Here is a 57,442-nt window from a genome sequence, read left to right on the forward strand (position 1 = left end):
TGCGCGGTGCGCCAGGCGGAGATCGAGTTGCTGATGTAGGACAGCCGGCCGGCGACCAGCCCCTGGTTGTTGGAGCTGGGGGTCCACGAGAAGACCTCGTCGGTCATGGCCTGGCGGTACAGCCGGGTCATGAACTCCACCGCCGCCACGGCCTCGGGCGTGTCGAGCGTGACCCGCCCCTCATCGTCCTGAATGGATGATCCGAACGACCACAGCAGGGAGCGGCCGACCATGTTCGAGTCGAGTTCCTGCGACATGCCGAGCCCGAGCTGGACGCCGGTGGTACGACGGATCTCGGTCCCGCCGCGCAGCAGTTCGTCCCAGCTCGACGGGCCGCCGGGCAGGCCGATCTTCGACCACATCGAGCGCCGGTAGTTCCCGGGATCCGGCACCCAGCCCGGCGCGTAGGCGAAGTACCGGTTCGTCACAGGGTTGAAGCTCGACCGCCGGCACAGTTCCAGCTGCGGACCCCACCGCCGGTTGGCCTCCCAGACGAGGTCGGTGAGGTCCAGCACCGCCGGTTCGAACTGCGGCAGCGGCGCCACGTACTGGATGAGGTCGTGCCCCCGACCGGCGTAGATTTCGGCCGCCACCCGGGTCGTGATCTGGCCCAGGTCGATGTGGTCGACGGTGACGTCGATGCCGACCTGACCGGCCCACCGGCGGACGAAGCCGTCGAACCAGCGGTCGTACGTCGGCACGAAGTGGCTCCAGGCGAGGATCCGCAGTGCCCCGGTCAGCTTGGCCGTCGGCGGCGTGAACTGCTCCGCCGGCCCGCCCGCGAGCACGCCGGCGCCGAAGGCGTCGTCGTCCTCATGGGCGCAGCCGGCGGCCAGCGCCAGGCCGGCGACCGCCGCGCCGCCGACGAACCGGCGGCGGCTCAGCCGGGCGGACAACAGGTTGGATGAGTGCACACCCTTCTGTTGCCGCAGTGGCCGAAACGTTTACCAGCCGGGCCACCGAGGTTTCGTCCACCGCTGTGCGCCGGCCTGGGCTGTCGCCTCCAACGCTGATGGCCGCAATCCGGCATGTATGCCTGGCGAACGTGGTTGGATGATCATGACCCGGCTCTCGCGGCGAGGTGGTGGCCTGCCATGGCGGTGGAATGGTCGGCACAAGCTGCCGGCTTGGTGGAGGCGTCCCCCGACGCGATCATCGGGGTCGACTCCACCGGCGCGATCGTGCTCGTGAACGCGCAGGCCGAGCGGCTGTTCGGATATGACCGGCGGGACCTGGTCGGCGCTTCGGTGGAGATGCTGGTGCCAGAGGCGGCGCGCGGCGTGCACCCGGCGCACCGGCGGGACTATCTCGCCGATCCGCATCCGCGGGCGATGGGCGCCGGCATGGAGCTGGCCGGCCGCCGCCGGGACGGTGCCACGTTCCCGGCCGAGATCTCCCTGTCCAGCCTGCAGGTCGAGGGCGAGTCGCTGGTCGTCGCGGCGGTGCGGGACGTGACGGCGTGGAAGCGGGCGTCGGAGGCCCAGGCGCAGCTGGCCGCGATCGTGCAGTCATCCCATGACGCGATCGTCGGCAAGACCCTCGCCGGGGTGATCACGACGTGGAATCCCGGTGCGGAACGCCTCTACGGCTACCCCGCTCGGGAGATGCTCGGGCGGCGGGTCGACGTGCTCTACACCCCGGACCGGGCCGCGGAGGAGGACAGACTGCTGGCCCGGATCGCCAGCGGTGAGCAGGTCGAGCAGCATCTGACCGAACGCGTCCGCAGCGACCGGCAGGTCATCACCGTGTCGCTGGCGATGTCGCCGATCCGCGACACCACGGGCACGATCGTCGGCGTCGCGTCGGTGTCCCGTGACGCCTCGGAGCGGCAACGGGCGGAGCTGAAGTTCCGCGGGCTGCTGGAGGCCGCGCCGGACGCGATCCTCGGCGTCGACGGCTCGGGCACGATCGTCCTGGCGAATGCGCAGGCAGAGCGGCTGTTCGGATATGTTCGCAGCGAACTGCTCGGCAAGCCGGTCGAGATACTCGTGCCGGAGGCCGCGCGCGGCATCCATCCGCACCACCGCGACGGCTACTTCGCCGACCCGAAGGCCCGGCCCATGGGCGCAGGCATGCAGCTGGCCGGTCGGCGCAAGGACGGCGAGGAGTTCCCCGCCGAGATCAGCCTGTCGGCCCTGGAGACCGAAGACGGCCTGCTCGTCTCGGCCGCCGTGCGGGACGTCAGCGAGCGCCTGGAGGCGCAGGCCGAGCGGGAAAAGCTCAAGGCGCAGGCGGAACGGGAGCGGCTGGAGCGGCAGCTGCACCAGGCGCAACGGCTGGAATCCCTGGGCCAGCTCGCCGGCGGCGTCGCGCACGACTTCAACAACCTGCTCGGCGTGATCCTCAACTATCTTGCCTTCGTCGAGGAGGTGCTGGAGACCGAGGAACCGGACCGGGCCGCCCGTGACAGCGCTCGCGCGGACGTGACCCAGATTCGCCGGGCGGCCGAGCGCGCCACCGGGCTGACCCATCAGCTGCTGGCCTTCGCCCGGCGCGAGGTCGCCCGGCCGCGGGTGATCGACCTCAACCACATCGTCGAGGACGTCCGGCAACTCCTGCAGCGCACCCTCGGCGAACACATCACCCTGATGACCAGCCTGAGCCGGACGATAGGACCGATCCTCGCCGACCCCGGGCAAATCGAGCAGATCCTGCTCAATCTTGCCGTCAACGCCCGCGACGCGATGCCCACCGGCGGCGTCCTGAGCATCGAGACCGACGACGTCACGCTGCCGTCCGGCCACGGCAGCGGCTGGGATGTCCCTGCCGGTGCCTACACACTCGTTCGCGTCACCGACTCGGGTACCGGCATGACCCAGGCCATCGTCGATCGCGCCTTCGAACCGTTCTTCACCACCAAGCCGAAGGGGCAGGGCACGGGCCTCGGCCTCGCCACTGTCTACGGCATCGTCGTGCAGGCAGGCGGCACCATCGCGATCAACTCGGACCCCGGGCACGGCACCACCATCTCGGTCATGCTGCCGGTCACCGATCAGCGACCGGAACCCGCACCGGCCTGCGACCCGATGGCCGCCAACCGCGGTACCGGGCAGACCGTGCTGCTCGTCGAGGACGAGGACGCGCTACGCGAGGTCACGCGCCGCATCCTCACCCGCAACGGCTACGAGGTCATCACCGCCGCCAACGGCGCCGAGGCGCTGGCGCTGGTCGCCACAACCACGCGGCTCGACCTGCTCCTCACCGACGTGATCATGCCGGAGATGGTCGGCAAAGAGCTCGCCGAGCGGGTCCGTGCGCTGCGCCCCGACATTCGAGTGCTGTTCATGTCGGGGTACGCCCAGCCGGTGCTGGCCTCACAGGGCACGCTGGACCCGTCGGTCACACTGGTCGCGAAGCCGTTCACCGAAGCCGAGCTGCTCGCCGAGGTCCTCGCGTCGCTGGCGGCCGAATCGACCGGGAGCGGCGCCGATCTGGATACCCGGGTAGGACCCTAGGTCCGGCGAGTGGTCCTAATCCGCTGTCCGGGCATTGGATTCGGGCACGGTCTCGGGTTCGCCGATCGGCTCGGCAGGCTGAGCGCGGCGGCGCGATGCCTCGACGGCGGCGACCGCGGCCGCCACCGTCGATACCAGGCGCGGGTCGAGGACGTCGGGCAGCAGGCGGTGCGGCCCGAGCGCGTCCTCGCCGACCCAGCCGGCGAGGACATCGGCCGCGGCGAGGAGCATCGTCGTGGTGATCCGTGGCGCGCGGGCGTTGAGCAGGCCACGGACGATGCCGGGAAAGGCCAGCAATCCGGTGAGGTGGTTCGGGTGGTCGGGGTGGCAGGTCGCCGTCACCGCCGTGGGTCCCACCGCGGGCGGCGGCCCGGCCAGTGCGAACACCACCGGCGGCGACTTCATCGTGCCGACCACTCGCTGGTCCAGCCGCACGGCGGTGTTCAGGCCGACGACGGCGTCTGCGCCGGCAATGGCCTGTTCCGGGCCGCCGTGGAGTCGTCGCGGGTTGGTCAGGCCCGCCAGCCATGCGGTGTGCTCCGGCAACCTGTCGAGATCCGGGCCGACGATCGTCTGCCCGGTGCAGACTGTCACGTCGCGGGCACCCGCGTGCAGCAGCAGCCGGGTCACCGCACTGCCGGTCACGCCTGCGCCCAGGACGACAATGCGGGCGGTGTGCAGGTCCTTGCCGGCGACGCGTAGGGCGTTACGCAGCGCGGCCAGCACGACGACCGGGATCGCGTGCTGTTCGTCGTGGAAGACCGGGACGTCGAGCGCGATGCGCAGGCGGCGTTCGAGGTCCCGGCACGCGGGAGAGGCGAAGCCCGTGAGATTGACGGCCCCGAAGGTCGGCGCGACCGCGCGTATCGTGGCGACCAGGCTGTCGGTGCCGTGGACGTGGCCGGTGTTCACGCAGAGTGGCATCGCGTCGATGTCGGCGATCTGGGCGTACAGGGCGGCCTTGGCTTCCAGTAACGGCAGTACCGCGGCCGGACCGACGTTGCCCATGCCGAGCACCGCGCTGCCGTCGCTGATCACCGCGACGCGGTTGGGGCGGCCGGTCACCTCGGCCGCGGTGTCCGGATGCGCGGCGATCGCGGCCGCGAGACGGCCCGCCCCGCGCGTGTAGAGGAATGCGAGGTCCTCGGCCGGGCGGGCCGGGTCGCGCGGCTGCACCCGGACGGGCCCGCCCGCCGACATCGCCCAGAGCCGGTCAACGCAGCTGACGATCCGTCGATGCCGGCTTGCCGCCTGGCGGAGCCGGCGCAGTGCCGGTTCATCGTCGACCTGCACCAGCAGCTGCTGGCTGCCTGACGCGAGTCCGGCCGACACAGCGGCCACGCCCCAGCCGGGTTCGAGGAAGTCCAGCGACGACATGGCCTCGTCCTGGGTGTCGGCGCGCACGGTGAGCACCACGGCGAACGCCGGGTCGCCGCGCAGGCGCCGGTGATCCCCATCTGAGGCCTTCATCAATTGCAGAGTTTATCAACTCTGCGAGTCCAACGGGGCCGGCGTGCGGCGCGCCCTGCCCGGTTTCGACCTGGGTGTCGCGGTGTCAGCCGCGATCGGATGTCGCGCCGGTGAGCCGCTGCAGGTGTACTCGGGCGTGGGCGATGGCGGCGGGGGTGTCAGGAAAGCGGGGTAGCTCGTCGGCGACGCCGAGGGCGGTGAGCACCTGGTCGTGGTGCCGGGCGATGCCGGACAGCAGCACGGTGATGCCGCGCCGGCGGAGCCGGGCGATGGCGTCGCCCAGCACGTGCGCGCCGGTCGCGTCGACGGTCGTGACTCGCGACATGCGCAGAATGACCACGCGGACGTCGGCGACGTCGGAGAGCTCGATCAGGAAGTGATGGGCGGCGGCGAAGAAGAGCGGACCGTCGAGCCGGTACGCGACGATGTGCTCGGTCAGCAGCCGATGCTCTTCGTCGCTGTGGTCGGTGGTGTCGAGGGGGACCTGTTCCAGCCGCGCGGTGCGGGCCACGGCACGCAACGCCAGCACGACGGCGGCGCCGAGTCCGACCACGACCGCGGCGACGAGGTCGACGGCGACGGTGACCGCGAAGGTGAGGGCGAGCACGAGCGCGTCGCCGCGGGTCGAGCGGGCGAGCGCCAGCAGCGCGCTGGCCTCGACCATCCGGACCGTGGTGGCGAGGAGTACCCCGGCGAGTGCGGCCAGCGGAATACCGGCGACGAGCGGCGCGGCGACGAGGATGATCCCGGCCAGGACCGCGGCGTGGGTCAGGGCGGCCAGCCGCGAGCCGGCGCCGGCCCGGACGTTGACGGCGGTGCGCGCGATCGCGGCGGTGGCGGGAATGCCACCGAAGATCGGGGTGACGAGATTGGCCAGGCCCTGACCGAACAGTTCCCGGTCGGGATCGTGATGCTGGTCGACGCTCATGGCGTCGGCGACCGTGGCGCAGAGCAGGCTTTCCAGCGCGGCGAGGGCGGCCACGGCCAGCGCGGAGGGCATCAACCGGACAAAAGCGTGCGGGTCGAGGAAGTCCAGCGACGGCGCGGGCAGGCCGGCGGGCAGTGCGCCGATGCGGGCCACGTCGAAGTGCAGGACCGCGGCGAGGACCGTCGCCACGGCGACCGCGATGAGCGACCACGGCAGCTGCGGGCGCCAGCGACCGCCGACCAGCATCGCGGCGGCGACACCGAGCGCCGTCAGTACCGGCGTGGGCGCGGGATCGGCGATGAAGCGCATCACGGCGTCGGCGGCGACGGCCCACACCTTCGTGCCGTGCGCGTCGGCGACCCCCAGCGCGGCGGGCACCTGCTGGAGCGCGATCACCACGGCGATCCCGGCGGTGAACCCCTCGATCACCGGGGTCGGCAGGTACCGCACGTACCGCCCGAGCCGCGCCAGCGCAAGGACGAGCAGGATCACGCCGGCCATCGCCCCGACCATCAGCACGCCGGCCGGCCCGAAGCTCGCGACGACCGGCACCAGCACGACCGTCATCGCGCCGGTAGGCCCGGACACCTGCAGGTTCGAGCCGCCGAAGACCGCGGCCACCGCCCCGGCGACGACGGCGGTCACGAGACCCGCCCCCGCGCCGAGCCCGGAGGAGACACCGAAGGCGAGGGCGAGCGGCAGCGCCACCACGGCGACGGTGAGTCCCGCGAGCAGGTCCCGCCGCGGGTTGCGGCGCACCGCCGTCCAGTCCGACCGCTGGGGCAACAGGCCGGCAATCCGGAAGGCGGCCCGCCGGACAGCCATTGCGCGGACTGTCATACCGCCACCTCCGTCGCAACGCCCGCACCGCCAATCGAAGACTTTATCAGTTGCAAAAGTCTTCAAGTCGGCCCCCATGCTATGACAGGAGACGAGCAGACAGGCGGGCACCGTGGCGTGGGTGGCCCGGCTGCGCAGGAGTTATCTGCCTACATCGGCTGATAACCTTGCTGCGATGACCCGGGGCGGAGGCGGCATGTCAGTACCGCTGTATCAGGCGAAAGCGGAACTGTTCCGCACACTGGGCCACCCCGTGCGCATCCGTGTGCTGGAACTGCTGCAGGACGGGCCGCGCCCGGTTCGCGACCTCCTGGACGACATCGAGGTCGAGGCATCGAACCTCTCGCAGCAGCTGGCGGTGCTGCGGCGAGCCGGGATCGTCACGTCGTACCGGGACGGCTCCCTGGTGATGTACGCGCTGAGCACCCCCGACCTGGCGGAACTCCTCGCCGTCGGGCGAAGGATCCTCGGCTCCGTGCTCAGCGACCGTGATGGCCTGCTGGTCGAGCTCCGCGCGCACACCCAATCGGAGCCGTCAGGCTAACCGTCAGGGGGCCATCCGCTCCTTCCGGGCCAGGTAGCCACGCCATCCGCCGAATTCGGTGATCTCCCGCTGACCTTCGACGAGGAACGGCTCCCCCAGGACACCCAGGACCTCGCTGCCGTCGGCGAGCGCCACCTTGCCGACGGTCAACCCGGCAGGCTCCTTGCTGAGGATGTCGGCCAATGCGGCGGCCGGGACCTCCCACACCTCCAGCGCGACGGCGCCGCCCTCCCCCGGAGTCCGGATCATGGCGGGGTGGACGTCATTGATGGTCCACACCCGGTACTCCGGGGCGGTTTCGGTCTCCTTGACGAACACCGCGCCGTTGCCGACGAGGTTCTGGTTGAGCTCCAGGCCTCGCATAAGCGTGCCGTTGACTGCGAGCAGGTACCGCATCGAGAGTCTCCTTGCGAAAGTGCGGGTCGGTCAGAGAGCCGGGCGGTCGTCCGCCTCGATCCAGGTGCCGGTCTCCCGGCGTAGTGCCCGCCCGAGGTTGGCGGCGTCGGTGATGACGCCGGCCCCGGCCGGGTTCGCGGTGACGAAGCCGACGAGGGCTTCCACCTTGGGCCGCATGCTGCCCTCGCCGAACTGACCCGACTCGGCGTAGGCGACCGCTTGCGAGACGGTCAGGCGATCCAGCCATTGCTGCTGCGGGGTGCCGAAGCCGATGGCGACCTTCTCCACGCCGGTCGGGATGATCAGGGCATCCGCTCGCAGCTGCCGCGCGAGCAGCTCCGAGGCGAGGTCCTTGTCGATCACGGCGGCGATGCCGGCCAGCTCGCCCTGCCCGTTGGTGGTGACCGGGATCCCGCCGCCGCCGCACGCCACCACGAGCACGCCGGTGTCCAGCAGCGATCTGATGGTGTCGAGTTCGACGATCGCCCGCGGACGCGGCGACGCGACGATCCGGCGCCAGCCTCGGCCCGCGTCCTCCGCGACCGTCCAGCCGAGTTCGGCCGCCGCCCGGCGCGCGGAACCCTCGTCCATGAACGCGCCGACCGGCTTCGTCGGGTTCACGAACGCCGGATCGGCGGCATCCACGAGGGTCTGGGTGACCACCGTGGCGACGGGGCGGGCGAGCCCACGCCTGCGCAGTTCGTTGGTCAGGGCCTTGTTGAACATGTAGCCGATGGCGCCCTGGGTGTCGGCGACCGCGTAGTCCATGGGGACCGGCGCGACCTCGGCCATGGCCAGCTCCGACCGGCGCAGGATGAATCCCACCTGCGGGCCGTTGCCGTGGGTGACCAGCACCCGCCAGCCGTCCTCGATCATGTCGACCACGTGCGGGGCCATGGCCTCCACGTTGTGGAACTGGTCGGGAATCGCGCTGTGGTCGTTGTCCGTGATCAGTGCGTTGCCGCCGAAGGCGACCACGGCAAGCCGGCCGTTGCCGGACGCGTTGGCGCTCATGCGGCGACAGCCTCAATGACGTCGGAGGCGAGTGCCTCGACGGCTTGGTTGAAGCACAACGCCGGCGCCGTGGTGAGGCCCGCGCCGATCTGGCCGACCCCGGCCGCACGGTGCGCGATACCGGTGTTGATCACCGGAAGGATGCCGGTGTCGGCGACCTTTCGCACGTCGATCCCGCCGGCGGTGGCGCCGAAGTTGAGCGCCGGCAGCGTGAAGGCGGGGTTGCGCCCGATCGTGATCGCCTGCATGCGCCTGCTGTTCTCGGTCGCGTCCGCCGCGGTACCACCGACGAACTGGACGATGGCCGGCGCGGCGGCCATCGCGAACCCGCCGATGCCCGCGGTCTCGGTGATCGCGCTGTCGCCGAGGTCGGCGGCGGCGTCGTCGATCCCGTAGCCGGGGAAGAAGAGGCCCTCGACCCGGTTGGCGGGCGCCTGGAACCACCGGTCGCCCGTGCCGGACACCTGGATACCGAAGTTCACGCCGTTGCGGGCCATCGCCACGCACATGCTCGAGTTGGGGATGTCGCGCGCCGAGTCGAGCATCGCCTTGCAGGCGGCCATCGACAGGTTGAGGAAGAAGTGGTCGTTGCCGGCGATGAAGTCGACACTTCGGCGTAGCGCGGCACCGTCGAGGTCGGCGGCGAGCAGCGCCGGGACGAGCCGCTTCAGCAGCAGGCCGGTGGCCGCCACGTTGCGGTTGTGGCACTCGTCGCCCATGTGCAGCGCCTGGGCGATGAGCGGCTTCAGGTCGAGGTCGCCCAACTGGGCCAGGCCCGCGCTCAGCGAGGAGAAGAACTCGGTACCCAGCCACCGCAGCCGATCGAGCACCGCGGGGCCGTTGGCGCCGAACCGCAGCACCTTGCCGAGGCCTTCGTTGAAGTTGCTGTACGCGGTGTTCTCCCCCGCCGAGTTGCGCACCACGAACACGGGCATGGACGGGCTGATGATCCCGGCCATCGGCCCGACCGCACCGTGCTGGTGGCACGGCTCCAGGGCCACCGAGCCGTCGCGGGCCAGTGCCTCGGCCGATTCCAGGTCGTCCGCCCAGCCCTCGTACAGGATTGCCCCGGCGATGGCGCCCTTGACCGGCCCGCACATGTCGTGCCATTCGATCGGTGGCCCGGCGTGCAGGATCCGTCGCTCGGTCAGCCCCGGGATGACCGTGCGCGCCAGCGCCACACCGGTGAGCACCGGCTGCGCCGAGATGTACCGCCGGTGTGCCTCCGCGTTGGCCGCCTCCACGGCAGGGTGACCGGTGAGCCTGGCGAGGTCCAGGCCGGTTTCGATGTCGGCCAGCGCCGGCGGCTGCCAGCGCAGGTCGGTGTACGCCCCGCCCACCCGGCCGATGTTCGCCGCGAATGAGGCCAGGCCGACGTTGACGACGTTGAGGTCGGTGCTGAACAGATCTTTCATGGTGAATGGTTCCTTGCTCTTCAGCGGTCGCTGGCCAGGACGAGGTCGGCGGCCCAGGCGGCCGCCTCGGCGTTGCTCTCGGCGACGAGCACGCCGACTCCGCGGAGGGCCGCCACGACCCCGTCGCGTCCCTGCTGGTCACGGTCGGTGCCGCAGACCGACGCCACCACCGCGAGCGAACGGCCCTCCCCCTCGGCGTCGGCTTTCGCCTTGGTGAGGGTCTCCACCAGCCCCGACACGGGATCGTCCGCCGCGCCGTAGCCCAGGACGACGTCCAGAAGGAGCACCGCCGTCTCCGGGTCGGCCGCGTCCTGCCGCAGCCGTTCGTTGCGCTCGGTGGGGTCGATCATCGGGTGCGGCCGGCCCTGGGTGAACTCGTCGTCGCCCATGTCCACGATGGTGTGCTCGCGCGAGCTGCGGACATCCTGCAGCGGCAGGTTTCCCTTGGCCGGCGTGTTGCTGTAGGCGGCGATGCCTCTCGACCGGCAGATCAGCTGCGCCTCGAAGCAGAACGTGCCGCCGGCGAACACGCCGCGGACGTACCGCTGGCCGGGCGCGAAGGTACGCGCCGTCTCGGCGAGGACGCGGGCGTCGCCGGCCTTGACCGTGATGGGCGACGGCTCGACCGGCCTGCCGTTGACGAGGTCGACCGCAATGTCGGCCGCCCCGGCCAGCGTATGGGCGCCGTGGACGCCGTCCCCGGAGATGCTCGCGGGGTCCGCGCCCAGGAAGATGACCACGACCGGCTTGGCAATGCTCCGGGCCTGCGCGAGCACGGCGGCGGCCACCTCGCCCGACGGCGGTTTGGACACGAGGACGATGACCTCGGTGGCGTCGTCCTCGGCCAGCGCCCGCAGCCCGGTGAGCACCGAGATGCCGCCGATCTCGGCCGACAGGTCGTGGCCGCCGGTGCCGAGCGCCTGGCTGATGCCGCTGCCGAGCTGGTGGATGCGGCTCGTGATCTCCTGCATCCCCGTGCCGGACGCCCCGACGACGCCGATCGGCCCGCGCCGCACGACGTTGGCGAAGCCCAGCGGGACGCCGTTGATGATGGCGGTTCCGCAGTCCGGCCCCATCACCATCAGGCCGAGGGCGCGGGCACGCTGCTTGACCTCCAGCTCGTGCGCGACGGGCACGTTGTCGCTGAAGATCATCACGTGCAGTCCGAGGTTGAGGGCCTTCAACGCCTCTGCCGCGGCGTAGTCACCGGGAACCGAAATGAGCGCGAGGTTCGCGGCCGGATCCGCCGCGACGGCTGTCGAGATGCTCGTGGGCCGGTGCGGCTCGGTGTCCCGGCTGCCGCCCTGGGCCGGATTGTCCGCCAGCAGGCTGTCGGCAAGCTCCAGCGCCGTCTCGCATGCCTCCTCGGCGCCCCGGACCGCGACGATCAGGTCGTTGGGCCCCGCACCGAAGTCGGTGCCGAGCCCCGCGGCCGCGAGGTTGTCGAGGTTCGTCGGCGTTCCCATCACGATCGATGCGGCGTCGACGCCCGCCACCTCGGTGACCTTGGCTGACACCGCGAGCAGCGAGACGGAATCCTTGTACAGATTCTTGAACACGCGATGGCGGTGGGTGGTCATGGTGCGTTTCCTTTCACGCTGTCAAGCAGGCGTCGGCGAGCAGGTCGGCGAGTGCGGCAACCAGCCCATATGCGGCGTCCGCGCCGGATGAGGCGCCGACGGAGAGCGCCGTATCGAGTGCCGCGTCGAGATCTCGCGCGGGGTCGGGCAGCGCGGCGGCGAGGCCGAGCAGCGGGGCGGAGAAGTGCCCGTAGGCGGCCAGCCGCAGCAGGTGCGCGCTCACGTCGCCGGTGCGCTCGAGCGTGCCGAGCACGCGGGCCGGCAATCCCCCGGCCGCGCCCGGCCCGAAAGCGGCCGCGACGAGCCGCTCCCCCAGCAGCGCACCGACGAGCACGTCGTCGCCGCTGGGGGTGAGCCCCGGGCCGAGCCCCACGAGCCGGCGGACCCAGCCGGCCGAGTACCGGTCCGGGTCGCTGAACGGCGCGAGCACCGTGACGACCTCGGCGCAGCGGCGCTCGGCGGCGTCCCGCACGACGGCGAGCCGGGCCGGCAACCCATGCCGCCCTTCCCGCAGCGCCCGGCCGAGCTCGGCCGGCTTCGCCGCCCGCCACCGCGCACCGTCGCGCAACGGGACCGTCGCATCGCCCAGATGCAGCGTCCCGTCCTCGATGCGGAAGGGACTTCCAGGGCGCGCGTCGGGCAGGTCCCGCAGCCGCACGGTGCACGGCTGATCGGCGAGGTCGGCCGTCGCCAGGGTGACCAGAAACGGGGCCGCGTCGTGGGTCAGGGCTGCCGGCGCGCCCCTGGTCACCGCGAGGTTCACCGTGCTGCGGTACACGCTGTGCACGGTGCCCGCGCAGGTCGACGGCACCAGCTCGCCGTGACTGACGGCCATCTACGGAGCGACCTCGGATGGGCTCGGTGCGGCGAGCTGTTCCTCCGGCCGCTCGCCGGTGGCCGACGATCGCTGCCGGGAGGCGGCCATGGTGGCCCAGTAGACGAGGCCGCCGACGAAGAAGCCCACGAACCAGCCGTAGTCGGTGAGGGCGTGCATCGGCGGGATCGCGTACCCGCCCCAGGCGAAGAACAGCCCGACAACGGTGGCGAACAGGGCGTGCATGTTCCATCCGCCCTGGTACCGATAGACACCCTGATGCGAGAAGAGATCGCGGACGCGGAGCTGCCCGCGCCGGACGATCCAGTAGTCGACGATCATCACGCCCGCGATCACGCCCATGCCGGCGCCGTAGCCGCCGAGCCACCCGAAGATGAAGCCGCTGGGGTCCGACACCAGCCTCCACGGCTGGCACAGGATGCCGAGGATGCCGACGATCAGGCCACCGGTGCGCCGGCTGATCCGGCTCGGCCACACGTTCGCGAAGTCGTAGGACGGGGAGACGACGTTGGCCGACATGTTCACGGTCAGCGTGGCCACCGCGGCGCCCAGCAGCGCCACCAGTTCCGCCGCGGGAACCCCGATGTGCCCGGCGAGCTGTACCGGGTCCCAGATCGCCTCGCCGAAGACGACCTTCGACCCCGACGCGAGGATCACACCGAGCACGGCGAACACGGTCATGCCGGTCGGCAATGCGATGGCCTGCCCGATGAGCTGGGCTCGCTGGTTGCGGGCGAAGCGGGTGAAGTCGGGGACGTTGAGCGACAGCGTGGCCCACAGCGCCATGACGCCGACCAGCGAGGGGATGAACACCGGCATGAATGTGCCGAAGCTGTTGAGCCGGCCCGGGTCCGACAGCATCGACCCGATCCCGTGTGCCCGGACGATGATCCAGATCGCGAGGCCGACCCCGAAGGCGAGCACGATGGGCGCGGCCCAGGTCTGCAGGCGTCGCAGCGCGTCCATGCCCTTGTAGATGATGAACATGTGCAGCGCCCAGAACAACAGGAAGCTCAGCCACATGCCGAGCGGCTGGCCGCCGATCCTGCCACCGAAGGTCGTCCAGCCGGGGAACACCGCGGCGATGCCCAGGTTGACCGCCACACCCCCGATCCAGGTCTGAATGCCGAACCAGCCGGTGGCGACCAAGCCCCGGAGGATGGCGGGAAGATTCGCCCCGTAGGTGCCGTAGGACGCCCGGGCGAAGACCGGGAACGGAATTCCGTACTTCGCACCGACGTGCGAGTTGAGCAGGATCGGGACGAGGATCAGGACGTTGCCGAGCGCCACCGTGAAGATGGCCTGCCACCAGTTCATCCCGAGGATGATGAGCCCGCTGGCGACCAGGTAGGTCGGGATCTGGCTGCTCATGCCGACCCACAGGGTCAGGTAGTTGAGCATGCTCCAGGTGCGGCCGTCCTGCGTGACGGGTGCCAGATCCTCGTTGTAGAGGCTGTTGTCCCCGGCCTCGATCGCAGCATCGAGGGAGGTCGCGTGCGTCGTCATCGGTCCGTGCCCGTCGCGATCCGCGCGATCACGGCCACCGGCCCGCCGCCCGCGGGGCCCTGGTGCTCGGCGCCGCCGGAGACGTAGACCATGGGATCGCCGACCACCGAGGCGATCACGCCGTTGACAACGGCGCGAGCGTGCCGGGTGCTGTTGATGTCGGAGTCGTCGAGCATGATGTGCCGCCGGCCGCGGACCTGACCGGTCGGGTCGGCCTCCGCCTTGCTCAGCACGTTCACGATCCGCTCCCGCGCCTGCTCAGGCACTTCGCCGTCGTGCAGTTCGACACCTACCTGGCGCAGTGCGTCGCGGACCGCGCCGGCGTCGATGGCGTCGCGCATGACGGCATGCCCGATGACCAGCTCGCTTGCCGAGCTTGCGGAGTTCCCCATCACGATGACCTCGTTGTTCAGCAGCTCGATCCCCGCCGACGTGGAGGCCACCGAGGAGTACAGGCTCCAGTCGTGCAGGATGGCCGCGTCAGTGATCTTGTCCGCGGCGAGCTCGCCGAGGCCGACCGCGACGCCGAGCGCGGAGGCGCCCCGGGCGTAGCCCATGGACTTGTAGGTGTCCTCCGTCGCGACGGTGTGGCCGCGCCGGTGCGCGTCGGCCACCCGCTCCGCGGTGAGCAGCGGGGTCTTCACCTGGACAAAGTGAACGTCATGAGGGTCGTCGATGCCCGCCTGCTCCATCGCCCGCCGGACCGCCGCCGCGGTTTCGGTCACCATCGCCGTACGACCCAGCTCTTCCGGCTGGAAATCACGGGTGAACGCGACCCCGATCGCGAGCCGCTTGTCCTGGCCCGCGGGGGTCGCGTCGACCTCGCGCATGGCGAACACGGTCACGTGCGGGCTCATGACGCCCTCGGTGCCGCCGGACATCACGAAGGCGACCCGCTCACGCACCTCCTGGGCGGTGATGCCCAGCCTCGCCGCGAGTGCCGCCGAGTACGCGAACGTGGCGTAGCCGCGCGTGAAGTCGTTGACGCAGCCGTTGCCCTCGGTCTTGCCCAGCACGGCCCGGATGTCCTCGGCCCGCAGTTCGCCCGTATCGAGCAGGGCCATGAGGCCGGATACATCTGCCGGGTCCGACACGGGGATCCGGTGAACGCTGACCTGTTGCATGCCAGAAACCTAGATGACCTGGAGGGCTGCGTCATTGGCTTGCGTTGCCGAAATGAGACCCCTTGAATTGTCATGCCTTGCCAGGATGTACCCATGGCTGGTTCGTCGACGAACATCGGGATCACGGTCGAGGAGGCGCTGACGCTCCCCGCGCTGGCGCACGCGCGGCTGGTCGCCGGGGCGTCGGGCAGCCGCCGGCGGATCCGGTCGGTGAACATGATGGAGGTCCCGGACATCGCGGCCTGGCTGCGGGAAGACGAACTGCTGGTCACCACGGCGTACCCGCTGCGCAACGATGCCCGGGCGCTGCCCGAGCTGATCCGCCTGCTGGCAGAACGGGGGCTGGCGGGACTGGCCCTCAAGCCCGGGCGCTACATCGCCCAGTCCGCGGCGGAGACCCACGCACTCGCCGACGAGCTGGCATTTCCGCTCATCGAGCTGGACGTCGGCGCGTCGTTCAACGACATCCTCGGTGACGTCCTCGGCACGATCCTCAACCGCCAGGCCGTCCAGCTGGAGCGCTCGCAGGCCATCCACGAACGGCTCACGTCGGTCGTCCTGGCCGGCGGCGGGCTGCCCGATCTGATCGAAGCGCTGGCACAGCTCACCCAGGGCCACGCGGCGATCGTCGACGCCCACGGCACGGTGCTGGCCGCCTCCAGCGACACCGCCTACGGGCTCGACCCGCCGGGCACCACGCAGACCGTCCGCGCCATCCGCGCCGGCAGCGCCAACTACGGCAGCGTCATCGTGTGGTCGCATGACGAGCGGATCGCCCCGGACACCCTCGTCGCCATGGATCACGCGGCCACCATCGCGGCGCTCGCCATGGCACAGGCCGAAGGCCTGGCGAGCCGCGAACACCGCTCTCGCGTCCTGCTGCTCGAGGAGCTCGTGTCCTGGCACACCCTCGACCGTGACGACGCGCTCGCGCGGGGCGCCGCCTTCGGCTGGGACCTCACCCGCCCCCGCGCCGCCGTGCTGGTAGAGCTCAGGCGCCCGGACGGCCAGGAGCTTCTCGTGGCGGGTCAGCCGCTGGAGGAGCAACTCGTCCACGCGACGACCCGCGCGCTCGGCCAGGGCACCATCGCCTGGGCGCTGCGTTCCGGCATCGTGGTCCTGCTGGAAACCGGAACCATCCAGCCCGACGTGCATGCCGGGCAGATACTCCAGGCGGCCGTCCGGGGCGTCCACTCCAGCCTCCACGTGGCGATCGGCATCGGCCGCGAATACGGCGACCTCGTCGATTTCCATCACAGCTACCGGGAGGCGGTCGAAACGCTGACACTCGGCCAGCAGCTCCACGGTGCGCACTTCGTCGCCGCATACGACCAGATGGCCGTGTACCGGCTGTTGAGCGAGGTCTCCAGCGACGGGCTGGAGCGCCACGTCCAGGACACGCTGGGGCCGGTGATCGAGTTCGACCGGCGGCACAACGGAGCGCTCGTCGAGACGCTCGAGTGCTATCTGCGCAACAACCGCAACCGCGCGGCGACCGCGCGAGCGTTGTTCGTCCACTACAACACCCTTCGGTACCGCCTCGGCCAGATCGACCGCCTGCTTGGCTGCCTCAACGACGAGCGGGACGCCTGGCTCACCGTCGAACTGGCGATGCGGGCGAGATGGCTGTTGATGGCTCAGGGACGTGGCCGGCCGCGCCGTTTCGAGCGCTCGAGCTTGCACGAATCTTGAGCTTCGACGGACTTCGATAGCTGCCCGGGAAACCGTACGATTCCGAACCAAAGGCCCGGCCGAGCGGAGCAGCGGCGTCCGGCCGACTACTGATTCGGGAGGCAGCGTGGGAGTTCATCGGTGGCTGCGGGCAATCGGGGTTACGACGCTAGCGCTCGCCGTGGCGGCCGGCGCGGGCATCGTGTCGCCACCCGCGGCGCACGCGGCCGAGGCGCCCTACACACACGCGATCTTCAACGATCCCACCGGTGACGACGCGGCGAAGAACCGGATCTACACCCGCCTGCTCGAGCTCATCGAGGGCGCCCCGGAAGGTTCGACCATCCGCATGGCGATGTACTACGCCGATGCCGTCACGATTCCCAACGCGCTGGTCACCGCGAAGCAGCGGGGCGTCAATGTCCAGGTCATCATGGACGAGGCGATCAAGACGCACACGACCGCGTACGACCTGCTGCGCACCGGGCTCGGCGTGGACACGAGCCAGGGTTCGTTCTTCATGACCTGCCCGGCCGACCGCGGGTGCATCGCGAACCAGGGCACCTGGTCGATCATGCACGCCAAGTTCTTCCTGTTCTCCTCGACACTGGGCGCGAAGAACGTGGTGGTGCAGACGTCGACGAACCTCGGCGGCACCGGCTGGCGCGACGGCGGGAAGGGCTGGAACGACGCGCTGGAGGTGACCGGCAACGACGCGCTGTTCGCCTCGTACACGGGGTACTTCGCGGACCTGAAGGCGCACAAGGCCAACAACAACTACTACGACACGAGGGTGCCGCTGCAGGCCGGCGCCGCGAAGGTCTTCTACTACCCGCGAGCCGGCGACAGCATCAGCGGCGACCCGGCCGAGAACACGGTGATGACGATCCTCAACAACACCGACTGCTTCGGCAACACCACGGTCGGCACGTCGGAGAACCATCGCACGATCATCCGGGTCACGACGATGGCAATCAATCTGCAGTATCTCGCCGAGAAGCTCGTCGCGCTGGACGCGGCCGGCTGCTACGTGCTGGTCAACGTGCGGGTGGATGCTACGGACAGCGCGGAGGTGTCGGCGGTCAACGCGCTGCTGAAGAAGACCAGCAGTGTCTACAATGGAGTGGTCGTCCGCTACTACTGCGAGTCGGACCCGATCTGGATCCACTCGAAGAACTTCTCCATCGAGGGGAAGTACTACGACAAGCCCGACCGGAAGATCGTCTGGACGGGCAGCCTCAACTGGAAAGGCGGCAGTCTGCGCGGCAGCGACGAAGTGATGCTGCAGCTGGAGAACAGCACGGTGTTCGACGCATACAAGGCACAGTACAAGTCGGTCGCGGCGGCGGCGACACACCAGCCGGCCAACGGCGACAGCGTGGCCTGCTGAGCGGCGCCAACGCGTAGTTGGCTCGAGGCGGCCCCTCGGCGAGTCCTGGGCCGACTACGAGTCTGCGTGGCGTTCGGTGCGCCAGCGTTCGACCAGTGCTGGAAGCTCGCGGAACATGAAGCCGTAGAAGTCGCGCATCTCAGCCAGCCGCCGGCCGGCGGGGCTTTCGCCGCCGGCGGCCTTGATGCCCTCGTCTGCGGCTTCGAACATGGCCTGCACCAGACCGTTCTGCGAGGACATCAGGGTGGCCCAGGCCCCCTCGCGGAGCCGGTAGTGTTCGCGACGGCTGCCCGGAGCGGGGACGCGTTCGATCAGCCCGACCGTGGACAGCATTCTGACCGCACCGGACACCGAGCCGGAGCTGATCCCCAGCTGGTCGACCAGTTCGGGCGCCGTGACGCTGTCGTTGCCGGTGAACAGGAACGCCGCCATCACCCGCGCGGTCGCCTTCTGCAGGCCGCCTCGCTCCAGGGTCAGGGCCATCCGCTCGGCTGCGTCGGTGGTGTCGGCCAACGTTCGTCCTCCGTCTCGAAATCTTGTCGCCATCCTAACATCTTCGAGTCTTCAGAAAACTCTGAACGTTTTATATAGTCAGGGCATGACGACGGCGATTGAGCTGTGCGACCTCACCAAGACCTACAACACCCGCAGAGGGCCCCGGCGTGGCCTGGCCGGGCTGACGTTGACCGTGCAGCGGGGTGAGGTGTTCGGATACCTGGGGCCCAACGGGGCCGGCAAGTCCACCACCATCCGGCTGCTGCTCGACCTCATCCGGCCGACCGCCGGCACCGCCCGGGTGCTGGGCATGGATCCCCGCAGCGACGCGGTGGCGCTGCATCGCCGGATCGGCTACCTGGCCGGCGACTTCGTCGTCGACGGCCGGCAGCAGGCGGGTGCGTGCCTGGACTTCCTGGGGAACCTGCGCGGCGGCGTCCCGGCCGCGCGGATCGCCGAGCTGGCCGACCGTCTCGAGCTCGACCTGCGCGCCCCGATCAAGAGCCTGTCCAAGGGCAACCGGCAGAAGGTCGGCCTCATCCAGGCGTTCATGCACCAACCCGAGCTGCTCATCCTCGACGAGCCGAGTTCCGGGCTCGACCCCCTGGTCCAGCAGACGTTCCTGGCGATGGTCACCGAGGCCAGCCAACGCGGGCAGACGGTGTTCATGTCCAGCCACATCATGAGCGAGGTCGAAGCCGTCGCCGACCGCGTCGCGATCATCCGGGAGGGACGCCTCGCCGCCCTCGACACCGTCGCCGACCTGCGCGCCCGCTCACTCCTGCACGTACGTCTCACCTTCGCCGCACCCGTGGCGGCCCGCGAGTTCGCCGAGCTGCCCGGCGTCACCGACCTGCGCACCGACGGCATCACACTCAGCTGCGCCGTCGACGGCAGCCCCGACGCGCTCATCAAGACCGCGGCCCGACACACCGTCACCGGGCTGCACGCCGACGGCCAAGACCTCGAATCGCTGTTCCAGGCCTACTACACCGGCGAGCGCGCCGCCTGACGGCAGGCCCCCCGTTCGCTTCCCCGCCCACGACTTTGGATGGCAGCGCATGACCACCACCACTTCGACCACCACGGTTCCCGGCAGCGCGGCGCTCGCCCGTGCCTGCAACCGCTCACTGTTCACCAAGACCCTGTACGACAACCGGCGCGTCTTCACCGTCTGGGCCGTCGCCACGGGGCTCCTGGCCATGATGTACGCCGGCTTCTACCCGCAGATCAACGCCGACACCATGGCCGCGGTACCGGAGGCGATGCGGGGCTTCGGTCTGAACGACACGACCACCGCCGCCGGATACCTCCAGGGCGCCGTCTTCGGGCTCCTCGTCCCGCTCCTCGTCACCTTCTACGGCGCCGCCACCGGCGCCCGCATGATCTCCGCCGACGAAGACAGCGGCTACCTCGACCTGCTCCTGGCGCACCCGATCAGCCGCACCCGCCTGCTGCTCCACCGGTACGCCGCCCTTGCCACCGGCGCGGCCGTCATCGCCGCGGCCGTGCTCGGCGCACTGCTCGCCATACGCACCAGCGCCGGACTCGACACCATCACCATCGCCGGCTTCACCGCCCAGGCGCTCAACCTGGCCCTGCTGAGCCTGCTCTTCGGCGCCCTCGCCACCGCCATCGGCGCCGTCACGGGCGCCGGCCGCGCCATTGTCTTCGGTACCACCGCGGGCCTCGGCGTCGCCACCTACGCGCTGCACGGCTTCGCACCTCAGATCGGCGCCGACTGGCTGCGCTATCTCACACCGTTCCACTACTACATCGGGGGCCAACCACTCACCCACGGCTTCCAGCCCGCCGACATCGCCATCCTCACGGTGACCACGACCGTCCTGATCGCCGCCGGAGCCTGGCGGCTGAACCACCGCGACCTCGGCCGCTGACGGGCGGCCACCCCGCTAGAGTCCAGGGATGCGGGGGCAGAGATTGCGACCTGGCGACCGCGTCCGCGTGGTGTCGCCGGCCAGTTTTCCGAGCGCGGAGTGGGCCGGACAGGTCATCGGGACGCTTGCCGGATGGGGGCTGCGGCCGGAGCTCGGTGCGCACGCCCTCGACCGGCACGGGTTCATGGCCGGCACCGACGCCGACCGGCTCGCCGACCTCAACGACGCGCTGCGCGACCCGGGGGTGCGAGCGGTCGTCGCCTCCTTGGGCGGCGCGGGCGCGTACCGGATCGTGGACGGCCTGGACATGACCGCCGTGCGTGACGACCCGAAGCCCGTCGTGGGTTTCAGCGACATCACCAATCTGCACCTCGCGCTGTGGACGGCGACCGGGCTGGCCGGTGTGCACGGCTGCGTGGGCACCGGTGGGCGTACCGACGACTCCTGCCGGCAGTTGCTCTTCGAGACTGAGCCAATCACTCTGCATGCCGAGCCGTCGCCCGTGACCGTCCCGGGGCGTGCGACGGGGATCCTTGTGGGCGGATGCGCCGGCGCGGTGGCCAACTTCCTCGGCGCGGGCCTGCCCCGGCTCGACGGCGTCATCCTGTGCCTGGAGGGGCCGCAGAACCCGCACTTCGACCGCATGCTGTGGGGCATGCTGCGCGCAGGCGTGCTCGACGGGATCGCCGGCTTCGCGATCGGTGACCTCACCGGCCTGGATCCCAGCGTCGCTGAGCCCGGCCCCGAGCAGGCGGTCACCGTCATCCGCGAACGTCTGGGCGGCCTGGGCGTGCCAATCCTCGCCGGTCTGCCGTTCGGGCACACCGAGGACCAGGTGTGCCTGCCGTTGGGTGTTCCCGCGACGCTCGACACGTACGCGGGCACCCTGACCGCGGCATCGGCGGTGTGCTGATGGACACCGCACAGCTCAACGCGGCGCTGCGTGACCCGGCTGTCCGAGTGATCGCGCTGGACGGCGACCATCGCCTGCTCGACGGCCTCGATCTCGACGCCGTGCGGGCCGATCCGAAGCCGATCGTGGGCACGGGTGGCACCACGTTCGTCCATCTCGAGCTGTGGCGCGAATGCGGCCTGGTCGGTTACCACGGCGAGGGCGAGATCCGGCCCGGCCCGCTGCGCCTCACCGGGCAGACCCAGGTGCCCGGCTGCGCAGAGGGCGTGCTGCTCGGCGGGAGCCTCGGCCCGCTGCGCGCGATGCTCGGCGCGGGCCTGCCATCGCTCGACGGCGCCATCCTGCTGCTCACCGGCGAGCGAACCCAGGGCTTGGGACAGGTCGACCGGCAGCTCACCCACCTGATCCGCGCCGGCGTTCTGGACCGCGTCCGCGGCGTGGCGGTCGGCCGCTTCGCCGGGTTCGACGGCCTCGTCGACCGTGAGTGGAGCCTGCGTGACGTACTCGCCGACCGCCTCGACGCCCTCGGCGTACCGGTACTCGGCGCGGTGCCGGCCGGCCCTGGTGAGCAACCGGTACCCGTGGGCGTTCCCGCGGTCCTCGACGCGACCGGAGGCGTGCTGATGTTCGGCGAGATCTGATCGGCGACGGGTATCGGGAGGCGGGCGGGCAGTCGCGCTACGGCGTCGGGGCCGCCGCACGCGACGCGGCGGCCGCGGACCACACGGCCACGGCGATCGTGAGCACCGCGGCGAGGATCAGGGCGGCGGCCTCGGCCGGACGCAGCAGCCCGAGCTGTGTGCCCAGCGTTGCCGCGGCGACGGGGACGCCGAGCTGCGCCGCGGCCAGGCCGCCGTACGCGAACGGCTGGCCGGTCGGCCGCATCGCCACGTGGACCAGGACCGCACCCAGGCCGAGCGCCACGGCGAGTACCGCCGACCGGAGATCCTCGGCGAGCGCCCGCACGTCGAGGGTCGCGCCCAGCCAGACGAAGAACAGCGGGCCCAGGAACCCTTCGGTCAGCGCGAACAGCTGCCGCGCCAGCCGCCGCGGTTCGCCGACCGCGGCGACCGCCAGCCCGAAGCAGAAGCCGGCGAGCAGGATCGAGACGTGTGCCGCCTGCGCGAGCGCCGCGAGCGCGAACAGGATGACGAGGTTGACACGCATCTCGATGGCGAACTTGCGCCGCTCGGACACCCGGTGGACCCGTTTGCGCAGGCCCGACACCTCGAGCCAGCGCAGCAACACATACAGCACCACCGTTGCCGCGAGGACCAGGCCGGCGCCGAGTGCCGCCCGGCCGGCGTGCCGGGGGTCGATCGCGAGCGGCAGTGCCACGATGCACACGGCGTCGGCGATCGCGACCTGCGGCAGCAGCTGCAGCACCGCGTCGCCCGCCAGGCCGAGGCCATCGACGATCGGCAGGATCAGCGCGGCCGACGACGACGCCATCAACACCGCGTAGAGCGCCGCATGCCCGGTGTGGAAGAAGATGTTCCCGAGGAGTACCGCGGGAATGCACGCGAGCGCCGCGACGCCCACCACGCGCGCGAGGCCGATCCGCAGGGCGCCGCGCAGACGCGGGTCGCGCACCGGCACGTGCGTCCCGGCCACGAACATCACCAACGCGAAGCCGATGTTCGCCAGGAAGGCGAACGTGCTGTCCCGGGCCTCGATGATGCCGGCGCCGGTCTGCCCGACCGCCGCCCCGGCGACGAGCTCCCCGAGTACGACCGGCAGGTGCCAGCGCCGCGGCGACGCCAGCAGCGGCCCCAGCAGCGCGACCGCGCACACCACCGCCAGACTGCCGAAACTCATCCGATCACTATCGCGCATCGCCAACCGCCCGGCGACGACACCGCGCATACCCGGCCAGAACTCGTTGGTGCTCTTCTCACCTGCGTGAGCTGGGCGCGGGTGATCGTTTCGGCGACGACCTCACCGTGCGGCGCCTCAGGTCGGTGGGCAAGCCGCCGGCGTGGTCCAGTCCTGCAAGCTCCGGCGGGGCCGGGTGCTGCGACGGCTGGTGCCGGGTCCTAGGCTGCGGCCATGGCCGAGATCAAGAGCCCGACGTCCCGCGCCGCCTTTGAGCTGCTGCTGGCCGGAAATCGGCGTTTCGTCGCCGGCACCCCCGAGCACCCCAACCAGGACGCTACCCGCCGCGCCGAGATCGCACCGTCCCAGGAGCCCTTCGCCGTGCTGTTCGGGTGCTCCGACTCACGGCTGGCCGCCGAGATCATCTTCGACCGCGGCCTGGGCGACCTGTTCGTGGTGCGCACCGCCGGCCACGTCGTGGGCGCGGAGGTGCTGGGCAGCATTGAGTACGGCGCGGACGTGCTGGGCTGCCCTCTGGTCGTGGTCCTCGGTCACGACTCGTGCGGCGCGGTCGGCGCGGCGTGCGCCGCGCTGGAGGACGGCATGGCACCGGCCGGATACGTCCGTGACGTCGTCGAGCGGGTGACCCCCAGCGTCCTGGCGGCACGGGCCGCCGGTCGGTTCGAGCCGGAGGAGATCCTCGCTGAGCACGTACGGCAGACCGTCGACCTGCTGCTGGACCGCTCCCGGGTCCTGGCCGAGAAGGTCGCCGCCGGCCAGGCCGCCGTGGTGGGCCTGTGCTACCGCCTGGCCGACGGCAGTGCCCATCTCGTCGCGGCGCGCGGCCTCGACGCGCAGGTGCCCGCCAGGTCCTGACAGCGCGGCGTGGTCACGCAGTGGGCCGCGGCCCTGCGGCGCGGCGGAGCCGGTTGGCGATCGCGAGTCCGATTCCCTCCTCCGCCGGCAAGGAGGCGAAGATGAGGTCACACCCCTGCTCGTCGAGTTCGCGCAGGAACCCGTACAGCCCGCGCGCGTAGGCGTCCATCGAATCGGGGACCGTCACCACGACATGCGCCCTCACCGGGGTGTCGGGGAAGCACGGAGGAAGCAGGACGCCCACCCGATGCCCCAGCTCCTGCGCGAGCTCCGCTTCGACGACGACCTTCTCCGGCTCGACGAGAACGACCCGGGCACGGGGCGCGTAGTGCGACGGATGCTGGCCCGGCACGCGGACATGGCTCGTCGAGGGAACCACGAGCGGGCACCCCAGCACCGCTTCGAGGTCCTCTCGTGTCACCCCGCCGGGCCGCAGGATGCACGGGATCTCGCCCGTCACGTCGACGATTGTCGACTCGACGCCGACCTGACATGGGCCGCCGTCCAGCACGAAGTCGACGGCATCACCGAGCTCCGCACGGACATGGTCTGCCGTTGTGGGGCTGACCTGGCCGAAGCGGTTGGCGGACGGGGCCGTGACGCCCCCGCCGAAGGCCGACAGCAGCGCGAGGGCGACGGGGTGGTCGGGCACGCGCACGGCTACCGTCTCCAGGCCACCCGTCGCTTCGAGGGGCACCCGGTGACCGCGGCGCAGAACCAGCGTGAGCGGTCCCGGCCAGAAGCGTTCAGCCAGCAGGCGCGCTGTCGCGGGCACGTCCTCGACCCAGTCGCCCAAGTGCTCTGCGCCGCCGAGGTGGACGATCAGCGGGTGGGAGGGCGGACGGCCCTTGACCTCGAAGATGCGCGAGACAGCGGCCGGATTCTCAGCGTCGGCGCCCAGACCGTAGACGGTCTCGGTGGGGAGGGCCACCAGCCCTCCGGCGCGCAGCACACCGGCCGCCTTCTCGATGTCACTGGTACTTGCCGTCACCCGCTCGATCCTAGCCTGGCGAGATCCCGCAGCAGGTCGGCGGCTTCGCCGGCTGCGTTGCTCGATGACGACCTCATGCGCCTCGCGCTCGTCACGGCAAGCTTCCGCCGGCGACTGCCCAGAGCAAACCGGGGGCTCGGCCCTGACCGAACGTCCTCGACGCGGCAGCGGCGGATGGTTCCGGCCGAGACATGGCCAGTCCGCGCGAAATCTGGTCTCCAACATGCGAGGTGGAGGTCGCAGACCGGACTGCGACCGGCCCATGAGAGAGCGGCGTCGGGCTGCGGCTGACACCGGGGACGGTCCGGCGATGGCTGGAGCACATCGCGTCGCCGGCTCGCGGGTTCGCCGCCGCGACGCCTGTCACCGCCGGCTACGAAGCGACAGTGACGACCACGTTGCCCCGCTTGTGCCCGCCCTCGACGTACCGGTGCGCCTCGGCCATCTCGGCCAGCCCGTACCGGCGGTCGATGACAGGGGTGAGTCTGCCCGCCTCGGCCAGCCGGGTGAGCAGGCGCAGGTCGTCGCCGCGTACTACCGGCCGGCCCTGGTCCACGGCGAGGTACGTGCCGTCCGGAGTGAGGATGCGGCGGCAGTGCCGGCGCGTCGGCGGTCCGACCCGGTCGCCGACGGCGACGAAGATCAGGTCGAACCGCTCGTCGACCTCGGTGACGTCCTGACGGTGGTAGTCGATGACCGTGTCGGCGCCCAGCGATGCGACCAGGTCGGCGTTGGCCGGCCCGCACACCGCTGTCACCCGGGCCCCGTCGTGCTTGGCGAGCTGAACGGCGGCCGTGCCGACCGCCCCGGACCCGCCGTACACGAGGACATTCTGTCCCGGCCGGACGCGACCACGGAGGAAGGACAGCGCCAGTAGCCCGCCGTACGGCAGGGCGGCGGCCCGCTCGTAGTCGAGGTTGGCGGGCTTCGGCGCGACCACTCCGCTGGCCGGCAGGACCTTGTACTCGGCGTAGCAGCCGAAGCGGAACCGGTCGAACCCGTACACCGCCTGCCCGACCTGCGTGGCGGCAACGCCCGGTCCGACGGCGTCCACGTCACCGGCGAACACCATGCCGAGCACCGGCCGTCTCGGCCTGGTGACGCCCAGCACCAGGCGGGCTGGTATCCACAGCGACGGCTTGAGACGGAAGCCGCGCACGAAGCAGTCGCTGGTCGTCACGGTCGTGGCGCGGACCCTCACGCGCACCTCGCCCGGCCCCGGCTCCGGCTGGTCGACCTCGGTCAGGCACAGCACTTCGGGGGGCCCGTACCTGGTGCATACGACAGCCTGCATTCACGCGCTCCTCGTCCGACTGAGTTCCGGGGCCATCTTCATCGACGGCTGCTGTGAACCCACTGAGGCCGGCCGATCGCGGACGGGCCAACATGCTCCCGTCACGACCGCACCGGCTTTCCGCCGGCGGCGGTAACGGTTGCCCACCCGCCCGGCCCGACCGTCATCGGTCCCGAGGTCTGACACCGTTCCGCAGCCGGACCGCCCTGCCCGCCGGCCACCCCGGAGGGCGGTCCGGCGAGCGCATGCTTCGTGCTCGTAGCCGCGATCGGCCGCCCCGGCGCGTGTCGCGCCTCAACTCTGGGCGTCTGCCCTATAGTTGCATCACATCGCAAATGACCCATGCGTTAGCCACCCGATGGGGCGGCACCTCGTGTGGCGTCGGAACCGACCAACCGAACGCGGCTGGGCGCCGATCGCAAAGGTCGCCGTCCCGCTCGATGGGCGGCGGCGACAGGGCGCCACGAACGGACAAGCAGGCCCAGTGGTGCGCTCGGTCAGTTCCAGGCGACGAACGGAGTCGACGATGGCGGCGAGGTTACGGCGGCGGCTGGCGCTGGTGGCGCTGGTGAGGGTGTTCAAGCCGGGCACGCCCGGAGTGGGCCGGCGGCTGGCGGCCGTACCCCGGCTGATCGCGGCCACGCTGCGGGGCCAGTACGACGGCGCCGCCCGGCTGGCGACGATGGCGGTCGCCGCGATCTATCTCGTCTCGCCGTTCGACTTCATCGGCGTGGCAATCTTTCTCATCGTCGGGGTGCTCGGCGATGCCGCGTTGGTCACCTGGCTGGCGGGCGCGTTGATGGATGAGACCGAGCGGTTCCTTGAATGGGAACGCGGCAGCGGACGCCGCCCGGTGGCGTGACCATCGCCCGCGCGTACTCGCCCGCCGAAGCCGAGGTGCGGCTCCCGGTAGCATCCGGGGCGCGACGGCCGACGTCGCCGGGGCGGCCGCATGGGTACCTCGCCTTGGCGACGACAAGCCTCAGGCGTGACCCCTGTTCGGCGGCACCGCGACAAGGTGGCAGGGGATGTCGGTGTTCTCGTCGGTGTGGTAACTGGCGCACACCCGGTGGTAGCCGTCGGCGATCTGCAGGCTGATGCCGGTCGCCAGGTCGCCCCGTAGGAGCAGCACCGGCGACAGCCGGCGCCCCTGTTCGATCTTGTGCAGGTCGGCGGCGACGTGCCGGTTGTCCGCCGGCAGCAGCGGTAGACCGGCCGCTCGCAGGATGTCCTTCGCGTGGAAGTGCTGCACCGGTGCGGCCCTCAACGCCTTCACCAGTGCGGCGACCACGTCGTCGGGAGCCAGCAACGAAAGGTAGGAGGCCGCCGCCGGATAGTCGTGATCCTCTGGCTCGGTCTTCCATAGTGCCTGCGCCATCCGCGCTGCCTCGTAGTCGGGACCGCCGCTGCTCAGCCGCGGTCGTCAGTGTTGCTGTCCACGCCCCGGATGGCGCTCACCTCGTCGTCGAACCGCAAGCCCGCTGTCGCGCGTCCACGATCCCGGCCCGCGAGTCTACCGAACCTCCAGCGAAGAGGACCAGCGTGCCGGGCCCCGGGGTGGCAGGCCCGGGGGCTGCCGGCACCGATCGTCTCGAACTCGCCGGGGAGCAGTGTGGGTCAGCGGGCTTGTGTCGATGGCCTCCCGGCGGGCTGGGCGGCGTCGTTGCTGATCATGTCCGGATGTTCGGCCACGAACGCACCTACGCGGTCCTGGGCGATCGCGGTCAGCAGGGCCATGGCGGTGTCGTCGAGGATCTCGAACGACTGCCCGTTGATGGTCTGAGAGTGGAACTGGCCATTGTTCACCTTCAACGTGACCATGTCGTCAGGCTTGATGCCCTTCAAGGTGAACAGCCAGTTGGCGAGTGACACGTTGTTGTTGTAGAACGACACCGCTTGCCCAACGGAGTCCAACACTTCGTTGATCTTGATTGGGTTGGTGATCACGCCGGCGCTCGTCGCCTTGGTCAGCATCGCCTTGATGAATTGCTGCTGATGTCGCTGCCTGCCGTAGTCGCCGTCGTTGTTGGCCAGCTTGTCGCGCTGCCGGACGTAGTCCAAGGCTTCCCAGGCGGCGAAGTCGCGGCAGCCGACCTCGTACACCTGCGGTCGCATGTTCGGTTTCAGCCCGGTCGGGATACCGTCGGCGTTGAAGTAGTACGGAACCCCTTCCTCGCCGGTCTTGGTGTTCCAGCCGGTGTGGATCGAGATGGTGCGCTCGTCAACACACATGTGCACCCCGCCGATCGCCTTTACCAGACCCCGGAACCCGTCGAAGTTCACAATCGCCGCGCCGTTCAACTTCAAGCCGCCGGCCAGGCCGCTCACGGTCTCGGCCAGCAGTGCCAAGCCACCGGTGCGGCCGCCGCCATTCTGGTATCCGAACTGGAACGCCGCGTTGATCTTGTCGGTGCCGCCGGGGTACTTCGTCGTCGGGCTCTTCGGTATCCGCACCCGGGTATCCCGCGGGATCGAGGTCAGGAATACCGCATCGTGCGAAGCAGGCACGTGCGCGATGATGATCGAATCCGCGCGGGCGCCCATCGCCGGGTTGTCGACCCGCTCGTCGATCCCGACCAGCAGCAGGTTGATCGGCCCGTCGATCGAGGCGCCGGCCGCGGCGTCGCCGAGACCTCCGTCATGGACGATCTGGCCGCTGTAGTGGTCCAGCATCACCTTGCCCACGATCAGTGAGCCACCGCTGATCAGTATCAACACCGCACCGGACAGCAGCAACAACCGGGCCCACAACGGCGCCCTGCCCCGCCGTCCACGTCGCCCGCCAGCCGGCCCGTTCCTCATCGCGGCACTCCGACCCCGACCGGCGCGGTGCAGGTCAGCAGCGCAATCACCGCGGCGTCGGGGATCCACCACGGCAGCGCGGACGGTCGCCGGTCGGGAGGTAAGGGATTCGGAGTATTCATCGGGGTGCGGTCCTTTCCCTGGACGGCGGGGCGGTCGCCCCTGCGACAGGCCTCCGCTGACCATCTCATGACAGTTGCGATTTTGCGCAAGTATAGGATCACAGCGCCAGCCCGCTCCGGGCAAGGCCTGGCCCGGCTTCGGTGGCACCCGCCGCCCACGGCAGAAAGGAGTGGCGTGGTGCCGTGTTCAACCCGACCGCCCCGGACAGCGCGCCTTCGCCGGCGCAGGTACCCCCTCGGGCTCAAGCCGCTCGCAAGCGCGAGCCCGGCCGCGCATCTGGCGGCACGGCGGCTCGGCGCGGGAGGTTCGTCCTGCGGGCGTCATCCGTGTCGAAGGTCAAGCCGGCCTACGTCGCCAAGCCCGCGGCGACAACCGCCCGGCGAGATTCGCTCTCCGTCCATCCAGCCCGCGACCACGCCGGCCCTGACGCCTGGAAGGCCACCGACATGACCTACCTACAAGCCATGCTCATCGGGGCGCTGCAAGGCGTCACCGAACTGTTCCCGGTCTCCAGTCTGGGCCACAGCATTCTCATCCCCGCCCTGCTCGGCGGATCGTGGGCGCACAACCTGGACATGTCGGCCCCGGACTCGCCGTACCTGACATTCCTTGTAGCCGTACACGTGGCCACCGCGATCGCGCTGGTGGTCTTCTTCCGCCGCGACTGGACCCGCATCGTCGTCGGCCTGTTCACATCCATCCGCAGCCGGAGCATCACGACCGCGGACCAGCGCCTCGGATGGTTGCTCATTGTCGCCACCATCCCGGTGGGGCTGGCCGGCATCGGCCTCGAGCACACCTTCCGTACCACGTTGGGAAAACCGGTACCGGCCGCACTGTTCCTCACGCTCAACGGCCTCGTCCTGTTCATCGTGGAACAGTTGCGTGCCCGCCGCGGCCAGGCCAGCGTCGCGTCCACGCCCACGCCGATCCCGGTCGGCCCGCCCGCGCTTCACGGCCAGAGCAGGCGCAGCCAGGTCTACACCGCCAGCGGCTACGCTGGCGGCGAGGCAGGTGTGTCCGCCCACGGCGGCGACGCCCAGGCGGCGCTCGAATCCGACCAGCGACTCTCGCGCCTGGGCTGGGGCGAGGCCGCCGCGATCGGCGCCGCACAGATCCTTGCCCTGTTCCCGGGCATCAGCCGCTCGGGTTCCACCATGGCCGCCGGCCTGATCCGCGGCCTGTCCCACGAAGACACCGCCCGATTCGCCTTCCTCCTCGCCACCCCCGTCATCGCTGCCGCCGGCCTGCTCAAACTCCCCGAGCTCGCCAGCCCCGCCGGCCACGCCATCCTCGGCCAGGTCCTGGCAGGCAGCCTCGTCGCCGGCGTGGCGGCGTACCTGTCACTGCGGTTCCTGACCCGTTACTTCGAAACCCGCACGCTGACCCCGTTCGCCATCTACTGCGTCACCGCCGGCATCGCCAGCCTCGGCTGGCTGACCCTCACAACCTGAACGTCCGTCGGGTGGCCGGTGCCCGCCCCACCGGGTCAAGCGAGATCAACACGATCATCGTGGTGATCGACGCCAGCTCCAGCAGCAACAAGGAGCCTCCGGTGTGGCGGCTGCATCGCAGCCCTATCACCCCTCCCCTCTGGCTGAATGGACCCGGCCGGCCCGTCGGCGACGCGTCACTGCGGTGCCCGCGTTCCCATCCGTGCTCGTGCGCGGTTCGACCGGCAACGCGGGAAGGGGGGCCCACAGCAATCGCTGCCACCGTCCCGGTGGGCGGCTGTGCAGTACCAGGGCGGCCGCCGGCTCGGCTCGGGCGAACGACGCAAGCACGCCGATCGCTGCCAACGTTGCGACGAGCGAGCTGCCGCCCTTGGAGATGAACGGCAACGGCACGCCTGTGATGGGCATCAGGCCGATGACCCCGCCGATGTTGATGGCGGCTTGGCCGGCGATCACGAAGACGATGCCGGTGGCCACCAAGCGGCGGAAGGTGTCCTCAACCCGGGTGGCGATGCGCAGGCCGGTGTAGGTGAGGGTCGCGAACAGGGCCAGTACCACGAGACAGCCCACGACGCCGAGTTCCTCGGCGATGACGGCGAAGATGAAGTCGTTCTCCGCCTCAGGCAGGTGCCCCCACTTGAGGTGTCCGCCGCCGAGGCCGACACCGAACCAGCCGCCGTTGGCGATGGCGTACACGCCGCGGAAGAACTGGTAGGCGGGCCCGTTGCGGTCGGCGGCAGACGGGTCGAGGAAGGTCGTCAGCCGCGCGACCCTGTAGCTCTTGCTGGGCATGGCGATCAGCGCGACCATGCCGGCCGCGATGCCTGCGAACAGGACGGCGAACACCCGCTTGCGCACACCGGCGACGAACAACATCCCGATGATCATGCTCAGCATGCAGGCCATGCTGCCGAAATCGTTGAGACCGACCAGACCCAGCAGCAGAGCAGTGACCGGCAACAACGGAAACACGATGCTGCGCCAGTCGGCGAGGTCCTTGCCCTTGCGCGCCAGCGTGTCCGCCGCCCACACGGCGAGGGCCAGCTTGCCCAGCTCGGAGGGCTGCAGTTGCACCGGGCCGAGTGACAGCCACCGGTCCTGGGCGTACACCGGGCCAAGCCGCAGTGGATGCGGCATGCCGTCAGGGCTGGACCGCGCGCGTGCCATGAACTCGAGTGCGTCAACGGCGAACATCGAAAGCGTCGCCGACCACACGCCGACGCGCGCCAACGCACGATAGGTGCTTGCCGGTAGGCGCTGACACCACCAGAATGCGCCCAGTCCCACGAGGGCAGCAGCGCCTTGCTGCATTACGGGCGGGTATGGACTTCCGGTTCGCCCCAGGGCATCGACGCTGGTGGCCGAGAAGACCATGACCAGCCCGACGACGAGCAGGAGCCCGCTGCACGACAGCAGGAGATGGTAGGACGCGAGCGGCCGCTGCAGCAGCCCTCCCAGGGTGAGATGTGCGACCCCAGCAGCCTTTCCAGGCTTGCGTATCGGCTTGTTCGCCACGGGGACTCCAACGGATCAACGGTCGCTCCGGCCGGCACCGGCGACCGCGATCACCACAGCCACTGGCCCCCGATGCAGTGTGCGAAAGAGCCACGCAGCTAGCGGCGGGGCCACAAGGCGGCCGTGGCCGCTCGTGCCGGGCCGTGCGCGTTTCATGGATAGGTGGGGCGGTGTCTGAGCCGGTACCTATTGTCAAGTCTATTGCGCAACTACGCAAGTATATGGGCCAGCCACCTGATCCTGGTGCCGATCGTCACCCCTCAGGTGTACTTTCTGCCTCGCCGACTGCGCCGCCGCACCACGCCGCACCGGATCCGCGCAGCGAGGTTCAGGTCGCCTCGGAGTATGGGTGTGGCGCGCGCTCGCCATGGGCGGAGTTCGCGGACGACGGCCGGGCCGCCGACGTACCGTGGTCCAGCGCGCCGGCCGTCTCACGCAGGTCGTTGAGCAGGCCGTCGATCGGCGCGCGGAGCGCGGCCTCGTCGTCCTCACTGAGCAGGTGCTTGCGCAGCAGCGCCTTCGGGTGCAGGTCCTCCAGGGCGATGTCCGTGCCGAGATCACGGCTCAGCTCCCCGGTCGCGTCCTGCGCCATCCGGCGCACCTGGCGCAGCAGCCGGAGGCCGTCGCTGATCGCCCGGGGCAGCCGGTCCGGGCCGAGGACGAAGATCCCGACGAGCACGAGCACGAGCACGTGCCAGCTGCTGAGGTTTTCCAGTCCCACGGCCATGAGTCTACGCAGACATTTGCGAAAGTGTGCAACTATGGTTCGGCGTTACCGCACCGGCGACCGGGGCCGTAGCCTGTACGGACCTGCGAGTTGACCGGGGAGGTCGAAGTGTCGAACCCGCGCGGCGGACAGTCGACGGACATCTCGGCGGAGGTGCTGCAGTCGGCGGCGGCGACGTTCGGCATCCTCGCGGCCACGGTGCGGCTCCACATCGTCTGGCTGCTGGCCGCGGGTGAGCGCGATGTCAGCACCCTCGCCGACGAGGTCGGGGCGACGGTACAGGTGGTCAGCCAGCATCTGGCCAAGCTCCGGCTGGCGGGGTTGGTCCAGGCCCGGCGGGAGGGCCGCCGGCAGTTGTACCTGATCAACGATCCCCACCTGGTTGCGGTCGTCCGGGAGATGGTCGCGCATCTGCATGGCCCGGCGGCGTACCGCGGAGCGAAGCGTGGCCTCGGCGGCTGACCCGCTCATCCCCGCGGAGACGGTGGCCGGCCCAGCGGACCCATCCGGCGAGGCCCGCCTCGACCCGCGGTTCGCCCGGCTCCGGCGGTTCGCCGCGATGCCCCCGTTGCAGGCCCTGCGCGAGCTTGATTCGTCGCTGCAGGGCCTGGACGAGCGAGAGGCCCAGGAACGCCTCGCCCGCCAAGGTGACAACGTGCTGTCGGCGATGTCGGCCCACAGCCCGCTGGCGCACCTGACGCGGGCCGTGCTCGACCCGTTCGTGGTGGTCCTGGTGTTGCTGGGCGTCGTGTCGGCACTGACCGGCGACATCCCCGGGATCGCGCTGATCGGTGCCCTGGCGGCGATCAGCTGCGCGCTGCGGGTCCGCCAGGAGTACCGCGCGGATCGCGCCGCGGCTGCCCTGCAGGGCATGGCCGCGACGACGACGACCGTGCTGCGGCGGGCCCGCCCCGGCGCGGCGGCGATCGCCCGGGAGGTGCCGACCGACCAGTTGGTGCCGGGCGACGTGGTGCGGTTGGCGGGCGGCGACGTCGTGCCGGCCGACCTGCTGCTGCTGCGTTGCGATGGTCTGGCGGTCAGCCAGGCATTGCTCACCGGAGAGTCGCTTCCGGTGAGCAAACACGCCGCGCTGACCGCGTCCGCCCGCGCCGTGGACGACGCCGGCGCCGGCGTCACCCTGCTCGAGCACGCCCGGCTGTGCCTGCTCGGCGCGACGGTGGTCGGCGGGAGCGCGACCGCGGTGGTCGTCGCCACGGGCGCCGGCACCTACTTCGGCATGAGCAACCACGACCTGCCGGACCGGCGCGGACGGAGCACGTTCGAACGCGGCGTCAGGGGAGTCTCCGTCACCCTCATCCGGCTGATGCTGGCCACCGTTGTGGCGGTGCTGGCTGTCACCACGTTCTCGCGCGACACCTGGCTGCAGGCGAGCCTGTTCGCCGTCGCCTGCGCGGTCGGGCTCGTGCCGGAGATGCTGCCCGTGGTCGTCACGACCGTGCTGGCCCGCGCGCAGTCCGCGCTACGCGCGGGCGGCATCGTGGTCAAGCGGCTGCCGGCGGTCCACAACCTGGGTGCGATGGACGTCCTGTGCATCGACAAGACCGGCACCCTCACCGTCGACCGCCTCACCGTGGCGTGTCACCTCGACCCGCTCGGCCGGTCCGACGCCGAACCGCTGCGCCTCGCCCACCTCAACGCCAGCTTCGGGCTCCAGCACGCGGACACACCCGTCGCCGATGCGATCGACGACGCGCTGATCGAGCACGCCTCGCAGTCCGGCATCACGGCGGACGCGTACACCGCCCGGCAGGTACTGGGCTTCGACGGCACCCGCCGCCGCGCCACCGTCGTGCTGCGCCCGGCCGGGCAGTGGGATCGGGAACTGCTCATCACCAAGGGGGCCGCCGAGCACGTGCTGGCCTGCTGTACCCATGCCCGCATCGACGGCCGGGACGTGGCCCTCGACGCCACGCACCGGCAGCGGCTGCACGCGCTTGCCGACCGGCTCCACACCGACGGCGTCCGCGCCCTGGCGGTCGCGGTCAGGACCCGCAGGGCCACCGGCCGCCCGCTGCGGCCCGCCGACGAGACCGCGCTGACCCTGATCGGCTACGTCGGGCTGCTCGACGAGGCCAAACCCAGCGCCGCGGCGGCATTCTCCGCGCTGACCGGGCACGGTGTCCGGATCAAGGTGCTCACCGGCGACCACCCCCTGGTCGCGGCCCGCATCTGCCAGGACGCCGGCCTCGACCCGGCCGTGCCGGTCTGCGGACACGAGATCGACGCGCTGGACGAGCCGGCGCTGGCGGCGCTCGCCCGGCGGACCACCCTGTTCGCACGGGTCGACGCGCGGCAGAAGGCCCGCATCGTGAGCGCGTTGCGCCGGGCGGGGCACACCGTCGGATACGTCGGCGACGGCGTCAACGACGCGCCCGCCCTGCACGCCGCCGACGTCGGCGCGAGCGTCGAGGGCGCCGTGGACATCGCGCGGCATTCGAGCGAGGTCCTGCTGACAGGCAAGGACCTGGCGGGTTTGACCGATGCGGTGGTGGCGGGCCGGCATGCCTTCGCCAACATCGCCAAGTACCTGAAGATCACCGTCTCGTCCAACGTCGGCAACGTCTGCTCCGTGCTCGCCGCCAGCGCCACCCTTCCGTTCCTGCCGATGCTGCCCCTGCAGATCCTGCTGCAGAACCTGCTGTTCGACCTGTCCCAGCTATCCCTGGCCTTCGATCACACCGACCCGGCCGCACGGCAGCGGCCGCGCACCTTCGACACCCGGGACCTGAGCCGCTTCGTGCTGTTCTTCGGCGCGATCAACAGCCTGGCCGATCTAGCCACGTTCGCCGCGCTGCACCACATCGCGGGCGCCCACGTCACCCCCGCCGGCCAGGCGCTGTTCCACACCGCCTGGTTCGTGGAGAACCTGCTCACCCAGATCCTCGCCGTGCACCTGCTCCGCGGCCGCGGCGGCACGTCCGGCTGGTCGTGGGCGGCGCGACCGGTCATCGTCACCAGCGCCGTGGTGATCCTGGTCAGCCTCGGCCTGGCCGCTACTCCGCTGGGCGCGGCCGTTGGCCTGCGCCCGCCGCCGGCGGTCTACTACCTCTGGCTGGCCGGCATCCTCAGCGTCTACGCGTTCGTCCTCGTGGCGGCCAAGCGCCTGTACCAGCGGATGTTCCGAACCTGGCTGTAGCACCGGCCGGTGGCGGAGGACGTCACCGCCGCCCGGCGCGGTGGCGGGGCGGCGGCAGGCGCACCACGCAGGCGTGCGGCGCGCCGAAGGGCTCCAGCACCGCCTCCGCGTCGCGCACGCCGCGGCTCTCCAGCACCCCGCGGACCAGGCCGGCGTGCAGGCCGCACACGGCATCGGGACGCTGCCCGACCAGCTCCAGGAACGGGCACGTGCGCAGGTGTACCTCGACCGAGGCGGCGCCGGGCCCGGACGGTTGCCGGTGCGGGCTCAACCCGAGCCCGCCGAGGACGGCGGTCACCGCTTCGACCGGGTCGTCCTGGGGCGGCACGCTGGCGGCCAGCCGCAGGCCCCAGTCGCGGCCGACCCGTCCCGCGGTCCGGCCGTCGGCGTCGCTGGGCAGGTGCTCGAGCAGGGCCGCCACGAGGACCCGGTACGCCGCGGGCGCCGGATCCGTGGCGGTGGCCCGATAGCGCCAGGCCGGCCGGCCCGGTTGACCGCCGTTGGCCCGGGCCTTGACCAGCAGCCCGGCGCCGGCCAGGCGCTCCAGGTGGGCGCGCGTGGTCGACAGGTGCTGGCCGGTGCGGGCCGCCACGTCGGCGGCGGTCATCCCGGCCCCGGTGTCACGAAGCAGGCGCAGGATCGAGACCCGGCTGGCGGGCCCGAGCGTCCGGTGCTGCGGCGTGTCGACGGTCTCGCCGCTGGTGGCTTTTCCCGACGGTTCCACAGTTCTCGACGTTATAACGTCAAACGACGTTGAAACCAGCGGACCAGGAGCGTGCCAAGTCACAGCGGGACTTTCGGCCCTGCTCGCCGCGGATGCGCGCGGATAGCGTCGAGGCCATGAGCGAACAAGGTACCCAGCGGCGACAGCTCGCCGGCTACCGGTTCGCCGTTCCTCTGGCGGGCGCGCACGTGCGGCGGGTGTTCGACGAGCGCTGTCGCGGGCGGTGAACCCGGCCCTGTCCGCCTGCCGCCGAAGGAACTTCCGTGCTGGACGACATCCGCACCGCCTGCCGGCGTGATCCCGCGCTGTACGGCATCCACCGCATCGAGGTCCTGCTCTACCCGGGCCTGTGGGCGCTGTGGGGTCACCGCGTCGCGCACCGGCTGTACCGCTGGGGCGTGCCGCTGCTGCCCCGGCTGATATCGCAAGCCATGCGCAACGCGACCGGCATCGAGATCCACCCCGGCGCCGTCGTCGGTCGACGGCTCTTCATCGACCACGGCGCCGGGGTCGTCATCGGCCAGACCGCCCGCATCGGCGACGACGTGACCATGTACCACCAGGTGACGCTCGGCGGCCGGGGCTGGCGCCGCGACCCGAAGGGCGGGCACCGCCACCCGAGCGTCGGCGACCGTGTCGTGCTCGGCGTGGGCGCGACGGTACTGGGGCCGGTGCACATCGGCGACGACGCCGAGATCGGGGCGTTGTGCCTCGTCCTTTCCGACATCCCGGCGGGCGCCCGGCTGCGCGCGCCGGCCGCCGAGGCCCTGCCCAGGAGCCCGGCCGCCGCACCCGGGAGCCAGACATCGCAACTCAGGAGTCAGGAATGGTCTACCACGACATCACCGCACTGATCGGCCGTACGCCGCTGGTCCGCCTCGCCCGGTTCGAGCCCGGCCTGCCGGCCCGGCTGCTGGCCAAGCTCGAGTCGGCCAACCCCGGCGGCAGCGTCAAGGACCGCATCGCGCTGGCGATGATCGAGGCCGCCGAGGCCTCCGGCGCGCTGCGACCGGGCGGCCACATCGTGGAGGCGACCAGCGGCAACACCGGCATCGGCCTGGCCCTGATCGCGGCCGCCCGCGGCTACCGGCTGACCCTCACCATGCCGGAGAGCATGAGCGCCGAACGTCGCGCGCTGCTCGCCGCCTACGGCGCCGAGCTGGTCCTCACCCCCGCCGCCGCGGGCATGTCCGGCGCGATCGAGCGGGCCCACGCGATCGCCGACGAGCGCGACGCGTTCATGCCCCGCCAGTTCGACAACCCGGCCAATCCGGAGGTACACCGGCGTAGTACCGCGCTGGAGATCTGGAACGACACCGACGGTGACGTCGACCTGTTCGTGGCCGGCGTCGGTACCGGCGGCACCGTGACCGGCGTCGGCCAGGCCCTGCGGGAGAAGAAGCCCGGCCTGCGGGTGTACGCGGTCGAGCCGGCCGAGTCGCCGGTGCTCTCCGGCGGCTCCCCCGGGCCGCACGGCATTCAGGGCATCGGCGCCGGATTCGTGCCCGCCGTGCTCGACCCGGCCGTGTACGACGAGGTCGTCCGGGTCGACGTCGACGAGGCCCACACCGCCGCCAGACGGCTCGCGCGGACCGAGGGCATCCTGGCGGGCGTGTCGGGCGGCGCCGCGCTGCACGCCGCCGCCGCGATCGCCCGCCGGCCGGAGCACGCCGGTGCCACCGTGGTGGTCATCCTTCCGGACACCGGCGAGCGGTACCTGAGCACGCCGCTGTTCACGGCGCCGGACGAGCCGCAGTAGCGATGCGCCGCTATTGCGGCAGGTGCAGCAGCTCCACCGAGTCGGCGAGCGGGCCGGGCGGCACCACGGCGAACGCGTCCGCGGCGGCGGCGCCGCCGAGGAAGCCCGGCTGCCCGCCGTCGACCAGCCGCACGCCTTCCGCCGCGGTACGCACGGGCAGAATGCGGGTGCGCCGGTCGTCCGGCGTCAGGGTGCCGGCCAGCCTCGCCCGCCGCGGCTGCGGCAGCGGCCGCCCGGTCAGGCCGGCCAGCATCGGCTCGACGATGGTGAAGGCGGCCACGAGGGCGGCATACGGATTGCCCGGCAGCCCGGCGATCCATCCGGACCCGGCGCGGGCGAGGACCTGCGGGTGCCCCGGCCGGCAGTCGACACCGTCGACGTACACCACGGCACGGAGCCGGTCGAGCGCCTGATGCAGCCCGTCGGCGGGTCCGACGGACGAGGCGCCGCACACGACCGTCAGGTCCGCATCGGCAGCGCTGTCGGCGACCGCGGCGGCGAATCCGTCGGCGTCGTCGCCGATCATGGTGGTCCCCACCAACTCCGCGCCCCACGACGCGAGCAGCGGCACGAGCATCGGGCCGATCGCGTCCCGCATCCGGCCCCACGGCGGCGGGCCCGCCGTCACCAGTTCGTTGCCGCTGACGAGCAACCGGACCCGGGGCCGCGGGTAGACCGCGACCGCGTCGAGCCCGATGGCGGCCGCCAGTCCCAGCACGGGCACCGTGACGGTCGCGCCGGCGGACAGCAGCGGCTGCTCCGGCCGGACATACTCGCCGCGGCGCCGGATGTGGCGGCGGGTGTTGTCGGCGGCCATCACGAGGTCACCGATCCGTTCGGCGGCCTCGTACGGCACCACCCGATCGGTGCCGGCGGGCACGGGCGCGCCGGTGGCGATCTCGGCGGCGGTACCGTCGGCCAGCGCCGCGGGCACGTCCGCGCAACCCGCGAGGATCCGGTCGCCGACCCGCCACGGACCCGTCCCGCGAACCGCGTAGCCGTCCATCGCGGCGTTGTCGAAGCCGGGCAGCGCCGTGGCGGCCCGCAGCGGGGCGGCGAGCGTCCGCCCGGCCGCCTCGGCCAGGGGCACCAGCTCCGCCGGACCCGGCGTCGGCAGCATGTGCGCGAGCAGCCGTGCCGATGCCCAGTCGGTCGTCACCGGCGTCCGGTGCCGCTCGATCGCGAGGGTCACGGCGCCTCCCCTGGCACGCACACGGCGAGCGCGGCACACGCCGCGTCCAGGTCGGTGCCGCGCCCGACGGCCACCCCGGCCAGGTACGCCGCGAGCGGCCCGGCCGGCCGGGCGACCCCGTGTGCGACCGCGCGGACCAGGTCCAGCAACGCGCGGTTCTGCTCCGGCGACGGCGCCGGCACGTCGAGTGCCCCCGCGGCCCCGCTGAGCCAGCCTTCCGGTCCGGGTGTGGTCATGGTTCCTCCTTCACGGTTCGGCCCGGATTCCGCGTGGAACCCGTCGAGCCTGAGCCGGGCAACCCCCACCTTCGGCGACGCGCACAGACACCGGCCAGAGCCGAAGGTCCCGCATGTGGCGGGCTCTGCGCGGCCGTACTACCCGTGCCGACTCGGGACCTTGGTCCTGAGGATCGGTGACCACGGCACCTGGGTTCGGCAGATGCGACCGGTGAGGCTGGTGGGGTGCCGCGCCGCCGCCCGGCACCGGCGGCCGGCCGGTCGTCGCTCACGTGACGCAGGAGATGGCCATGTCAGCAGACCGCTTGCCGGACGCCACCCGGATCCCCGCGACGGACCGGATCCCCGGCGCGGCACCGTTGCTGGCCGCCCGCCGGTTTCTGACCCGGGAGACGGTCGGCGACCACGGCCGCACGCTGCATGCGATCGACGGGAACCACTGGGAGTCGTTCTACCGCGACCGCTGGCACTACGACCGGGTGGTCCGCTCGACCCACGGCGTCAACTGCACGGGCTCCTGTTCGTGGAACGTCTTCGTCAAGGACGATCTGATCACCTGGGAGCACCAGGCCACGGACTACCCGACCACGGGGCCCGACGCGCCGGACTACGAGCCGCGCGGCTGTCCCCGCGGGGCCTCGTTCTCGTGGTACGAGTACTCGCCGTCGCGGGTGCGGCACCCCTATGTGCGCGGCGTGCTCGCCGAGATGTTCCGCGAGGCCGTGCAGCGCCTGGGCGACCCGGTGCTGGCGTGGGCCGACATTGTGGAGAACCCGGTCAAGGCCCGCGCCTACAAGGCCCAGCGCGGGCGCGGCGGCTTCGTGCGGGCCACGTGGGACGAGGCCATCACCATGACGGCGGCCGCGCACGTCTACACCACCAAGACGTACGGCCCGGACCGGGTCGTCGGGTTCTCGCCGATCCCGGCCATGTCGATGGCGTCGTTCGCCGCCGGCACCCGCTACCACGCGCTGCTGGGCGGGACGCTGCTGAGCTTCTACGACTGGTACGCGGACCTGCCCATCGCCTCACCGCAGATCTGGGGCGACCAGACCGACGTCCCCGAGGCCGGGGACTGGTGGAACGCCACGTACCTGATGATGTGGGGCTCGAACATCCCGGTGACCCGCACACCGGACGCGCACTTCCTGGCCGAGGCCCGCTACAAGGGCACCAAGGTCGTCGCGGTCAGCCCCGACTACGCCGACAACGTCAAGTTCGCCGACGACTGGCTCGCGCCGCACCCGGGCACGGACGGCGCCCTGGCGATGGCGATGGGCCACGTGGTACTGAACGAGTTCTTCCACGAGCGGCAGGTGCCCTACTTCACCGACTACGTTCGCCGGTACACCGACCTGCCGTTCCTGGTCACGTTGCGCAGCACCGGCGACGGGGTGTGGGCGGCGGACCGCTTCCTGACCGCCGCCGACCTCGGGCAGCGCGGCGGCGAGCACAAGACCGTTCTGGTCGACGAGCGCACGGGCGAGCTCGTCGTGCCCAACGGCTCGCTCGGGTTCCGGTACGCCGACGACGGCGAGGGCCGGTGGAACCTCGACCTCGACGGCGTGGTGCCGGCGCTCGGCCTGCTGGGCCGGACCCGTGACGACGCGACGGTCGAGCTGGCCCGCTTCGACGTCGGCGACACCGAGGGCGGCGCGGTGATGCGCCGCGGCGTGCCGGTGATGCGCGTCGGCGAGCACCTGGTGACGTCCGTCTTCGACCTGCTCATGGCCCAGTACGGGGTACGCCGGGGCGATCTGCCGGGCGACTGGCCGGCCGGCTACGACGATCCGGACGCACCGAACACCCCCGCGTGGCAGGAGCGCATCACCGGCGTGCCGGCCGCCCTCGCCGCCCGCATCGGCCGGGAGTTCGCGCGCAACGCCGAGCGCAGCGCCGGCCGGTCGATGATCGTCCTCGGCGCGGGCGCGAACCAGTGGTTCCACTCCGACATGACGTACCGCGCCTTCATCACGCTGGTGACGCTGACCGGCTGCCAGGGCGTGAACGGCGGCGGCTGGGCGCACTACGTGGGACAGGAGAAGGCGCGCCCGGTCACCGGCCAGCAGCACATGTCCTTCGCGTTCGACTGGCAGCGGCCGATGCGCCACCAGGCCGCCACCCCGTTCTGGTACCTGCACACCGACCAGTGGCGCTACGAGCGGGTCCCGGCCGACGAGCTGTCCTCGCCGCTGGGCACCGGCCGCTTCGCCGGCATGTCGTTCGCCGACACCGTCGCCGCGGCGCAGCGCATGGGCTGGAGCCCGGGACACCCGTTCTTCAACCGCAACCCGCTCGACCTGTGCGACGAGGCCGCGGCCGCCGGCCGGCCGGTGGCCGAGCACATCGTCGCGTCGCTGCGGGACGGCACGCTGCGGACAGTCGCGGAGGACCCGGACGATCCGGCGAACTTCCCGCGCTGCCTGACCCTGTGGCGGTGCAACCTGCTCGGCTCCTCCGGCAAGGGCAACGAGTACTTCATGCGGCATCTGCTCGGCGTCGACTCCTCGGCGACGGCCGCCGAGTGTGAGCCCGGGCAGCGGCCGCGCGACGTGGCGTGGCGCGACGAGGCCCCGGTCGGCAAGCTGGACCTGCTCACCGCGATCGACTTCAGGATGACCAACACCGGCCTGCACGCCGACCTCGTGCTGCCCGCCGCCACCTGGTACGAGAAGCACGACATCTCCACCACCGACATGCACCCGTTCGTGCACGCGTTCAGCCCGGCGGTGCAGCCGCCCGCCGACGCGCACACCGACTACGACACGTTCCTGGCCTTGGCCGACAAGGTCAGCGAGCTCGCGGCGGGCCATCTGGGGGTACGCCGCGACGTGCTCGCCGCCCCGCTGCAGCACGACACCCCGGACGAGCTGGCCACGCCGGGCGGCCGCGCGCGCGACTGGCGGTTCGGCGAGTGCGAACCGGTGCCGGGGCGGACGATGCCCAAGCTGGTGGAGGTCGAACGGGACTACACGCTGATCGGCCGGAAGATGCGTACGGTCGGCCCGCTGCTCGACACGCTCGGCACGACCACCAAGGCGGTCACCGTCGACGTCACACCGGAGATCGAGTACCTGCGCCAGCGTAACGGCGTCGTCGACGGGCGCCCCTCGCTGGAGACGGCCGACCGGATGTGTGAGGCGATCCTCGCGCTGTCCGGCACCACCAACGGACGCATCGCCGCGGCCGGCTTCACCGCGCTGGAGAAGCGGACCGGCCAGCCGTTCACGGACCTGATCGAGGGCCACGAGGGCGACCGGATCACGTACGCGCAGACCCAGGACGCGCCGCAGCCGGTCTTCACCAGCCCCGAGTGGTCCGGCTCGGAGAAGGGCGGGCGCCGGTACTCGCCGTTCACCATCAACGTGGAGCGGCACAAGCCCTGGCACACCCTCACCGGCCGGCAGCACTTCTTCGTCGAGCACGACTGGGTCGCCGAGCTCGGTGAGCAGCTGCCGGCGTACCGGCCGCCGCTGAACATGACGCGGCACTTCGGCCGGCCGGGCGAGGCGGTCGACGGCGGCGTGACGGTACGGTTCCTGACCCCGCACGCCAAGTGGTCGATCCACTCCATGTACCACGACAACGAGCTGATGCTGGCGCTGTCCCGGGGCGGCCCGGTGGTCTGGATGAGCGTCGAGGACGCCGGCAAGATCGGCGTGCGCGACAACGACTGGATCGAGGCCCACAACCGCAACGGCGTCATCGTCGCCCGCGCCGTGGTCAGCCACCGGATGCCCGAGGGCACGGTGTTCCAGTACCACTCGCCCGAGCGCACGGTGAACGTGCCGAAGGCCGAGCGGTCGGGCCGCCGGGGCGGCTACCACAACTCGATGACCCGCCTGCTGATCAAGCCGTCGCACCTGGCCGGCGGGCACGCCCAGCTCACGTACGCCTTCAACTACTACGGTCCGATCGGCAGCCAGCGCGACGAGATCACCGTGATCCGCCGCCGCGCGCAGGAGGTTGAGTACTGATGCGGATTCGCGCACAGGTCGCCATGGTGATGAACCTCGACAAGTGCATCGGCTGCCACACCTGCTCGGTGACGTGCAAGCAGACCTGGACCAACCGGGAAGGCACCGAGTACGTCTGGTTCAACAACGTCGAGACCAAGCCGGGCATCGGCTACCCGAAGCACTACGAGGACCAGGAGCGCTGGAAGGGCGGCTGGCGGCTGGACCGCAAGGGCCGGCTCACGCTGCGCTCCGGCGGCCGGGCCAAGCGGCTCAGCCACATCTTCGCCAACCCGCAGCTGCCGAGCATCGACGACTACTACGAGCCGGCCACCTTCGACAAGGACATCCTGGTCAGCGCGCCGGGCGGGCTGAGCGACACCCCGGTCAAGCGGCCGCACTCGGCGCTGACAGGCGAGCCGATGTCCGTCACCTGGGGTGCCAACTGGGAGGACTCGCTCGGTGGGGCCCACGAGCGCGCCGGCGGTGACCCGAACCTGGTGAAGATGGCCGGTGACGCCGCCGCGAAGGTCCGCTTCGAGTTCGAGAAGACCTTCATGTTCCACCTGCCGCGCATCTGCGAGCACTGCCTCAACCCGGCCTGCGTCTCCGCCTGTCCGTCCGGTGCGATGTACAAGCGCGAAGAGGACGGCATCGTCCTGGTCGACCAGGACCGCTGCCGGGGCTGGCGGATGTGCGTGTCGGCCTGCCCGTACAAGAAGGTCTACGTCAACCACGCCACCGGCAAGGCCGAGAAGTGCACGCTGTGCTTCCCGCGCATCGAGGCCGGGCTGCCGACGATCTGCGCGGAGACCTGCGTCGGCCGGCTGCGGTACCTCGGCATCGTGCTGTACGACGAGGACGCGGTGCTCGCCGCCGCGTCGGTCGAGGACGAGCACGACCTGCTCGACGCCCAGCGCGCCGTGTTCCTCGACCCGCACGACCCGGCGATCCGGCAGGCCGCCCGCGACGCCGGCCTGCCCGAGGAGTGGATCGACGCGGCGCAGCGCTCCCCGATCTGGAAGCTGATCGCCGAGTACCGCATCGCGCTGCCGCTGCATCCGGAGTACCGGACGCTGCCGATGGTCTGGTACGTGCCGCCGCTGTCTCCGGTGCTCGACGCCGCCGGCGCCGCCGGACGCGACGACACCGACGCCGACGACGTCTTCCACACCATCCGCGAGCTGCGCATCCCGGTGGAGTACCTGGCCGAGCTGTTCACCGCCGGCGACGCCGACGCGGCCGCCGGGGTGCTGATGAAGCTCGCCGCCATGCGCTCCTACATGCGGGCCCGCACCCTCGACGGCACCGTCGCGCAGGAGCTGCTCGACAGCATCGGGATGACCGCCGAGCAGGTTGAGGGCATGTACCGGCTCCTGGCGATCGCCAAGTACGACGAGCGGTACGTCGTGCCGGCCGCGCACGCGCGGGACGCCGCCGCCCTGGAGGCCCAGGCCGCCGCGCATGGCGAGTGCCCCGTGGACGGCGAGACAGGCCCCGTGACGAGCGAGAAGTTCCACCTGGCCCAGGGCTCAGGCGCGGGCGGCGGCCTGTTCCGGCGCTCCGACGGGCGGCGTGGCCTCCCGCTCAACCCGCTGCGGGGCGCGTCGTGATCGCCGCCGCGGTCGCCGCGTCTCCCGCCGACCGGGCCCGGGTCTTCGAGCTTGCCTCGTTGATGCTCACCTACCCCGACGCCGAACTGCTCGGGGCCGGCGGCGAACTGCGCACGGCCGCAGCTCGCGTCGAGCACCCGGCGGCACGTGGCCCGATCGCCGAGTTCCTCGACTGGCTGCTCGCCACGGCGGCCATCGACGCCCAGCGCGAGTACGTGCAGACCTTCGACCTGCGCCGCCGCAGCGGCCTCTACCTCACCTACTACCTGCACGGCGACACCCGCAAGCGGGGCATGGCGTTGCTCGTGCTCAAGCAGCGGTACCGCGCCCACGGTCTTCGCCTCGCCGACGGCGAACTGCCCGACCTGCTCCCGGTCGTGCTGGAGTTCGCCGCCGTCGCGGGCCCCGGCGACGGCGAGGCACCCCTGCGCCAGCATCGGCAGGGCCTCGAACTGCTGCGCGCCGCGCTCACCGAGACCGGCACGCCGTACCGCCTGCTGCTCGACGCGGTCTGCGCCGTGCTGCCCGACCTCACCGACGACGACCGCGCCGCCATCGCGGCACTGGCCGTCGACGGGCCGCCGGTGGAGGCCGTCGGCCTCGACAGCATCGGCGCCGGACCCGACCTGCACCTCGCCCCGTACCCCGCCTGCTCCGTGGAGGCCTCACGATGAACGTCCTGGTCTGGATCGTGCTGCCGTACATCTGCCTGGCCGTCTTCGTCGCCGGGCACGTCTGGCGCTGGCGGCGCGACCAGTTCGGCTGGACCACCCACACCAGCCAGCTGCTGGAGAACCGGCTGCTGCGGCTCGCCTCCCCGCTGTTCCACCTGGGCGCGTTCGGCGTCATCGGCGGGCACGCGCTCGGCCTGCTGGTACCCGAGCCGGTCACCACCTCGCTCGGCGTTTCCGAGCACACGTACCACGTGGTGTCGATCTCGGCCGGGACGGTCACCGGCGTCATGCTGTGCGCCGGGCTCGCCCTGCTCATCGCGCGGCGTTTCGTGAACGGCCGCGTCCGGCGCAAGACCACCACCATGGACAAGGTCCTGTACGGGTTCCTCGCGGCCATGGTCGTGCTCGGCATGGCCGCAACGATCGGGCGCAACATGCTCGGCGGCGGCTACGACTACCGCGAGACGATCGCCGTGTGGTTCCGGGGCATCTTCTGGTTCCGGCCGCACACCGAGCTGATGGCGGGCGCGCCGCTGGTCTATCAGCTGCACGCCGTCGGCGGGTTCCTGTTGCTGGCGCTGTGGCCGTTCACCCGGCTCGTGCACGTCTGGTCCGCCCCGCTGGCGTACCTGTGGCGCCCGTACGTCGTCTACCGCGCCCGGCGGGGCCCGGCCCCGACGCCGCCCCCCGCCCCGGACGCGGTTCGCGACGCGGCCCGCAGGACGGTCTCCTCCGGCCGGTAGCGCGGATTCCCGGCGGCGGCAGCACGCTCGCCGCCGTCTGACGGCCGGTTGGTCCCGCCGAGGATGGCCGGCTTCGTGATCCTGGCCGTGCTCATGCGCCCGGTCGGCGGCTGGTTGTCCGACCGGATCGCGGCCGGCCGGGTGCTCGCCGTCAGCCTCGGCGTCGTCATCGCCGGTGCCCTCGTGCAGTCCTTCACCCCCGGCCTGGCCCCGCTCGGCACGGTCGCGTTCCTCGGCATGTCGGCTCCGTCACCGGTGTGGTCGGCGCCGCCGGCGGCCTCGGCGGTTTCGTCCCGCCGCTGCTCATGGGCTCGATCTACGGCAGCTACCACTCGTACGCGCTCGGCCTCGTGCTGCTCGCGGTGGTGGCCCTGGCCGCGCTGCTGCTGACCGTGCTGTCGGTCTCCGGCCGCCGGCCCGCCGCCGCCTGAGCCGGCCGGCTGCTCCCGGCACACCGTCGCCTGTCTCGCCGTCCGCGCCCAGCACGGACGGCGAGACGGGCGCGCCGCATCGCGGGCAGCCACGCCGAAGTCGTCACGACGGGCCTTGTGACCTTGCCGGGCCCTGGACGTCCTGCTCTGTCGCACCGCCGCCGTTGCCGGCCACCACCGCCCGCACGCCGGGGCACCGCCGGCGCAGTTGCAGTTCCAGGCGCTGGTGCAGCGTGCGGCCGGCGCCGAGGCAGCCGTGGCAGGCGCCGCCGAGGCGGACGGTCACGACGCCGTCGCGGACGTGGAGCAGCTCGATGGCGCCGCCGTGCGAGCGGGCGAACTGCCCGGCCGCCCCGTCGAGCAGTTGCTGCGCCATGGAGTACAGCAGCGCGTCCGGGCCGGGGTCATACCCTTGAAGGCCGTGTGCCGCGATCCAGGCGGCCGGTTCGTCGAGGGCGCCGTGCAGCGCGGTGCGGACCCGAGGGCCTTCGGCGGACCAGCTGCGGCCGCGGCCCAGACGCGTCACGACCGCGGCCGGTTCGGCCACGACCTCGGCGAGCGTGCCGTCGGTGAGCAGCACCGCCAGCGCTTGCGGAACGGCGGCGAGGGCGCCGGTGACGCTCAGCGTGCCGGCCGGAATGATCCAGCGCAGCCGATCCGGGTCGCCCGGACAGGCCTGGGGGTGCATGGGAACCATGGTCGTGCTATCCCGTCAGCAGCACGGTGAGTGTCTTGGCGAGGTAGGCCAGCAGCCAGGCCGACCCGGTGAGGTAGCCGAAGGCGACCAGTGGCCAGGTCCAGGTGCCGGTCTCCCGGCGGATCACGCCGATGGTCGCCATGCACTGCATGGCGACGGCGAAGTAGACCAGCAGCGCGGCGAGCGTGGGCGCGGTGAACACCCGCTGCCCGGCGCGGGCACCGTCGGTGTAGGTCATGCCGCGCAGCGCCTCGCCCGAGTCCTCCGGGTCGTCCGCGGCGGCAACCTGCCCGAGCGTCGCGACGAACGTCTCCCGTGCCGCCTGCGCCGACAGCACCCCGACGTTGATGCGCCAGTCGAAACCCAACGGGTCGAACACCGGGGCCATCAGGCGGCCCAGCCCGGCGGCATAGCTGTGGTCGATCGTGTACGCCGCCACCGCGGTCCGGTCGCCGGGGTCGACCCCGGCGGCCTGCAACTGGGTGGCCGAGTGCAACGGCAGGTTCAGCAGCAGCCACAGCCCGATCGTGGTGGCCACGATGATCGTCGAGCACTTGTACACGAAGGACTTCGCCGAGTCCCACACCGTGACCGCCACCGACCTCGCCGAGGGGACCCGGTATGGCGGCATCTCCAGGTAGAACGGCATGAGCCGGCCGCGATGGTCGCCGAGCTTCTTGAACGCCCAGGCGGCCAGCATCGCCGAGACGGCGCCGAACAGGTACATGCCGAACATGACCAGCCCCTGTGCGCCGAACGGCCCGATCCGCTCGGACCGGTCCACCAGCAGGCCGATCAGTACGACGTAGACCGGCAGCCGAGCCGAGCACGTGATCAGCGGGGCAGCCATCATGGTGGCGAGCCGGTCGCGGGCCGAGGGCAGGGTCCGGGTGGCCATGATCCCGGGAATCGCGCAGGCGAAGGACGACAGCAGGGCGACGAAGGCACGGCCCTCCAAGCCGGCGCGGGCCATCACCCGATCCATGAGAAACGCCGCGCGGGACATGTAGCCGACGCCCTCGAGCAGGGCCAGCAACAGGAACAGGAGCATGATCTGCGGTACGAAGGCCAGCACGGAACCGACCCCGCCGAGCAACGCGTCGCCCAGCAGGGAGGCCAGCCAGCGGTTGCCGACGTGCCCGGCCACCACCGCCGCCAGCCGGTCGAAGCCCGCCGCCACCACGTCCTGCAGCGGCGCCGCCAGGGTGAACAGCGTCTGGAAGAACAGCACCATCACCGCGAAGAACACCAGCGTGCCCCACAGCGGGTGCAGCAGGACCGCGTCGATGCGCTGGGTCGTCCGGTGGCGCTCGGCGGCGCGGTAGCCGGCGAAGCCGAGCACGGAGTCCACCCACGCGTCCCGCTCCGGCCCGTCCACCGGCGGCGGCAGCACGGGCGCCGGCCATGACCGCCAGCCGGCCAGCAGCTCACGCAGCGGGGCGATCCCGTGCCGCCGATGGCCGACCACCGCCAGCACCGGCACCCCCAGCGCCTCGGCGAGGGCGTCGACGTCGAGGGCGCCCTGGCGGCGGGTGAGTTCGTCGGTGAAGGTCACGACCAGGCAGGCCGGCAGGCCACGCGCCAGGACCTGCGCCACGAAGCCCAGGGACCGGCGCAAGGTGGTGGCGTCGACCACCATCAGCAGCGCATCGGGCCGCTGCACCCCGTCGAGGTGGCCGTCGAGCGCGTCCGCCACGATCTGCTCGTCCGGACTGACCGGCCGCAGCCCGTACGTGCCCGGCAGGTCCTCGATGACGTACCGGTCGGGCCCCACCCGGCACGTGCCCACGAACCGGGACACCGTCACGCCGGGGTAGTTGCCCGTCCTGCCGCGCATGCCCGTCAGCGCGTTGAAGACGCTGGTCTTGCCCGCGTTCGGGGCGCCCACCAGCGCGATGTGCGGCGCGGCGAGGGCGAGCGTGCCCCCGCCACCGTCGTGGCACCCGGAGCTCACCGGTCCACCTCTTCGACCACGCGCACCCAGGCCGCCTGCTCCCGGCGCAGGCATATGTCGTAGTCCTGCACCCGGTAGAGCACCGGGTCCCGCAGTGGCGCGCGACGCAACACCTGCACCACCGCGCCCGCGGTGAACCCGAGATCGGCCAGCCGCCCGGCGGTGGCCGGCTCCGGCGCGACGACACGTACGACCCTTGCCCGGGCGCCGGGTGCGAGTTCGGCAAGCGTACGGGTGCCGGCCCCCTCGTCCGGGCGGTCCTGACGCCCGGTGAACCTCGTCCCGACCATCCGCAACCTCCGGCCAATCCGTGCCTTCGTTTGGTGAGGCTAACCTCCCAATTCGGGCCGGACATGGGCCTTTGGACCCGACTTGCCGGGCCTTTGCTCGGCGACCCTCGCCGTCATTGTCCGAAGTGGACGGTGACGGGGCTGCGCTCAGCCGCCCGGGGGCGTGTCGCGGGCCGCGGCGACCGCCTCGACGGCCAACGGCAGCAACCGGTCGACGTCGGCGGGGTCGTAGTCGGCGTGCCGGCGCTTGCGGATGCCGTGGTCGCTGAGAACGAGATGACGTCCCGGGGCGAGGTCATGGCGGCGCAGGGTGGATGCGACGCAGACCAGCGGGCAGCCGTCCAGGGCGATGACGGGGCGGCCGGATTTGGCCAGCCGCACCAGCGAAGCCACGTCGCCGCCCAGTCCCGCGATGCACGACATCTCGGCCAGGCCCATGCGGTCGAGGCGGATCGCGAGGGCGTTGGCGAGCTGGGCGGCGCTGGAGCAGCCGGAGCAGGAGTAGACCAGGGGCGTGTCGCGGGCAGGGCGGACACCGGCGGGCGGCGATGGTGCCGGGTCGGTCATGGTCGTCCTCCGAACGGTTTCGCTGCCGTCTGGCGTCGTAAACGCTAACCGCTGCCCACCCGGGACTGCAGGTCGTCCGCGGGAGACGACCGACACCCCGTGGGGTCACACCCGACCGCGGCTCCCGCCGAACCAGGCATGGGACAGCACCGTTGTGTGGTTGCGGCGTGTCCGACGCCACCGTCGTTCGTCACATCGATGTACGGCTGACTTCGCCCGGGGCCCGCCCTCGCCGCACCCCATCGACCGCCCCCGTCATACAGACCGATCCGCAGGTCGGAGGCGTCGTGACGGCGATGGATGCACTCCGGCCGGAGCACGGACGCGGGCCGAGCAGCCGGCCGGTCGCGCCGGGCGGCGCCGCGACCGCGGAGGGCTCGGCGGCCGGTGCCCACGAGCCACGTCGCTAAGCTCGCGAATCCCCAGCCGCGGTACGAAGGAGACTTTCATGACCATCACGACGACCGGACCCGAATCCTCGCAGTACTCGTTCAGCAACGCGGCCCCGGAGGGCGACGAGCAACTGCGGCTGCTGGCCGGCATCCTGGACGAACACTCGACGGCGGTGCTCGGCCGCATCGGCATCACCGCCGGCTGGCACTGCCTGGACATCGGCCCGGGCGCCGGGACGATCACGCGTTGGATCGCGGAGCGGGTCGGGCCCGACGGCCACGTCACCAGTCTCGACCTGGACCCCCGGCACATCCCCGCCGCCGGGAACATCACCGTCCGGCAGGGTGACGTCCGCAGCGCCGAGCTCCCCGCCGACCACTACGACCTCATCCACGCCCGCCTGCTCCTGCTGCACCTGACCGACCGGGACGCCGTCATCCGCCGGTTGGTTGCCGCGCTCAAGCCGGGCGGCCTGCTGGTGACGTCGGACTGGGACACCACCCGGCGCGACGTGCTGCTGCACGCCCCCGACGAGGCGTGCGCCGCCGCGTTCGACGCGTTCCAGGACGCGCTGCTGGGCATCCTGGAAGACAACGGCGCGGACCTCGGCTGGGCCCGCCGCGCCCCGCTCTCCCTGCGCGCCGCCGGGCTGGTCGATCTACGGACCGAGGTGAGCAACCGGCTGTGGCCCGGCGGTACGGCCGCCAACCTGCTGCACGTCAGCAACTCCTACCAGCTACGCGACCCGCTGCTCGCCCGCGGTGTCACCCAGGAGCAGCTCGAGCTGGTCCGCGCCGCGATGCTCGACCCGCAGGCATTGGCCTACTGCTACCCGACGTACACCAGCATCGGCCGCCGGCCCACGCACTGACCCGGGCGCCGCCGCGCCAGCGGCTACAGCTCCCAGCGGCTGGCTCGCCATAGTCCGCCGCCCACGCACACGGCGGCGAGCAGCAGCGTCACCACGGTCGCCCAGGTGGCGTCGGCGCTCCACGCGTTGAGCTGCAGGTTCTTGGGCAGTGCGATGAACGCCGCGGGCCCGATGTCGCGGAGGCCCGGGATCAGGTTGGCGAACGGTACCGCGACGAAGGTCGCCCCGAGCGCGACCGCGATCGTGGCCACCTGTCCGCGCAGGAACATGGCGGCCAGGAAGGTGACCGCGACGGCGAACACCGCGCCCAGGCTGGAGATCAGGATGCCGATGGCGGTCCCGCTCGCGGCCGGCGCGCCGAGGAGCAGTGTCGTTTCGTACGCCGCCGCAGCCCCGCCGGCGGCGCTGGCCAACGCTGCTGCGGCCGCGATCGTCACCAGTCGGGGGACCAGCAGCCTGATCCGGCCCGGCACATGGGTCAGGTAGAGCGCGGCGAGCGGCGGGTTGGCACGCACCGAGAAGGCGAGGCCGGCGATGACGACGACGACGAGCGTGCCGAGCGTGGTGATGTTGCCGAAGTAGGCGCCCATCCCGTCGGACGGCTGCGGCTTGGTCGCCGTGACGTGGATGTAGCCGTTGCCCGTGGCGCCGCTCAGCAGCTCTCCGAGGTACCGGGTGGCCAAGGGCTCGCCGAAGCCGAGCAGCAGGAAGACCGCGCCGAGGGCGATCCACCGTCCGGTCCGCAACAGCCTCAGCCGTTCCAGCCGCCACAGGTTCACGACCGTACCTCCACCAGGTTCAGAAAGACCGTCTCCAGGTCCGCGCCGACCGGGTTGAACGCGATGAGTTCCGCGCCGCTCGCGCTGATTTCGGCCGGCAGTAGCGTCTCGCCGGCGTGCACGCTCGTGGTGTCCACGCGCAGGCCCTGTTCGTGGCGCCGGACCGCGGCCACCCAGTCGAGCCGGCCGAGGCGGTCGGCGAGCCGGTCGGCGCCGGCGCGCAGGTGCAGCTGCCAGCTCGGCCGGGTGTGCCGGTCGAGGAGTTCGTCGACGGGGCCCTGGTAGATGAGCCGGCCCTCGCGCAGGACGCCGACCGTGTCGGCGACCCGCTGGACGTCGGCGAGGATGTGGCTGGAGAAGACCACCGCGTGGTCGCGTCCGAGGGCGGTGATGAGGTCCAGGATCTCGGAACGGCCCTGCGGGTCGAGGGCGCTGGTCGGCTCGTCCAGGAGCAGCACCTCGGCGCCCGAGGCGAGCACCACGGCGAGGCCGAGCCGCTGCGCCATGCCCCGGGAGAAGCCGCCGACCCGCCGGTCGCGCGCCGAGGTAAGGCCGGCGAGTGCGAGGGCCTGATCGGTGCCGGTCGTCCCGCTCGGGCTCAGCCGCCGGAACAGGTCGACGGTCTCCGCCGCCGTCAGCCAGGGCTCGAAGGCCGGTGTGTCGGGGCACAGCATCACCCGGGCCGTGGTGGACACCTGGCCGGACTCGGGGCGGCGCAGCCCGGCGAGCAGGGACAGCAGCGTCGTCTTGCCCGCACCGTTGGGTCCGACGAGTCCGTACACCCCGCGGGCCGGCACGGTCAGATCCACGGCATGCAGGCCGACGTTGCCGGGAAAGAGCTTCGTCAGGGCTTGGGTACGCACGGCGGCGGGTTGGGTCGTGACCGGCCGCGGCCGGTCCACGTCAGCCTCGGCCGGGGTGGCGGTGAGCGGCGGATCGGCAGTCGTCTCCGGTTCGGCGCGCCCGATGATCAGGTACAGCACACCACCGAGCGGGATCTGCGCCAGGATGATCAGCGCCCAGACGACCTTGGGCAGATACCTGGCCGGTCGGCGGATCAGCTGCGCGTAGCAGACGATGATGAACGCCAGCAGCAGCGCGGCGATCGGAAGCCAGACGGCGGGGTTGCGCATGGTCAGCTCGCCTCCGGAGGCAGCACGAACAGGCCGGCGACCTTGCCGTCGGGGCTGAAGCTGACCCGGCCCACCTGCTCCCCCACCTCGAACCGCAGCGGTATGTCGACGACGGTGTAGTCGCCGAGCTGGTAGGACAGCGGCTCGCCCATGCGCTGCTCGTACCGCCCGTAACGGCCGGCGAGCGCGGCCCAGGTGGCGGCGACGGAGGCCGCGTCGGGCAGCGCCTCGGCGACCTTGGCATCGAAGCCGCGGCGCACCTCTTCCCAGTTGCCCTCGGCGAGGTTGACGAAGAGGGCGACCGCGGCCTCGGCCGCGCCGGGCAGCAGCATGGCGTTCATCGGGGCACCGGTGCGGGGGTCGATCGGCCGGCCGAAGCGCTGGAAGGCGGCCTGCCGCGTCGTGCCGAGCACATCGCCGATCTCCGACCAGGTGTGCCCGGCTTCGCGCGCGGCATCAACGGCGCCGCGCAGCCTGCCCTCGGCCTCACGCACGGCCTCGAGGGCTTGCCGGAGCGCCTGCAACGGCGAATTGACATCCACGTCGTCAAGCTTGTCTTTACGCCGACCGAGTGTCAAGGAGACCTTTACGACACCTCCGTTCGCGCGCTGCCGTCGCGCCGCGCTGCGGCACGTCGCTCCGCAGTACCGCCGACGGCGACCTGGCCCCGCGTGGGACTCCAGGGGTCGACCGCACACCTCACACGCCGCAGGCTCGTCGACGTTAGCCATGATCACCAACCCCTTTTCGTGCGAGGCTAGCACGAAAAGGGGCGCGCGGCGCACGGAATCATGGCTTCCCGCCGCCACGCCTGCGCCGCGGCGGCCGCCCGAAGCGGGGTTGCGAGAACGAGGAACCGTGCGGCGCTGGATCTCGCCGCTCGGATTGCGCGTGCAGACCAACCGCCAGGCGCGACCACTACCGCTCGGTGGGCACGAAACCCGAGGGATCCATCTGGCGAGGGAAAGCAGCCGGCACCGTGCCCACAAGGACGCGGCGCCAGCTGGCCTGTTGCCTCGGCCACCCCGACCGCGGTCGCGCCTTGGCCCAGCAGCGCCACAGCCATCCGATCGTCGAGCACATCGGGCAGAGGCACCGCCGACGCCGCCGGCAGGATCGCCAACTCGGCGTAGCCACCGCCGGACGTCGCGCCGACCACCTGCCTGCCGACCGTCCGGGCGTCCACCCCGGCTCCGACCGCGACCACGGTGCCCGCGACCTCGAATCCCGGCACGAACGGCAAGGGAAGATTCGGCAGTGCTGCGCGCATCAGGCCGGCCCTGATCTGGACATCAGCGAACCCGATCCCCGCGGCCGTGACCCGGACCAGCATCTCGCCGGAACCCGGTCGCGGGTCGGGCACCTCGTCGACGCGCAACACATGTTCCACCCCGCCTGTCCCAGCGGCATCATCCCGATCCGATCGGCGACAAATGGTCGGCGATGATCGTCGTCTGCCTCGAACAGGGCCCACGCCGGTTCTCCGAACTCCGCGTCCCCATCCGCAGCGCTACTCCCAAGGTCCTCACCCAGACCCTGCGCGCTCTCGAACGCGACGGCATGATCACCCGCACCGTCTACGCCGAGGTACCACCACGAGTGGAATACGAACTGACCCCACTGGGACGCACCCTGCTCGACCTCATCGCAGCCTGTCGGCGCTGGGCACAGGAGTACCTGCCCACCCTCATGGCCGCCCGCGACGCCTACGAGCACCACACGACGCAGCCTGCCTAGCCAACAACCACGACCGCCGTGCCCGGTCGTGGACGGCGCCTCAGGCTATGGTTTCCGCCATGCCATCCGCGCCGGCGTTGACGTATCGGGGTGCTCTGCGCCTGCTCGGTTCCGACGACTCCCGGGTGCTCAAGGTCCTTGATGTCACGCTCGGCGGCTTGATCCTTGCCGCGGGACCGTGGGCGTACACCGGCGCCCAGGCCGCCAGCTTCCTGTGGGGTGCGGTCGACCACAAAAACGAGGCGATCGGCATGTTTCAGAAGCTGGTCGACGCCGGTGTAGCGCGGCTATCACACACGAGCGGACGGAAGCGCTTCGAACTCTTGGAGGCGGCACACACGACGATCGTCGGGGCGGCGTTCTTCGATGCCTGGCGCGACGAGTTGCGCGACGTGTGGGACGAGCTCGACGTCAGCAAGGCGGAACAGGTTCGCTTGCTGACCGGCAACCTCGACGATGACCTTGTGCGCGTCCTGTGCACTGCCGAGATCCCGATGCCTTCGGCCGCGGGCGGCTTCTCCCGCGCGATGGAGCATCAGCTCAGGCCCTACCTGCACCACGCCGCCGAAGCCTGTCTGGCATTCTTCTCGGGCCTGGCAGCGGGTGAGGACGTGACCTCCCTGGACGAACCCGGCGTCGCGGCGTCCGTGGTGGAGAAGGCCCTTGCCAGGTACCGCGAGTACTACTTGCGGCTCGCCACCGACGTTCGCGAGTTCCTTGTCTGGGCCACGCTGGGCGGCCAGGACGCCTTGGGCGATTCGCTGGGCGAGCTTCGCGACTCGATGTACAGGCGGCTCGATCGCCAAGAGCACGCGCTGGCGGCACTGACCGCCCTGCTCGAGCTTCCCGGCCGGACGATTCCTGCGGGCGGCAAGTCCGAGCTGCTCCGCCAGGCGAATGCGGCCGTGCTGAGCAGGCCTCCGGTGCCGGACAACGTGTTGCGCTATGTGCCGGACCTACGGATGCCCTCGGTCGAGGACAGTTTCGTGACGCCGCACTACCAGGTTGTCGAGAACGGCCCGGACATCGACATCGCCGATGACGAGCAGTGGCGCAGCCGCTTGGTGCATAACGACCTCGAGACGTTCTTCGCAGCCTACTTCGGCTCGCCGATGAGCACTTCCGCGCCGCTGCTGGTCCTCGGTGATCCGGGCTCCGGGAAATCGACGTTGAGCAAGGCACTGGCCGCGCGCCTGCCCGCCGACCGCTTCCTGGTGATACGGGTTCCGCTGCGTGACGTGACGGCCGACGAGCACGTGCACACCCAGATCGAAGAGGCCCTCGACAACATCCTTCCCGGGCGCGTCCAATGGCACACCTTGGCGGACGAGAGCCGTGACATCGTCCGCGTCGTGATCTTCGATGGCCTGGACGAGTTGATCCAGAGCGTCGGCGTGGGCCGGCGGTACCTGCGTGAGATCGAAGACTTCCAGGCCAAGGAGGCGGCGGCCGGCTCGCCGGTGAG

52 protein-coding genes (2 of these 52 cut by a window edge) are annotated in these 57,442 nt (G+C 71.4%); 23 read left to right on the forward strand and 29 right to left on the reverse strand.

Annotated elements, in window-relative coordinates:
- On the reverse strand, positions 1-914 hold the 5' portion of the coding sequence (locus tag ABD352_RS27000) for an ABC transporter substrate-binding protein (RefSeq protein WP_344615285.1). The gene continues 499 nt to the left of window position 1, outside the view; only the first 914 of its 1,413 coding nucleotides appear in the window; the start codon lies at positions 912-914; its stop codon lies beyond the left edge, outside the window.
- A 180-nt stretch (positions 915-1,094) separates the two neighbouring features.
- Between ABD352_RS27000 and ABD352_RS27005 the strand changes: the two genes are divergently transcribed.
- Entirely contained in the window at positions 1,095-3,455 is a 2,361-nt protein-coding gene (locus ABD352_RS27005) for a PAS domain S-box protein (RefSeq protein ID WP_344615286.1), read from the forward strand.
- A gap of 15 nt (positions 3,456-3,470) precedes the next feature.
- Here the strand turns inward: ABD352_RS27005 and ABD352_RS27010 are convergent, their stop codons facing one another.
- Positions 3,471-4,925: an NAD(P)-dependent malic enzyme gene (locus ABD352_RS27010; protein ID WP_344615287.1), complete on the reverse strand. Its 1,455-nt coding sequence runs from the start codon at positions 4,923-4,925 to the stop codon at positions 3,471-3,473.
- 85 nt (positions 4,926-5,010) lie between these two features.
- Positions 5,011-6,693: a SulP family inorganic anion transporter gene (locus ABD352_RS27015; RefSeq protein ID WP_344615288.1), complete on the reverse strand. Its 1,683-nt coding sequence runs from the start codon at positions 6,691-6,693 to the stop codon at positions 5,011-5,013.
- A gap of 196 nt (positions 6,694-6,889) precedes the next feature.
- Here ABD352_RS27015 and ABD352_RS27020 point away from each other — a divergent pair, with 196 nt between their 5' ends.
- On the forward strand, positions 6,890-7,237 hold the full coding sequence (locus ABD352_RS27020; protein ID WP_344615289.1) for an ArsR/SmtB family transcription factor: 348 nt from the start codon (positions 6,890-6,892) through the stop codon (positions 7,235-7,237).
- A gap of 3 nt (positions 7,238-7,240) precedes the next feature.
- Here the strand turns inward: ABD352_RS27020 and ABD352_RS27025 are convergent, their stop codons facing one another.
- The 7 genes from ABD352_RS27025 to atzD are packed head-to-tail and all read right to left on the reverse strand — an operon-like array spanning position 7,241 to position 15,107.
- On the reverse strand, positions 7,241-7,633 hold the full coding sequence (locus ABD352_RS27025) for an allophanate hydrolase-related protein (protein WP_344615290.1): 393 nt from the start codon (positions 7,631-7,633) through the stop codon (positions 7,241-7,243).
- 30 nt (positions 7,634-7,663) lie between these two features.
- A complete protein-coding gene (locus ABD352_RS27030) occupies positions 7,664-8,647 on the reverse strand; it encodes a carbamate kinase (RefSeq protein WP_344615291.1) in 984 nt (327 codons plus the stop codon).
- Positions 8,644-10,062, reverse strand: a complete 1,419-nt coding sequence (locus ABD352_RS27035) for a YlbE family protein (RefSeq protein WP_344615292.1) — start codon at positions 10,060-10,062, stop codon at positions 8,644-8,646. Before ABD352_RS27035 ends, ABD352_RS27030 begins: the two co-directional genes overlap by 4 nt.
- A 20-nt stretch (positions 10,063-10,082) precedes the next feature.
- Complete coding sequence (fdrA, locus tag ABD352_RS27040; RefSeq protein ID WP_344615293.1) at positions 10,083-11,642, reverse strand: acyl-CoA synthetase FdrA; 1,560 nt, start codon at positions 11,640-11,642, stop codon at positions 10,083-10,085.
- A 13-nt stretch (positions 11,643-11,655) separates the two neighbouring features.
- Complete coding sequence (locus ABD352_RS27045; RefSeq protein ID WP_344615294.1) at positions 11,656-12,477, reverse strand: oxamate carbamoyltransferase subunit AllH family protein; 822 nt, start codon at positions 12,475-12,477, stop codon at positions 11,656-11,658.
- Entirely contained in the window at positions 12,478-13,983 is a 1,506-nt protein-coding gene (locus tag ABD352_RS27050; protein ID WP_344615295.1) for an NCS1 family nucleobase:cation symporter-1, read from the reverse strand.
- Positions 13,980-15,107, reverse strand: coding sequence for a cyanuric acid amidohydrolase (gene atzD / locus ABD352_RS27055; RefSeq protein ID WP_344615296.1), 1,128 nt, complete (start codon positions 15,105-15,107; stop codon positions 13,980-13,982). The genes ABD352_RS27050 and atzD overlap by 4 nt, the downstream gene beginning before the upstream one ends.
- Before the next feature lie 93 nt (positions 15,108-15,200).
- Here atzD and ABD352_RS27060 point away from each other — a divergent pair, with 93 nt between their 5' ends.
- Positions 15,201-16,799 carry a PucR family transcriptional regulator gene (locus ABD352_RS27060; protein WP_344615297.1) on the forward strand — a complete coding sequence of 533 codons (1,599 nt, stop codon included), beginning with the start codon at positions 15,201-15,203 and terminating at the stop codon, positions 16,797-16,799.
- A 106-nt stretch (positions 16,800-16,905) separates the two neighbouring features.
- Positions 16,906-18,168, forward strand: a complete 1,263-nt coding sequence (locus ABD352_RS27065) for a phospholipase D-like domain-containing protein (protein WP_344615298.1) — start codon at positions 16,906-16,908, stop codon at positions 18,166-18,168.
- 54 nt (positions 18,169-18,222) lie between these two features.
- Here ABD352_RS27065 and ABD352_RS27070 read toward each other — a convergent pair whose 3' ends face one another.
- Positions 18,223-18,681, reverse strand: coding sequence for a GbsR/MarR family transcriptional regulator (locus tag ABD352_RS27070; protein ID WP_344615299.1), 459 nt, complete (start codon positions 18,679-18,681; stop codon positions 18,223-18,225).
- Between the two features lie 85 nt (positions 18,682-18,766).
- Here ABD352_RS27070 and ABD352_RS27075 point away from each other — a divergent pair, with 85 nt between their 5' ends.
- Genes ABD352_RS27075 through ABD352_RS27090 form a run of 4 tightly spaced genes read left to right on the forward strand, consistent with a single transcriptional unit; the run spans position 18,767 to position 22,115 of the window.
- Complete coding sequence (locus ABD352_RS27075; RefSeq protein WP_344615300.1) at positions 18,767-19,675, forward strand: ABC transporter ATP-binding protein; 909 nt, start codon at positions 18,767-18,769, stop codon at positions 19,673-19,675.
- Positions 19,676-19,724: 49 nt separating this feature from the next.
- The gene (locus ABD352_RS27080) at positions 19,725-20,561 is read left to right on the forward strand and encodes an ABC transporter permease subunit (RefSeq protein WP_344615301.1); all 837 of its coding nucleotides are present in this window, start codon (positions 19,725-19,727) and stop codon (positions 20,559-20,561) included.
- 28 nt (positions 20,562-20,589) lie between these two features.
- Entirely contained in the window at positions 20,590-21,474 is an 885-nt protein-coding gene (locus tag ABD352_RS27085; protein WP_344615302.1) for a S66 peptidase family protein, read from the forward strand.
- The gene (locus ABD352_RS27090) at positions 21,474-22,115 is read left to right on the forward strand and encodes an LD-carboxypeptidase (RefSeq protein WP_344615303.1); all 642 of its coding nucleotides are present in this window, start codon (positions 21,474-21,476) and stop codon (positions 22,113-22,115) included. The genes ABD352_RS27085 and ABD352_RS27090 overlap by 1 nt, the downstream gene beginning before the upstream one ends.
- Before the next feature lie 37 nt (positions 22,116-22,152).
- Here the strand turns inward: ABD352_RS27090 and ABD352_RS27095 are convergent, their stop codons facing one another.
- Positions 22,153-23,292, reverse strand: coding sequence for a cation:proton antiporter (locus tag ABD352_RS27095; protein WP_344615304.1), 1,140 nt, complete (start codon positions 23,290-23,292; stop codon positions 22,153-22,155).
- A 231-nt stretch (positions 23,293-23,523) separates the two neighbouring features.
- Here ABD352_RS27095 and ABD352_RS27100 point away from each other — a divergent pair, with 231 nt between their 5' ends.
- Positions 23,524-24,165, forward strand: a complete 642-nt coding sequence (locus ABD352_RS27100; protein ID WP_344615305.1) for a carbonic anhydrase — start codon at positions 23,524-23,526, stop codon at positions 24,163-24,165.
- A 13-nt stretch (positions 24,166-24,178) separates the two neighbouring features.
- Here the strand turns inward: ABD352_RS27100 and ABD352_RS27105 are convergent, their stop codons facing one another.
- Complete coding sequence (locus ABD352_RS27105) at positions 24,179-25,156, reverse strand: L-threonylcarbamoyladenylate synthase (protein ID WP_344615306.1); 978 nt, start codon at positions 25,154-25,156, stop codon at positions 24,179-24,181.
- Positions 25,157-25,529: 373 nt separating this feature from the next.
- Entirely contained in the window at positions 25,530-26,450 is a 921-nt protein-coding gene (locus ABD352_RS27110; RefSeq protein WP_344615307.1) for an NAD(P)-dependent alcohol dehydrogenase, read from the reverse strand.
- 526 nt (positions 26,451-26,976) lie between these two features.
- On the opposite strand from ABD352_RS27110, the gene ABD352_RS27115 reads away from it, so the two are divergent.
- Positions 26,977-27,312, forward strand: a complete 336-nt coding sequence (locus tag ABD352_RS27115) for a YkvA family protein (protein ID WP_344615308.1) — start codon at positions 26,977-26,979, stop codon at positions 27,310-27,312.
- A 120-nt stretch (positions 27,313-27,432) separates the two neighbouring features.
- On the opposite strand, the gene ABD352_RS27120 is transcribed toward ABD352_RS27115, so the two are convergent.
- Both ABD352_RS27120 and ABD352_RS27125 read right to left on the reverse strand, forming a co-directional pair.
- A complete protein-coding gene (locus tag ABD352_RS27120) occupies positions 27,433-27,828 on the reverse strand; it encodes a hypothetical protein (RefSeq protein WP_344615309.1) in 396 nt (131 codons plus the stop codon).
- Positions 27,829-28,067: 239 nt separating this feature from the next.
- Positions 28,068-29,189, reverse strand: a complete 1,122-nt coding sequence (locus ABD352_RS27125; RefSeq protein ID WP_344615310.1) for an LCP family protein — start codon at positions 29,187-29,189, stop codon at positions 28,068-28,070.
- A 512-nt stretch (positions 29,190-29,701) separates the two neighbouring features.
- Here ABD352_RS27125 and ABD352_RS27130 point away from each other — a divergent pair.
- A complete protein-coding gene (locus tag ABD352_RS27130; RefSeq protein WP_344615311.1) occupies positions 29,702-30,829 on the forward strand; it encodes an undecaprenyl-diphosphate phosphatase in 1,128 nt (375 codons plus the stop codon).
- A gap of 126 nt (positions 30,830-30,955) precedes the next feature.
- Here ABD352_RS27130 and ABD352_RS27135 read toward each other — a convergent pair whose 3' ends face one another.
- Together ABD352_RS27135 and ABD352_RS27140 are read right to left on the reverse strand one after the other, a co-directional pair.
- On the reverse strand, positions 30,956-32,344 hold the full coding sequence (locus tag ABD352_RS27135) for an FtsW/RodA/SpoVE family cell cycle protein (RefSeq protein WP_344615312.1): 1,389 nt from the start codon (positions 32,342-32,344) through the stop codon (positions 30,956-30,958).
- 328 nt (positions 32,345-32,672) lie between these two features.
- Positions 32,673-33,065, reverse strand: a complete 393-nt coding sequence (locus ABD352_RS27140) for a twin-arginine translocase TatA/TatE family subunit (RefSeq protein ID WP_344615313.1) — start codon at positions 33,063-33,065, stop codon at positions 32,673-32,675.
- Positions 33,066-33,161: 96 nt separating this feature from the next.
- Here ABD352_RS27140 and ABD352_RS27145 point away from each other — a divergent pair, with 96 nt between their 5' ends.
- Both ABD352_RS27145 and mgtA read left to right on the forward strand, forming a co-directional pair.
- Positions 33,162-33,533 (forward strand): ArsR/SmtB family transcription factor, encoded by a 372-nt coding sequence (locus ABD352_RS27145; RefSeq protein ID WP_344615314.1) that lies wholly within the window; start codon positions 33,162-33,164, stop codon positions 33,531-33,533.
- On the forward strand, positions 33,517-36,228 hold the full coding sequence (gene mgtA / locus ABD352_RS27150) for a magnesium-translocating P-type ATPase (RefSeq protein WP_344615315.1): 2,712 nt from the start codon (positions 33,517-33,519) through the stop codon (positions 36,226-36,228). Before ABD352_RS27145 ends, mgtA begins: the two co-directional genes overlap by 17 nt.
- 22 nt (positions 36,229-36,250) lie before the next feature.
- Here the strand turns inward: mgtA and ABD352_RS27155 are convergent, their stop codons facing one another.
- A complete protein-coding gene (locus ABD352_RS27155; RefSeq protein WP_344615419.1) occupies positions 36,251-36,967 on the reverse strand; it encodes a helix-turn-helix transcriptional regulator in 717 nt (238 codons plus the stop codon).
- A 248-nt stretch (positions 36,968-37,215) separates the two neighbouring features.
- Between ABD352_RS27155 and epsC the strand changes: the two genes are divergently transcribed.
- On the forward strand, positions 37,216-37,806 hold the full coding sequence (epsC, locus tag ABD352_RS27160) for a serine O-acetyltransferase EpsC (protein WP_344615316.1): 591 nt from the start codon (positions 37,216-37,218) through the stop codon (positions 37,804-37,806).
- The gene (cysK, locus tag ABD352_RS27165) at positions 37,779-38,711 is read left to right on the forward strand and encodes a cysteine synthase A (RefSeq protein ID WP_344615317.1); all 933 of its coding nucleotides are present in this window, start codon (positions 37,779-37,781) and stop codon (positions 38,709-38,711) included. Before epsC ends, cysK begins: the two co-directional genes overlap by 28 nt.
- Positions 38,712-38,721: 10 nt before the next feature.
- Here cysK and ABD352_RS27170 read toward each other — a convergent pair whose 3' ends face one another.
- Both ABD352_RS27170 and ABD352_RS27175 read right to left on the reverse strand, forming a co-directional pair.
- Positions 38,722-39,903, reverse strand: coding sequence for a molybdopterin molybdotransferase MoeA (locus ABD352_RS27170; protein WP_344615318.1), 1,182 nt, complete (start codon positions 39,901-39,903; stop codon positions 38,722-38,724).
- Entirely contained in the window at positions 39,900-40,139 is a 240-nt protein-coding gene (locus tag ABD352_RS27175) for a DUF6457 domain-containing protein (protein ID WP_344615319.1), read from the reverse strand. Before ABD352_RS27175 ends, ABD352_RS27170 begins: the two co-directional genes overlap by 4 nt.
- A 290-nt stretch (positions 40,140-40,429) precedes the next feature.
- Here ABD352_RS27175 and ABD352_RS27180 point away from each other — a divergent pair, with 290 nt between their 5' ends.
- From ABD352_RS27180 to ABD352_RS27200, 5 genes are all read left to right on the forward strand, one after another.
- On the forward strand, positions 40,430-44,116 hold the full coding sequence (locus tag ABD352_RS27180; protein ID WP_344615320.1) for a nitrate reductase subunit alpha: 3,687 nt from the start codon (positions 40,430-40,432) through the stop codon (positions 44,114-44,116).
- Positions 44,116-45,708: a nitrate reductase subunit beta gene (gene narH / locus ABD352_RS27185; RefSeq protein WP_344615321.1), complete on the forward strand. Its 1,593-nt coding sequence runs from the start codon at positions 44,116-44,118 to the stop codon at positions 45,706-45,708. The genes ABD352_RS27180 and narH overlap by 1 nt, the downstream gene beginning before the upstream one ends.
- Before the next feature lie 62 nt (positions 45,709-45,770).
- Positions 45,771-46,382 (forward strand): nitrate reductase molybdenum cofactor assembly chaperone, encoded by a 612-nt coding sequence (gene narJ, locus ABD352_RS27190; RefSeq protein WP_344615420.1) that lies wholly within the window; start codon positions 45,771-45,773, stop codon positions 46,380-46,382.
- Positions 46,379-47,125, forward strand: a complete 747-nt coding sequence (gene narI / locus ABD352_RS27195; RefSeq protein ID WP_344615322.1) for a respiratory nitrate reductase subunit gamma — start codon at positions 46,379-46,381, stop codon at positions 47,123-47,125. The genes narJ and narI overlap by 4 nt, the downstream gene beginning before the upstream one ends.
- A 257-nt stretch (positions 47,126-47,382) precedes the next feature.
- On the forward strand, positions 47,383-47,556 hold the full coding sequence (locus tag ABD352_RS27200) for a hypothetical protein (protein WP_344615323.1): 174 nt from the start codon (positions 47,383-47,385) through the stop codon (positions 47,554-47,556).
- 103 nt (positions 47,557-47,659) lie between these two features.
- Here ABD352_RS27200 and ABD352_RS27205 read toward each other — a convergent pair whose 3' ends face one another.
- The 4 genes from ABD352_RS27205 to ABD352_RS27220 all read right to left on the reverse strand — a co-directional run bounded on the left by ABD352_RS27205 (position 47,660) and on the right by ABD352_RS27220 (position 51,064).
- Entirely contained in the window at positions 47,660-48,253 is a 594-nt protein-coding gene (locus tag ABD352_RS27205) for a NifU family protein (RefSeq protein ID WP_344615324.1), read from the reverse strand.
- A gap of 7 nt (positions 48,254-48,260) precedes the next feature.
- Positions 48,261-50,207: a ferrous iron transporter B gene (feoB, locus tag ABD352_RS27210; protein WP_344615325.1), complete on the reverse strand. Its 1,947-nt coding sequence runs from the start codon at positions 50,205-50,207 to the stop codon at positions 48,261-48,263.
- The gene (locus ABD352_RS27215) at positions 50,204-50,497 is read right to left on the reverse strand and encodes a FeoA family protein (protein ID WP_344615326.1); all 294 of its coding nucleotides are present in this window, start codon (positions 50,495-50,497) and stop codon (positions 50,204-50,206) included. The genes feoB and ABD352_RS27215 overlap by 4 nt, the downstream gene beginning before the upstream one ends.
- A gap of 147 nt (positions 50,498-50,644) precedes the next feature.
- The gene (locus ABD352_RS27220; protein WP_344615327.1) at positions 50,645-51,064 is read right to left on the reverse strand and encodes a putative zinc-binding protein; all 420 of its coding nucleotides are present in this window, start codon (positions 51,062-51,064) and stop codon (positions 50,645-50,647) included.
- 448 nt (positions 51,065-51,512) lie between these two features.
- Here ABD352_RS27220 and ABD352_RS27225 point away from each other — a divergent pair, with 448 nt between their 5' ends.
- Positions 51,513-52,328: a class I SAM-dependent methyltransferase gene (locus ABD352_RS27225; protein WP_344615328.1), complete on the forward strand. Its 816-nt coding sequence runs from the start codon at positions 51,513-51,515 to the stop codon at positions 52,326-52,328.
- Between the two features lie 23 nt (positions 52,329-52,351).
- On the opposite strand, the gene ABD352_RS27230 is transcribed toward ABD352_RS27225, so the two are convergent.
- The 4 genes from ABD352_RS27230 to ABD352_RS27245 all read right to left on the reverse strand — a co-directional run bounded on the left by ABD352_RS27230 (position 52,352) and on the right by ABD352_RS27245 (position 55,621).
- A complete protein-coding gene (locus ABD352_RS27230) occupies positions 52,352-53,107 on the reverse strand; it encodes a hypothetical protein (protein ID WP_344615329.1) in 756 nt (251 codons plus the stop codon).
- The gene (locus ABD352_RS27235; RefSeq protein ID WP_344615330.1) at positions 53,104-54,240 is read right to left on the reverse strand and encodes an ATP-binding cassette domain-containing protein; all 1,137 of its coding nucleotides are present in this window, start codon (positions 54,238-54,240) and stop codon (positions 53,104-53,106) included. The genes ABD352_RS27230 and ABD352_RS27235 overlap by 4 nt, the downstream gene beginning before the upstream one ends.
- A 2-nt stretch (positions 54,241-54,242) precedes the next feature.
- Positions 54,243-54,782: a DUF3887 domain-containing protein gene (locus ABD352_RS27240; protein WP_344615331.1), complete on the reverse strand. Its 540-nt coding sequence runs from the start codon at positions 54,780-54,782 to the stop codon at positions 54,243-54,245.
- Between the two features lie 215 nt (positions 54,783-54,997).
- Positions 54,998-55,621: an alcohol dehydrogenase catalytic domain-containing protein gene (locus ABD352_RS27245; RefSeq protein WP_344615332.1), complete on the reverse strand. Its 624-nt coding sequence runs from the start codon at positions 55,619-55,621 to the stop codon at positions 54,998-55,000.
- A 62-nt stretch (positions 55,622-55,683) separates the two neighbouring features.
- Here ABD352_RS27245 and ABD352_RS27250 point away from each other — a divergent pair, with 62 nt between their 5' ends.
- Both ABD352_RS27250 and ABD352_RS27255 read left to right on the forward strand, forming a co-directional pair.
- Entirely contained in the window at positions 55,684-55,977 is a 294-nt protein-coding gene (locus ABD352_RS27250; RefSeq protein WP_344615333.1) for a winged helix-turn-helix transcriptional regulator, read from the forward strand.
- A gap of 59 nt (positions 55,978-56,036) precedes the next feature.
- A protein-coding gene (locus ABD352_RS27255) for an NACHT domain-containing protein (RefSeq protein ID WP_344615334.1) crosses the window boundary here: on the forward strand, positions 56,037-57,442 show its start. It continues 1,738 nt past the right edge of the window; the window shows 1,406 of its 3,144 coding nt (coding positions 1-1,406); it begins with the start codon at positions 56,037-56,039; the stop codon falls past the right edge of the window.

The sequence above is a fragment of the Dactylosporangium salmoneum genome (assembly GCF_039532525.1).
Lineage (GTDB): Bacteria > Actinomycetota > Actinomycetes > Mycobacteriales > Micromonosporaceae > Dactylosporangium > Dactylosporangium salmoneum.

Coding starts and splice junctions, on each gene's coding strand:
- ABD352_RS27005 (WP_344615286.1), top strand. CDS start 1,095: ATGGCGGTGGAATGGTCGGCACAAGCTGCCGGCTTGGTGGAGGCGTCC.
- ABD352_RS27010 (WP_344615287.1), bottom strand. CDS start 4,925: ATGAAGGCCTCAGATGGGGATCACCGGCGCCTGCGCGGCGACCCGGCG.
- ABD352_RS27015 (WP_344615288.1), bottom strand. CDS start 6,693: ATGACAGTCCGCGCAATGGCTGTCCGGCGGGCCGCCTTCCGGATTGCC.
- ABD352_RS27020 (WP_344615289.1), top strand. CDS start 6,890: ATGTCAGTACCGCTGTATCAGGCGAAAGCGGAACTGTTCCGCACACTG.
- ABD352_RS27025 (WP_344615290.1), bottom strand. CDS start 7,633: ATGCGGTACCTGCTCGCAGTCAACGGCACGCTTATGCGAGGCCTGGAG.
- ABD352_RS27030 (WP_344615291.1), bottom strand. CDS start 8,647: ATGAGCGCCAACGCGTCCGGCAACGGCCGGCTTGCCGTGGTCGCCTTC.
- ABD352_RS27035 (WP_344615292.1), bottom strand. CDS start 10,062: ATGAAAGATCTGTTCAGCACCGACCTCAACGTCGTCAACGTCGGCCTG.
- fdrA (WP_344615293.1), bottom strand. CDS start 11,642: ATGACCACCCACCGCCATCGCGTGTTCAAGAATCTGTACAAGGATTCC.
- ABD352_RS27045 (WP_344615294.1), bottom strand. CDS start 12,477: ATGGCCGTCAGTCACGGCGAGCTGGTGCCGTCGACCTGCGCGGGCACC.
- ABD352_RS27050 (WP_344615295.1), bottom strand. CDS start 13,983: ATGACGACGCACGCGACCTCCCTCGATGCTGCGATCGAGGCCGGGGAC.
- atzD (WP_344615296.1), bottom strand. CDS start 15,107: ATGCAACAGGTCAGCGTTCACCGGATCCCCGTGTCGGACCCGGCAGAT.
- ABD352_RS27060 (WP_344615297.1), top strand. CDS start 15,201: ATGGCTGGTTCGTCGACGAACATCGGGATCACGGTCGAGGAGGCGCTG.
- ABD352_RS27075 (WP_344615300.1), top strand. CDS start 18,767: ATGACGACGGCGATTGAGCTGTGCGACCTCACCAAGACCTACAACACC.
- ABD352_RS27080 (WP_344615301.1), top strand. CDS start 19,725: ATGACCACCACCACTTCGACCACCACGGTTCCCGGCAGCGCGGCGCTC.
- ABD352_RS27085 (WP_344615302.1), top strand. CDS start 20,590: ATGCGGGGGCAGAGATTGCGACCTGGCGACCGCGTCCGCGTGGTGTCG.
- ABD352_RS27090 (WP_344615303.1), top strand. CDS start 21,474: ATGGACACCGCACAGCTCAACGCGGCGCTGCGTGACCCGGCTGTCCGA.
- ABD352_RS27095 (WP_344615304.1), bottom strand. CDS start 23,292: ATGAGTTTCGGCAGTCTGGCGGTGGTGTGCGCGGTCGCGCTGCTGGGG.
- ABD352_RS27100 (WP_344615305.1), top strand. CDS start 23,524: ATGGCCGAGATCAAGAGCCCGACGTCCCGCGCCGCCTTTGAGCTGCTG.
- ABD352_RS27110 (WP_344615307.1), bottom strand. CDS start 26,450: ATGCAGGCTGTCGTATGCACCAGGTACGGGCCCCCCGAAGTGCTGTGC.
- ABD352_RS27115 (WP_344615308.1), top strand. CDS start 26,977: ATGGCGGCGAGGTTACGGCGGCGGCTGGCGCTGGTGGCGCTGGTGAGG.
- ABD352_RS27120 (WP_344615309.1), bottom strand. CDS start 27,828: ATGGCGCAGGCACTATGGAAGACCGAGCCAGAGGATCACGACTATCCG.
- cysK (WP_344615317.1), top strand. CDS start 37,779: ATGGTCTACCACGACATCACCGCACTGATCGGCCGTACGCCGCTGGTC.
- ABD352_RS27175 (WP_344615319.1), bottom strand. CDS start 40,139: ATGACCACACCCGGACCGGAAGGCTGGCTCAGCGGGGCCGCGGGGGCA.
- ABD352_RS27180 (WP_344615320.1), top strand. CDS start 40,430: ATGTCAGCAGACCGCTTGCCGGACGCCACCCGGATCCCCGCGACGGAC.
- narH (WP_344615321.1), top strand. CDS start 44,116: ATGCGGATTCGCGCACAGGTCGCCATGGTGATGAACCTCGACAAGTGC.
- narJ (WP_344615420.1), top strand. CDS start 45,771: ATGCTCACCTACCCCGACGCCGAACTGCTCGGGGCCGGCGGCGAACTG.
- narI (WP_344615322.1), top strand. CDS start 46,379: ATGAACGTCCTGGTCTGGATCGTGCTGCCGTACATCTGCCTGGCCGTC.
- ABD352_RS27205 (WP_344615324.1), bottom strand. CDS start 48,253: ATGGTTCCCATGCACCCCCAGGCCTGTCCGGGCGACCCGGATCGGCTG.
- ABD352_RS27215 (WP_344615326.1), bottom strand. CDS start 50,497: ATGGTCGGGACGAGGTTCACCGGGCGTCAGGACCGCCCGGACGAGGGG.
- ABD352_RS27220 (WP_344615327.1), bottom strand. CDS start 51,064: ATGACCGACCCGGCACCATCGCCGCCCGCCGGTGTCCGCCCTGCCCGC.
- ABD352_RS27225 (WP_344615328.1), top strand. CDS start 51,513: ATGACCATCACGACGACCGGACCCGAATCCTCGCAGTACTCGTTCAGC.
- ABD352_RS27235 (WP_344615330.1), bottom strand. CDS start 54,240: ATGCGCAACCCCGCCGTCTGGCTTCCGATCGCCGCGCTGCTGCTGGCG.
- ABD352_RS27250 (WP_344615333.1), top strand. CDS start 55,684: ATGATCGTCGTCTGCCTCGAACAGGGCCCACGCCGGTTCTCCGAACTC.